This window comes from Cupriavidus sp. SK-4 (genome assembly GCF_000611125.1).
GTDB lineage: Bacteria > Pseudomonadota > Gammaproteobacteria > Burkholderiales > Burkholderiaceae > Cupriavidus > Cupriavidus necator.
This window is the reverse complement of the sequence record NZ_JFJW01000089.1, coordinates 57,169-107,523: the sequence shown is the minus strand read 5'-3', so window position 1 is coordinate 107,523 and position 50,355 is coordinate 57,169. Positions and strand designations below refer to the sequence as shown.

Genomic DNA, 50,355 nt, shown 5'->3' with positions numbered 1-50,355 from the left:
AAGCCCCAGGGTTTGACGTCCTTGGCTGGCACGACGAACAGCGACCAGACCTCACGTGGCGTATGGACGCCGATCAGCGGGCCGGGGCAGAGGATCACGCGGTGGAAGGTGTCGCCGGTCAGGAAATTGATCCAGCGCACCGCGCGCGTGCCGCTGCGCGTGGCCTCGTAGTACCAGCCAAGCAGGATCAGCGACAGGGCCCAGCGCCAGGGGTGGTCATGTAGGCCCCGGTCCGGATCAGAGCCCACAAAGCGGTGCAGGTAGACCCGGATCCCGAACACGGCGCAGACGAAATAGCGCTCGAGGTAGGGGCGGTTGCCGTCCGAGATGATCTTGACGGGCCGGCGGGCGGAGTAGGCGAGCAGGAGGCGGCGCAGCATGTCAACGCCCTCCAAGCAAACGCAAGAAGCCGCGGCGCGGCTCGCCGGCGGGCTCAACGACCTCAGCCACCACAGGGGCCGCGGCAGCTTGCACTCGCGACATCAGCGCAGGGACATCGAACGAAATCCCCTGAAAGAGCTCGCCGATCATGCTAGGTACAGCGTGCGCCAGCTCGCGATCCATGTCGGAGAAGTCGACGCAGTGCAGGGCGTGCAGGAGCTGATATGTCTTGCCACCCTTCGGTATGTTGAGAAGTCCCAGGCAACTGTCGACGGTGCAGATGCTGAAATGGCCCTGCGCGAACATCTTCCGCAGTGCGGCCTCGATGACTTGTTTCTCCAGGGCGGTCATGCGAAGTGCCTCCCGTGCAGTTCGTCGAGTTTGTCAACCTGGGCGCCGGTGAGGCCGGTGACCTGGCCGGAGGCGGCCTCGGCGGCAAGCTTACGGACAAAGTCCTGCTCCCACTCGCTCAGGTCACGAGTGCCAAGTAAGCCTTCAAGGCGCTTGATCATGGTGGCGGTGCTGACCAGCTTCATCGCGAGGTCTCCCTCTCTGCAAGTCGCTTGATGAATCGGTAGTTGGAATAGGCGCCGAGGGCGACTACGCCGAAGAAGGCGAGTGCCATGACGACCGAGTAGATGTAGCCGCTCATGTGAATCAGGCAGCCTCAGCAAGTGAGAAGAGCGCCGGCTGTTCATCGTCGCAGTCCACCAGGTGGCCCTCTATGTCCGACATGACGTGAACGCCATCGAAGCGGACCCACTGGACGCGCGTTTCACCGTTCGGGCCGGCGCCGCGGAACAGCCGCACCGGTTGCGCGGGAATGACTGCGCAGCCTTCGTCATAAGTCGGGTCTTCCTTGGTCAGGGGGATGCCTGCTGCCTTCATGTAGGCGATTTCCAGTTCATCCAGCTTGGCGATGTCGCCCTTGCGGGCAGCGCGCGTCGCTTGACGCTTGATTTCGTCGACGTTCATGGTGGTGTCCTTGTTATGCGCGAAGGGGGGCCAGCACGCCTCGCCAGCTACCGTCTTGAAGAAGGCAGGCGCCGCTCTTCTCGCCCGCCCAGGAAAGGGATACCTGCTCGGTCTTCACTTGGCCGAGCAGGCGCAGTAGCTGAGTGCCATCGAAGGAGCCCTCGAGGTGCGATTCATAACCGCGGCCCCTGAGCTCGATGTCGGCATCGACGGCCTGAACAGTGTCCGAGATGGTGACTGCGCACAGATCGCCGTCCTGCTCGAAGCGGATAACCCCGTTGTTGTCGAACACCTTGTGCAGCGGGCATACCTTGAGCAAGTCGTCGCGCGAGAACGTAACGAACTGATCTGGCACAGGGAAAAGACGGCGCCATTCGAAGTACTTGGGCGGCGGGCGGTTGCAAATGACTCTGACGCCCGCGCGGCTGCCCACCAGGTGGCTCTGGTAGATCTGGAAATGGTCTGCGCCAACTGCTGCCAGAAGCGATGCGCCCTCGGAGGTAACGGGCACTCCGAATTTCTCGCATTCGATGGGCAGGCAGTTCGCGGCCAGCATGAAGCCGTCGCAGCCCACAGCGTGGATGGCCGATCCGTCGGATTCCAGCCATAGGTTGCGCAGGAACGGCTTGTCGTGAACCTTCTGCCCCGCGATCGCGAATGCCACGGTGGGGATCATCGTCGTCAGGCCCGGGGCATCAAACTCGGCGATCGGCTCACCTTCGATGTTCGGGGACGGGAAGCTGGCGCCGGGGATGGTCGGCACGGTGACCCGGCACGAGCCGGCGCGGGCGACAACCTTGGCGTCCTTCTTGGAAAAGACGACGGCGGCAGCGGCCATGCCGGCAATTGCCTGGAGCTTGTCCGCGGGCACGCAAACATCGACGTCGTCAGGACCGATGCTGGCCGGGACAGTTGCGATGGCCGTAACGTAGCCGTCCGAGCCGGTGAAGGTTAGGACCGAGGAGCCGGCTTCACCTTCTACGCGGATGTGCGTCAGCGCCTGGAGGGGCGACCTCGCGGCTGCGGCTTGCGCTGCCGTCTTGAGGGCTTCGGTTAAATGGTTGCCAGCGATCGAGAACATTGTCACTGTCCGTTCGGTTGAGAAATGGATGCGGCGAACTGCTCGCGCACGATCACCAGGCGGGCCAGCGCATCCTGCGCGGCCATCGAGTAGAAGTTTTCGCACTGAACGACGCCGTCGATAGCGGCGACGATCTCCTGCGCCGACGGGAGACCGGGCGGAATCGGTGCTTTGCCCACGAGACTGGCGCGCTCGGCAAAGGCCTTGTTGTTCTCCGCGGTGCGGACGCGATAGCCAGGGAAGCTCATGCTGCTTTCACCTGCACATTGCGCGCGCCGCACAGCAGGCCGCGGTTGATGGCAGCGTCATGAGCGGCCCACCAGCTGGCGAAGCGGCCCGTATAGACGCACTGACGGTTGATGAAGATGCGGAAGGTCACGATTGCCTCCAGATCGGGGTAGCAGTGGGAGCGTCCGGGTTGAACGCGGCGTACAGGCCAGAGAGGGCGATAACGCCGGCGGCCGTAGCAAACCAGAAGGCGATGGCGCGGAGGAACTTCATGCGTAGGCTCCCTGCTCGGCACGGAGCGCTTCGCGGTGCTTCTTCAACGCTGCCTTGTAGCTGGCCTTGGCTTCCTTCTTGGTCGGTGCCCAGTCGCCTTGCACATCCCGGTCGCCCGGGATGCCGTAGTTCCGATCCCACGTCAGGCGGTACATGCGGTACTGGCGCGTCGTCTTCCATTCGCCGTAGGCGCGGTGGCTGCGCTCCTCGAACTCAGGCAGGCGGATACCACACAGAAACTCGCCGAACGAATCGCCAGCGCAACCGTCGGCGCGAAGATATTCCTCATAGCGCGTCGGCTTCTTGGGCTCCGGCAAAGACGCGATCGCCAGCGCGCGGCCCGCGTCGGTCATGTAGAAGACGACATCGTCTTCCGGTAAGAATCTAGGACGATGGCCGCGGATCATCAGGCCAGCCGCTTCCAGCTGCTCAAGGTCCGCCATGTCGTGGTGGCCAGGGCTGGCGACGAAGTGGTTGCGGTACGGCTCGCGGCGATGCTCGCTGATGCCCAGCGTGTGCTGCAGCAGCGCGATCTGCGCATGGGTGGGTGTGTTCATGCCACACCTCCAGCGCGCTTGATGACGGCCGCGCGCTCATTGGCGCGGGTGATGCCCTCGCCGTCGACATCGTCTAGAGCGTTGCGCTGGGCCAGCACCGCCTTCTGGCTGACCGAGAGCAGACCCAGCATGTTGCGGATGATCTGATGGGCGGCTTGCAGCTCACGCACTAGCTCGGCCTGGACGTTGGCCGCGGTGGCCTGGCGGATGGCGGCTTGATCGGGCGTCATGCTGCCTCCGTTGTCGGCTTGGCTTCTGGTGTGAGCTGTTCGAGCGCTTCCGCCGTCAGGCCCATCGAAATCTTCAGGCGTCCCTTCGTCAGGGTGACGATGCGGTATGCGCCTTCGCTGCGGTCGACCAGCGAGAAGCCGGCGCCGACGAGGGCGCGGAAGGCCTCGTTGTCGCCCTTCAGGATTGCGGTCGGCAAGAAGCTGAGGCCACCACGCAGGGCGTCAGCCCCGATTTCGGCGCCTGAGATGGTGTAGCCGGCCTCTTTGATGGCGGCGTGTTCGGCCTCCAGCAGGGCCAGCTGCGCGTCGATCTTCTTGAGTTCCTTGAGCCGGGCGCTGTGGCGCAGCTCCTCACGCTTCATCGCCTGCTGGCGCAGGGGGAGCTTCCAGATGTCGATGAGGGCAATACGGCGAGTCATGCCACACCTCGCGCCATCAGGACGTCGTGTGCCACCTGGCGGCTGATAGCCAGCAGGGAGGCCTCACGGGTACGGCAGATCACGGGCTGATCCGCGGCGTCAGCCAAGACGTAGTTGACGTTGGCGCCGACCAGTACCTGCCCGATCGCGTCGAGCATGTCGGTCAGCAAGGAGCCGACTCGGGCTGCGTAGGCGTCATCGGACTCGCCGGCGCGACGGCGGGTGTTCCGCACGATAAACAGCTTGCTGAGGTGGCGGATGGCGTCGTCGCCTTCGCAGAAGGACTCGACATTGCCGCGCGCGATCTGCGCGGCGATGTCTGCCCGGGCCTGTTGGTGGTTCATGGCGGGGGCTCCTCAGTGCACGGAAATGTCAGTGCAGCCGTCGACCTCGGCGCGGACGGCGAAGGAGAGGGCGTCGGTCAGCTTGTCGAAGCGGGTGACGCAGCGGCAGCCGAGCAGCGTGTAGACGACGGCGTAGACGGGCAGAGCGGTGGCCATGGCGATCTCCTCAGCGAGCAATGGAGAGGGTGGCGGTCAGGGCGCGGTGCAGTTCCGCCATGGTCGGCAGAAGCACCAGGGCGACTGCGCCGACGACCAGGATGGCGGTAATGCAGGTGAGGAGGAGGGTGCTGGCTCGCATGTCGGACTCCGGTGGCAGGTTGCAGTTTTTTCGTTGCCGTGAGTCAACAATAGCAAACTGCTATTCATCATGCAATAGCAAAATGCGATTGAAACCGGAGATCCACAGAAGTGCGTAGCTGTTCACTGCTGAAACATACTTTTGCCTGATATGGCGGAGAGGTCCTGCGCGCTAATCTGCCTGGACAACAAGCACCGGGGGAGAGGGTCATGAAAGCGATTTTGATTGCGGGCGCGGTTGCCATTGGTCTGGTCGGGTGTGCTGCTCCGCCGCCCCTCTACACCGATAGTGGAAAGCCGGAGGTGTCCATCCCGAACACCAACCGGAGGCAAGTTATCGATGCAATCGTGGACATGGCCCACCAGAGCGAGGCCAGAGTCAAGTCCGCGACCGACTACTCAGTTGTGCTGGGGCGGAAGATGGACGGCAATTCCGCTGGCGACTTCGTTGCGGCGGTGCTGTTTGGCTCGAACTACGATCGCACACCGGAGGCGAGGACTACATTCAACGTGCTCGAGCTTTCCGGAGGCACGAAGGTCTACGCCAGTGCTGACTTGGTGACGAACCCAGGTAGCGCGTTTGAGCGAACCCAGAACCTGACGGCTGGCAAAGGGCCCGAGCTAATGAACTTTCTGGCTCGCCTGAAGGCCCGTTTCGCAAGCTCAGAGCAGCCTGCTGCTCCAGGGCCCGCGGCGCAAGCTCTTGGCTCGCCGCAAATCAACCAGGTGCGTCAGCCAGTGGTGGCTGCAAAGCCCAGCCCTGGGCCTTTCTCGAGCATGGCTGAGGAACTTGCCCTGCGAGACATGTGCACGCCAGTCGGCTACGCACTCCGCACGGCAACAAGCCAGGCCGGCGACACCTACCGGGTGAACTGCATGGGCGGGATGGTCAAGGAGTACGCTTGCGCCGGCCAGAGTTGCTTGCCGGCCCGCTAGTCGGTGTACGAAAATTTGCTAGGAGACCACGATGAGCCGACAACTAGAAGCTAACGTGCAGGAGATCAAGGACCGTGTGACCCGCATGGAGTCACGCGTGGTGCAGCTGGGCGATCACGTCGGCGCGAACCTGCGCGCCAAGCTGCGTATTCACCGGGTGCGGGACGCTAGCGGCGACCAGTATGTCGAGGTGGATTCCTACGATGTGTCGATCAGCCGCATCCTGACCGAACTGGAAGAGGCGGGCTGGAGCGGTGACGTAGGCGTGAACGTGCGGGGTCGGCGCATCGCCACGCTGCATGTGAAATGAGCCGGGATTTGTGCCCGCCGACGCCGGTCAGGACAGTTCGCCGGCTCGGTGAGACCTTGGATGTCTTGATTTCGGCCTAGACTGGAACTGCAACATATGTCCGCTCCAGCTGGGGCGAGGAGGGAATCCCATGGCCCAAGAGTTCTTGGAAGACGTGGTGGCCAGCTACAACGAGTATTGCGAGTGGGTATGGGCTGGCCGAAAGAACGAGGACTTGGGCGATGAGCTGCTTGAGGACCTGATCGAGCGCATGAAGAACTTCTTCTTCGTGGCCAGCGATCTCGATCCCATCTCCCTAAAGATTGCCAAGGGTAGCTCCGATTTGGAGCTGACCGTCAGTGGCAATCGGCTAGGCATCGAGTTGCCCAAAAGCTCGGAAGATGGCGACGTGGAGACCCGTTGGATTGACGGCGAGTAGCCGATGAACCGGCGATGCTTGCGCAAGAAAGAACTAAGCCCGCCATCCGGCGGGCTTAGTCTTTAAGGACTCTCTATCATTGCTTGGCGAATCGAAGAATCGCCTGCGCATCATCATATGGGACGACCGAACTGTTGGGGGCTGTGTTCAGTTCCGTTACGACGTCCCTGTATGCGCGTGACAGTAGGGCATCGGATTGAGCGGGCGCGTTGACTGCAAACATTACTTGTTGGGGTAATTGCTGCTCTGTGTGCAAGCGCTTTATTTTGCCGAGCCATTCCCATCCGTGGTCGAAAATCGCAGCAGGATCGTCATGTGCAAGGTGGAGAGGCTTAATCGCCTTTATAGGCATGCCCTCCCAATTCACACGCACGAAAGGAAACTTGGCATGGTATGCCTCGTTGCCAATCTTTCGAGCCTTGAATAGAGCTGTTAGATCTGCCGCGCGTAACGTGCTTTGGATGTGCTTCTCGAGAATCTGCTCTTGGTACGCCTTAGTAGCAAAGGCTCTCCCAACGGCGTGCTCAAAGACTTTTATGAGTTCGCTAGCCGGTTCGTCGGCCAGAACAACTCGCACGTCAGCAAATCGAATCATCGACTCGCGTGGTCGCACCAGCTCTCTAAAGAGATGCGTTGCCTGGACTTGTGAGTCCAACACCTGCCCATAGAGTTCTTTGACACGATTCAATTCGTCTCGCAAGGCATCACGAGCGGCTCGATAGACCTTGGCGTCAAGCTCTTCAAAGAAAGCGGTTATGCGTCGAACCCTGGTCAGAAGCTTGAAGTCGAAATAGCCTGTCTTTGGGCAGACCATGACCACTCCAACATTGGCGAACTCACCGGTCTCGACGTATGGCATGAAGCGAACGATCGCGTACTGGCATGCGTATTTCATTTCGCTCCTCCCCAAAATCCATCTGCTTGTGAGAACGCTGTCAATTGTGAAAGGATTTTGTCAGCGTCGAATGTTGTTGGCACGCCCTCGTCGACCCACCACCACTCTTCGGGACAACTGTCGCATGCTACGGTGAACTGAGCAATGGCTGCTTCCAGGCGCTGCTCGTAGGTAGCTACGGTGACACAATCAGCAACAATGCGGCCCCATTCAGCTCGAAAAATGTGACTGAAAAAGAACTCTGCGGGGTTGAAGGCGTCATCGAACGCCTGGTTCTGGTCAATGACTACCACGCGCTCGGTGGTCGGGTTCCAGAGAAGGTTGGGGTTGCCGCCCAGCGCTGTAAGGCTGCGGTCACCATTGCGAACCCACCAGTCGAACACCAGTATATCCGATCGCGTCTCGATGGGGACCGAGCCAACCTGGGGCCACGAAACCTCAAGGGCGTGCGACAGCGCCAAGGATCCAAACGCGGGTCCGGTACCCAATTCCTGCTGGTCGATTGGCAGCATTTCTACCAACTCAGCCGGCACATCAACAATAGTGAAGGGAGCAATTGGCAAGCCAAACGCCAAGCCAATATTGCCGGCCACCCATTCGCAAATCTGGCTGCGTCGGGAAGCGTGTTTCCCCTTCACGTAGTAGAGTTTGCCATCCTCCGCGCGGCATCGGAACGGTCTAGTTACACCTTGTTCAGCCCGCCCCAGGACTTCAATGATGGTTGGATATGTCATCCGAAAATTTTCGTGCGATGTCTTGTGGTTCTGATTGTCTTTGCCGCTGCTGGCGGGCGGCTTCGCGGGCGCATGCTATGGCATGACGGCGCGCGAATTGGATCCCACTTGAGAGGGGGGTGCGAAAGTGCAACAGCCCAGTGGATGCCCTTAAGGGGTTGCCCTTAGAGGCGCTCGATAGCCTGCTGCTCGGCGATGGTGCTTAGCAGGCCGGCCGCGCCAGCGGCTTCCAAGGGGTTTGCCTTGAAATTGCCGGTCAGCACGAATTCGTATCCCCGGTGTACTGTCCTCGCCACAAATGCAAGTCCACAGAGCTCGCCCGCTGTAGCCTTGCGCAGCAATTCCTGCGCAATCTCGACAGCTTCCCTATCCACCACCAGATTTGTGACGTTTGCCTGCACGGTTGACCCCACCTTCGAGCGTGCTCTTTAGCCTTTGTCTTTGTTCTGAGACATTCTCGGCATAAGTGCGTGAGGCAACGGTACCACGTTCCGTGGCGTTTTCCGCAGGTGCTGAATTAAGCTTTTCTGAATCCAGATCTGCGAGCGCCTTAATTTGTGCGATCGCTACGCGCCTGGCGCTTTCCGACATCGATTTAAGCAGCTCGATGGCTTCCTGCAGTTCTCCCAAGGATTCAGCTTGCTCGTGGTCCATGCTGCCATGGGAGAGGCCCAGAGCGTCTTCTATCCGGCGGGCCGTGCGGCTACCCATGCCACGCCCGTCTGCCTGGTTCTTGATCTGGCTTAGATAGGCAGGCGCGATCCCCACCCGCTCAGCGAATGAGGTGATGGTCTGCTCGCCGATCAGGCGCAGGAGATTGAGTCGTCGGATCTCGCTGATGTCCATGCGGGCATTACATAGCATTTTGCTACGCGCTGGAATGCGCAAAATGCTTTTGACTTGCCACTAGCATTTTGCTATCGTAAATCCATCGATGACCACAGTTCAGTGAGCGTGGGATGGATGCAAAGACTTTCCTGAAGCAGTTCGGCGCGGAAGAGGCTGCGCGCGTGAGCGAAGCCGCTGGGACCAACTACGCCTATTTCAGCCAGATAGCCCATGGGCATCGACGCCCATCGGTCCGGCTCACCGAGCGACTGGTGGTGGCCTCGGAAGGCAAGCTCGATTTCGTTTCGCTCCTGCAGTCAAAGGACCACCAAGCAACCGTGGCTGAATCAGCCGCTTCACCTGCGTAAAGACTGAAGCGACCACCGACAAGGAAACACCCATGAAGAACCTCTACGCCAGATTCGTGCTGTGGTTGATCGGGCCGGCATTGGACTGCCGGGAATCTTCCGGCAGCGAGTCAGATCTGTCGCCTGCGCAGCGGACGATGGTCGACGAAGCCATCTGTCGCCTTGTTGCGAGTGGCTGCACTGACCCAGAGTTAATCCAGGCCGCCGCCGGTGGGCTGGCGGTGGCGCTAGTGAGCAAGAGAAGGGCTACTTCTGACGGGTAGTCAGGTACTTGGCATAGGTCTCGATGAAGTTGGAGCAGAACTCTGCGAGCTCTGCGCCGCTGCCAGTGTGAACGCCTGACTGCGCGCCCAGCAAGTTCGGCTGATGTTCCAGGACATGTTTCAACAGGTCCTTTGCAGAACCGCGCGCTTGTTCGATTTCCATGTGTACCCCTTTCGTGGGTGGTTGAGAAGGTGAGAGACCTCAATTCTTCCACGGTTGAGGGTACGCACCAATTACCCGTTAGGCGGGCATGTCCGGCCGGCGGCGAGCAGCGATAGGCGAGCAAATCGCCAGGCTGTAGAGAGCTCGCGAGACCTATCAGCGGGCACCAGCGGGTTTGGGTTACCAACGGGGATTTCGGGATGACAGACCGGGACGAGGGCATGGCACGCAGCGGACGTAGCAACCTGTTCGGAAAGATGACCGCGGAGATACCCAAGGTGAAGGTGTCCTGGGAAACCCGCGAGGCCTTGGAGGCCAGGGCCACAGAGGTTGGCATGTCGCTCTCCGAATTCGTGCGCGAGCTGCTGATGGTCAGCGCCCACGGCGAGGACTTCATGAAGAGCATATACGCCGAGCGCATCAGCGTCGTGGCGAGAAAGGGGTGAGATCGGGGGTGGGAATGGGGTGCTCTCACACCCCCGCAGTTCACGCCATTTACTCACGGCCAGGCATTGGGAAGGGAGACGCAGTGATTCACGAACTTACACCCCGGGCGCACGTGCGTTCGGCCGGCGCCGAGGCCTTCTGCCGCGGCAAGCAGGCCGACGAGAACCCGCACATGCCCGGCACCGATGCGCACCTCGAATGGCTCGCGGGCTACAAGGGCGAGCAGTACAACCCCGCGAACCATGTGCTCTCACGCCAGAGCCGGCGTCGCTGAAGGTTGTATCCATGGCCCGCATTCGCACCATCAAGCCGGATTTCTGGACCGACGAGAAGATCGTGGAGCTGCCATTCGAGGCGCGCCTGTTCTTCGTCGGCACCTGGAACTTTGCCGACGACAACGGCAATCTGCAGCGCTCAGCTCGCAAGCTGAAGATGCAGATTTTCCCGGCCGACGCCATCGATTGCGAGCCTGTCATTCAGCGGCTTCTTGCGCTGGGCCTGCTCACTGAGTACTCCGTGAATGGCGACACCTACCTGCACATTGTCGGGTTCGAGCGGCATCAGGTCATCAATCGCAAGTCCAAATCCGCCATCCCGCTTCCCGTTCAACTCACTGAAAGCAACGCGTCTGAGACCGGTGATTCACTGAATGCCTGTGGTTCTGGCCACCCTGATTCCGTGAATGAGGGTGGTACAGACCAATCCGATTCAGGGAGTGCTCATGGAGGACTCACTGAGGACTCACTGAGTCCTCACGCAGATGTCACGGAGGACTCACTGACGGAAGGGAAGGGAAGGGAAGGGAATAGGAAGGGAAAGGATAGTGGTAGTTCAATCGTCAGTGGTTCGCGCGCGACAGTGGGCGCGACGATTCCCAACCCTCCGACTGGTGAAGGGCATTGGGCGTCGCACTTCCGCGAGCGGCACGGCGTCGAGATCGACGTCTGCAGCATCCACGACCGCAAGAAGGCTTGGCCGATCTTCGCTGGCTGGGTCAACGCCGGCCTGACGCTGGAGCGCGTCGATGCCGCGGTGGCCCAGGCCCGCAAGGAGGCCAAGGAGCCGATCGCATTCCTGCCGGCATACGTCGACCGCGTGCTTGCGTCGCAGGCGCCAGGCACGACCACAGCCGAAACCAGGGCGCAGGATCGCGCCAACGTCCACGCCACCCTCACCGGGAGGAAACCGAGCCATGAACGCACCCCAGAGACCTTCGATGTTGACGCCCGCGTCGTCGGCTGACTGGCCGGCCGGCGCCATCCCAGAGTCCTGGGTGGACAGCCTGTTCGCACGCATGTCGGGCATGTACGGCTCCAAGTTCGCCGACCTATGGCGTGGCACGGATCTCGCTGCCGTGCGTCGCCTGTGGGGCAAGGAACTGGCCAGCCTGTCGCGCGACGAGCTGCGGCGCGCGAGTGACGCATTGCTGGGGCGCAGCTTCCCCCCGACGCTTCCCGAATTCCTGGCGCTTGCGCGGCCCCGGGTCAACTATGACGCGGCGCTCTACGAGGCAACCCAGCAGCTGCACCTGCGCACCGAAGGCAGAGACACCTGGACGAACCCGGCCTTCTACTGGGCGGCGATCAAGGTGGGCGAGTTCGACATGATGAACCTGAGCCACGGGGCGCTCATCAAGCGCTACGCCGCGGCACTCGACAGCGTGCTTGCACAGGACCAGATCCCGGATGTGCCGGAGAGGCGAGTCGCCTTGCCAGCGCCTGGCCGTGGCCGCGCCAGCCCGGAGCGGGTCGAGGCCGCCATGCGCGAGGTCCGGGCGACAACGAAAGAGCCCGGGAACAAGCGCTGGGCCGAGCGGATTGTGGAGCACGACAAGGCCGGCGAGAAGATCGCACTTGGCGTGCTGAGGATGGCCCAGGTAGCGCTTGGCCTGCGATCTGGCTTTTGAACTTCGAAGGAGGGACGGGAGATGAAAGTCATTCGCAACCTGATCGCGCGCTTGCTGCGCCTGCCGGCTATGCCGGCCTCGCCCGCGGCGGTGACGCCAGCGGTGCCGGCGGTTCGCCGACCGACTCGCGCCAGCCGCGAACTGGCGATCGCCACGGTGCCCTGGCATGTGCGCCCGGTAACGGCTGAGCCCGAGGCCAAGGACGGCGCGTCGGCGCTCAGCGTGGCCATGTTGATGGCGTCCTGCAGCGAAGAGGGCTTTGCTGCTGACGCTGGGTCGTTCGGCCTGCCCACGACTACGGAGTGAGGGCGCCATGACAGTGACCGTGAGGGAGCAGGTTTGCGCGGTGCTGCTCAAGGGCGAGAGCGTCATCGCGACGGAGTTTGCGAAGGTGGCGGGTTGCACTGGCGGGGCGGTGGCGGACGTCCTTGGTCGGCTGCAGGCCCTGTCTCTGGTGAAGGCCAAGAAGATCAAGCGGGGCAAGTTCTACCTGAAGATCTGGACGGCCACCGACCTGGTGGCGCTGGCCGCCTACCGGCCGCTCAGGCCTGGCCAGCACGTTCGCTCTGGCATCGACATCACGCCGCTGCTGGAGGTTTGGGGCATGCCGCTCAAGGCGCCCAAGCTCCAACTGCCGGCCACGCGACACGTTTGCTACGACGAACCGGAGGAGGCGACAGCATGAAAACGACGAAACAGCAGCTGATCGAGGCCCTGCAGCGCGACGAAGTGGTGATTGCCACCCGCTTCGCCACCACCGCCAAGGTCAGCAGGCAGTTGGTGCACAGGGAGCTGGTCCGCCTGGAGAAGGTTGGGGCCGTGGCGCGCCTGTCGGGCGGCTTGCGCGGCCAGTGGGTGCTTCTCAATGTGAACGCGCTGCCGGTGGTGGTCGAGCGCACGGTGGTCGAGGCGCCGCCCCGGCAGGTGGGTGGCGCGGTCGCGGAGTTGCTCGCCTTCTTCGGCATCACCCTGGCGCACATCCAGCTGCCGGCCCATCGCCACTTCCGCTCCGACGAGGTGCCGGCATGATCGGGAAATCGATTCTCGCCGCAGTGGCCGCCATGCTCGCCCCGATGGACGCTGCCCGCCAGCCGCAACCGCTGACCCGCAAGCCGGGCCGACTCACCCAGGCTGACCATGCCCGCATCGCCGCCGCAGAGGCCAAGCGGGAGCGGAAGGCCAAGAAGCTGCGGAGGGCAGCATGAAACCTCGTTGCAAAGTTGGAGATGTCGCCTTCATCGTGCGCGATTGCTACCCCGAGAACATTGGCCGCGTGGTGCGCGTCGTTGCGCCGGCGCTCTGGCTCGACGACGGCCCAGCCTGGCATTGCAAGGTCGAAGGCGCACCGCTTCGTGTTCAGGAATTGGACCGGCCGTGGGAATTCTCCTTCGACACCAAGGGCGACTGCTATGACGCCGACCTGCGCCCGATCAGCGGCGTGCCCGAGCATGACGAGCAGCTCGACGAGGTGACGGCATGACCGAACAGAACATCCCGGAACGCACGCCTGACGGGTACGCCTACCGCTATCCGGGGCCCTATGGCGGTCTGCGATTCAATGGCGGCGAGGAAGTGAATGGCTCTCGCCCGACGGAGGCCGTTCCGTATTGGCTTGGCAAGGCCGCCGACCATTCTGGTGACAGCGCCGAAATGGTGCCGAGCGCCGGCGGGCAACAGGTGGAGCAATTGCCCGTTGAACTGCGTGCGGTAGCCGAGACGGTTGCAGAGGGCGCCGGCTTCTGGGCGACCTGCACGGGTTGCTACGATACTGAGGACGGCCGCCCGACACAGAAGTACGCGCACAGCGATGTCTTTGGCTGCGAGTTGGGCAATGGATGCCGTGAGTGCGGCGGCCTGGGCGCGGTGTGGGATGACACCGACTATGCCGCGATGGTCGAGTTCATGGAGCAACGGGACACCGCCCCTGCGCCGGCCGCATCGCCTGCCCTGGCAGACGAGGCAGTGCATTACGTCCTGCGGCAATACTTCGACGTGACGGCGGAAACCGCCGCGAATGTCGCCCATGACCTGCGTTGTGGCGCCGCCCCTGCGCCGGTCGCAGCGCCTGCCAGCGACATGGGGCAGGACTACGCCGGGCTGGACTGCCCGCATGACACCTGCGACCCGGCCGCCTGTCGGTGCGCATCGCCTGCTGCGCTGACGGATGAGCAAATCACGGAACTGGCTGAGTCATATTGGCTGAAAGACGCACAGAAGCCAGGCGAATTCTTCGACACCAACAAGTTCGCCCGCGCTCTACTCGCCGCCCAGCCCGCAGCGGATGCGCCGGCACCCACTGCACAGGCGGATGACACGCCGTTGGTTCGATTCGTGAAACACCTGTCCGAAAACTGTATCGGGCAAGTCGTGACCGAAGATGCTCTGGAGGAATGGGCGCTTGACGTACTCGATAGCACGCCACGCGAGGTTATTGTCCGCCCCGGCCCCCGCATGCTCGTTGCATCGTTGCAAACGCCAGCCCGCCAGCAATCCGCCACCCCCGCAGCGCCTGCGCGCGCTGACCGGCAGGCTTACCGGCTGACAAACGAGAAACTGGGTACGCAAGCCGCGCCGCAATACTGGATTCATGAGCTTCGCGGCAAGGCAAAGACATGCAGGGCAGTTGCGGAGCACATCAAGGCTGACCCGGAAGGCTACGACGACAGCCCGCTGGAAATTGCTGATGGCGCCTTGCAGGATGCTCATGCATTCGAGTCGGCGGCGAACCTGATCGAAGAACTATCGCACCCTGGCCGGCAGGGTGTGGTGCTGTCGGATGAGTTGCTGGCCCGAGCTTGTGCCGCATACCGCCAAGAGTTTGCATGCGTTTTAAACCATGAAGCCGCCATGAAGGCCGCGCGGGCTGAGATCGGCGCATCGTCCTCGCGGGCGGAGGAACCGGAGTGCAAGACGTGCGGAGGTCGCGGGCAAGTGAATTGCAGCGAGCGCATAGGCGAAAGCGACTTCCACGAATGGGAGCAGGATTGCCCGGTGTGCGGTGGCGCGGGCACTGCGCCTGCTCATGTTCAAGCACTCGCGGCGCGCTTTGAGGCTACGCACAACGAGTTGCACAAGATGCGATTGGAAGCCGGTGCGCGGTCTCTGTTCGCGTCCTCGCGGGCGGAGGTGGAGATTCCTGCCAGCGTGAAGGATTGGCACGCCGCATGGCAGGCACACGTCGATGCGACAGCCGCCTATAACGCCCGCTGGGAGGTTTCACGGAAGTCGGAGCTTGGCGCCGTATCCCTGACGGACGAATACCAAGCCATGACCCTTGCCAAAAACAAGGTGCTTCGCATGCTGCCCACGCTGTTCGAAGGCATCGGCACTGTGCTCGCCGCCGCTGAGGCGCCCAATGGGGAGAAAGATGCGGATGCGTGACCTGCGGCGCCGCTACAAAACGTGGTGGTGGATGGAGATACGCCGCGACCTTCGTCCGCGTGGCAAGCATTGCATGCTGGCCCAGGAGGAGGCAGGCCACGACGAACACAACTGCTGGACGGAATACCTGATTGCGAGGTGGAAATGACAATGCGTGAAGCGTTTGAGAAGAAATTCCCGATGCCGAGCCAGTGCATCCGTTGCGGCGATGGCTATGCGGCAACCGGCTACAACGCTTGGGAAGCGCAAGCCTACTGCAGCATGTGGAAAGGCTGGCAAGCCGCCTACGCCGCTGGCATGGAGCGGGCGGCGGTCATATGCGACAGAGTGGCATTCGGGAATGAGCGTTCCGCAAGGTCGGTTCTGGACTGCGCCGACGCCATCCGCGCCGAAATGAACAAGGAAGCAACGTGATTTACGACAAGGACCGCGAACAGTACAAGGCCTGGCTGGCCAGCCTCAAGCCCGGCGACCAGGCAGCCGTGGGTTTGCACTCGCGCTACGGCCATCCTCCGTCCATCCTGACGCTCAAGCGCATGACCGCCACGCAATTCGTGATGGCAAATGAGTTCGACCGTGAGGAGCGTTACCGCCGCGACAACGGCGGCAAGGTCGGCGGCAGCAGCTTCGATGGCATTCGTCCCCTGACGGACCAGGTGCGCGCCGCTATCGAGCTGCACGGCCACCGCCGATGGCTGAATGACATTTCCTGGCGCGATGACAAGATCAAGGCCATCCCCGCGCCCGTGATTGCGGCCATGCGCGCCGCCTACGATAAAGGCATGGCCGAGCACAGCGCCGACCAGGAGGAGAACTGACATGCACAGGAGCGCAGTGATTTCGGACTGCGGCGCCTTCCGGTACCACCTGGAGCGCCGCTGGGGCCCGGCAAAGCCCATGCTGTTCGTGATGCTGAACCCCAGCACGGCGGACGCCAGCGAGGACGATCCGACCATCCGCAAGTGCGTTGGGTTTGCCGAGCGACACGGCAGCGAGTCGGTGGAGGTGGTGAACCTGTTCGCCTTCCGCGCGACCGATCCGCGCGAGCTGAAGCGCGCCGGCTACCCGGTTGGCCCGGACAACCATCGCCACATCCGCCTGGCGGCGGCCAGCGTGGCGCGCCGTGGCGGCCTGGCCGTGTGCGCCTGGGGTGCGAACGGGCGCGGCCTGGGCGCCGTCCAGGTGGTGACCGAGCTGCTGCGCCAGGGCGGCCTGCCGCTGCACGCACTGTTCCAACTGGCGGACGGCACGCCGGCGCATCCACTTATGCTGCCCTACAGCAGCAAGTTGGCTTGCATTTCGGGAGCGCAAAGCAGGGAGGTTGCATGACTGGCCGGCAACTGCGGAAGTGCGATTGCCTGAACGACTGCGGAGATGACAGCGGCATCAGTCGCCTCGAGGCGCGAAAGTGCGAGGCGGCCATTGCTGGTGAGGCCGCCCGACGGGCCGAGGCTTGGCAGGCCTTCGAGACATGGTTCCGCTCGCCGACCTGGCCGACTGATGTTGCGCCTTGCCAATGGATGGACGAAACGAGCGCCCGCTGCGGATGGTTTGCTGCACGGCGGAGGCATCGGGCATGACGACCCGCATTGCCTTCACCATCATGGGCGAGGCCGCCAGCAAGGCTAACAGCCGCAAGATCGTCACGATTCACGGAAGGCCGGCCAGCATCAAGTCGGACAAGGCTCGGAAGTTCGCCATGGACGCCCTGCGCCAGATTCCACCGGCAGCGCGCCAGATGCTGGAGGGGCCAGTGCGGGTGACCATGCACCTGTTCTATGCCACAGAGCGACCGGACCTCGATGAATCGGTGCTACTGGACGTGCTGCAGGCCCAGTACTCGGGCAAGGGCGGCAGGCGCGCTCTGGTCCATCGCGGCGTCTATGTCAACGATCGCCAGGTGAGGGAGAAGCATATCTACCATGGGATTGATCGAGCCAATCCGCGCGCGGAAATCATCGTGGAGCCGCTGCACGCGCAGCAGACCGGCTTGTTCGTCGGGGATGCTGCATGAGTAAAAAGGCGCCGACCAAGGCCGAACTTGCCTACATGGGGCGCATTAAGGAGATGGCGTGTATCTGCTGCACGCTGCTGGACCGGCGGCAAGAATCCGCCACCGACGCGCACCACATTCGTACGGGGCAGGGTGGCCAGCAGCGGGCCGGAAATCACTTGGTCATCCCGCTTTGCCACTTGGATTGCCACCAAGGCAAGAACGGGGTGCACGGAGACAAGACATACCTGCGGATCCTCAAGATGACGGAACTGGATCTGCTCGACGCGACGCTGGCGCAGCTCAACGGAGGCTGATGCTGGCTGGCATTGACGGTTTTGCAACGGGGAACAAAGTGAAAGCACCGGGGAATCTTTCGCTCTGCCACGCCGCTCCTGGGGCGCGTGCGCGCGCGCCGCAACCTGTGTCTCCTCCCACGATGTGGGCTTTGCCTGTCCGAGGCAACTCGGCGGGCTTTTTCTTTTCGAGGTGATGACGATGTACGTATGGATTCTGGTCTCTGTGGTCATCGGCATCATGGTCTGTGTCTGGCTCGACGTGCGGCCTATGCCGCGGGTGGGCTGACGATGGCCGACAAGCTGAGCGTCAGTGGTAATGCAGGCGCTGTCATACGTGACATTGACCGACTGATGAACCGCGATCTGCCGTTCGCCAGCGTGGTCGCCCTCACGCAGACTGGGCGCAAGATTCGCGACGCTGAGCGGATCGAGATCCAGCGTGCCTTTGACAAGCCCACCCGATACACCATCAACAGCGTGTACCTGCAGCCTGCCACGCCGGCCAAGCCAGAGGCAGTAGTGGGTCTCAAGGCGGACACCAGCAAAGGCACGCCTGCTGTGAAGTACCTGGCGCCCGAGGTCTCAGGCGGAGGCCGGGGCTGGAAGCGCTTCGAGAAGGCGCTGCAGCGCATCGGCGCCATGCTGCCAGACGAGTACGCATTGCCGGCGGCCGGGGCCAAGCTGGACGCCTACGGCAACATGAGCCGCGCCCAGATCATCCAGATCCTGAGTTACCTCCGGGCCTTCGGCGAGCAGGGATATCGCGCCAATGCCACGGACAAGAGCCGTGCGCGGCGTGAGCGAGTCGGGCGCAGTGCGAATGGGTTCAAGACTGTCAACGGCGTGGCCTACTTCGTGGCCCGGCGCGGTCACCGTATCGGCGCGCGCAGCTGGATGCACGGGCGCATGCAGACCCTGTCGTCTGGTGTCTATGCCAAGCGAGGCATTCATGGCAGCGACATCGTGCCCGTGCTCGTGTTCGTGCGCGCACCGGCCTACCAGCCGCGCTTCCGCTTTTTCGAGGTAGCCGACCAGATCGCGCGCGCCGAGTTCGAGGGCGAGCTGACGCGTGCGCTGGCCAGGTATTCGAGGGCCTTTCGATGACAGCGACCCGTCCATTCTCGTCCAAAGGTGGCATATCCGCCACTCGGATAGCCTACCGTTGCCCGGCCCCCGCACAGGTTTGGTGCGAACACTGGAAAGTGACGAAAGGTACTCCCATGAGGCACCCTGTAAGGGTAATTCGAGCCTCGCGCGCTCTCTAGTCACGACACAGCTCTATGGGGATTATGTGATCGACCTGGACGTGAAGTTGAGGCAAGCCGAATTTGCTGCCCTGGTTGGCATCAGCCAGCCGGCGGTCAGCGGCCTCGTCGCGCGCGGGATCATCCTCTCCGGCATGACCGGCCGGCAGATGCTGCTTGCCTATTGCAGCCACCTGCGCGAAACCGCCGCCGGGCGCGCTTCGGAGAGTGAGTTCGACCTCGTCGCAGAGCGTGCACGCCTGGCGAAGGAGCAGGCCGATCGCATCGCCTTGCAGAACGAGGTGACCAGGCGGGAGCTGGCGCCGGTTCATCTGATCGAGCAGGTCTTGTCGCAGGCCGGTGCACGCGTGTCCGGCATCCTCGAGGCGATACCAGGCATGCTCAAGCGCCGGCTGCCGACTCTGTCCGCTACCGACGTGGAGCTCATCACCCGGGAGGTGGCTAAGGCACGGAACATTGCCGCCGCCGTGACGCTGGATGACCTGGGCATCGAAGCGCCCGACGAAGAGGAGCCCGCCTGATGCTGGCGCCTCAGTATCGCCCCATCATTGCACACCACCTCGGCCGGGGCCTGGCAGGGTTCGGCACGCCGGAGCCGATGACGCTCGAGGAATGGGCGGCCGCGCACTTCTACCTGTCGGCCGAATCTTCCTATGTCGAGCAGGCCTGGAGTGCCTGGCCCTTCCAACGCGCAATACTCGCCTGCATCAGCAACGATGCGATCCGTGAGGTTGACCTGCAGAAGTCTGCCCGGGTGGGCTACACGAAGATGATCCTCGCCGCGGTAGGCTACTTCGCCCATCACCGGCGCCGGAACCAGGCGCTTTGGCAGCCAGCCGACGACGACCGCGATGAGTTCGTCAAGACCGAACTGGAGCCGATGCTGCGCGATGTGGCGGTGATGCGGGAGATCTTTCCGGCTTTCCTCGCCAGGCACAAGGACAATACGCTGCAGGCCAAGAAGTTCCTCGGCTCCATGCTCCACCTGCGCGGTGGTAAGGCAGCGAAGAACTATCGCCGGATCTCGGTGGATGTGGCGTATCTCGACGAGCTCGACGCGTTCGATAGCGATGTCGAGAAAGAGGGGGACCCCGTCACGCTGGCAGCCAAGCGCACCGAGGGCGCTACCTTCCCGAAGCTGGTGTGCGGCTCCACCCCCAAGCTCAAGGGCTTGTCGCTCATCGAGCGCCGGGTGGAGCTTGCAGAGAAACGGTTCCGGTACCACATCGCCTGCCCAGAATGCGACACCTTCCACCCGATCACCTGGGGCGGGAAGGAAGAAGCGCACGGCTTCAAGTGGACGAACGATGACCCGGAGACCGTGCGCCACCTGTGCCCCCACTGTGGCGCGCTGATTCAGCAGGCCGACTACTTGCGCGTCTGGGAGCAGGGCCGGTACCAGTCGGATGACGGCACCACCATCAGCCACGATGGTGTGTTTCGCAATGCGAAGGGCAAGGTGGTGCGGCTACCCCGTCATGTCGCATTTCTCGGGGTCTGGACCGCCTATAGTCCGGCCGTTGCCTGGTCAGATATCGTGCGCGAGTTTCTGGCAGCGAACGAGAAGGCCCAGACAGGCGACATGTCGAAGCTGAAGGCCTTCGTCAACACCACCCGCGGCGAGGCATGGGAGCAGGAAGTCGAGCGCACCGACGTCGACGAGATCAAGCAGCGCGCCGAACCCTATGCACTGCGGTGGGTGCCGCTCGGAGGTCTGCTGTTGCTCGCGGGGGTGGATACGCAGGACAACCGGCTGGAGGTGGTGGTGTGGGCCTATGGCCGCGGGTGCGAGAAATGGGTGGTTGATCATCAGGTTTTCTTCGGGAATCCAGCGCAGGACAAGGTCTGGGATGACCTGACCGAGTACTTGTTTGATACCCCATTCACCCACGAGTCAGGCGCCACTCTCTATATAGAGGGCGCGGCCATCGACTCCCGCGGTCACAATACGCATGCGGTCTATGCCTACGCAGCCAAATATGCCCGCCGCAAGGTGTTTGCCGTTGCCGGTCGTCCTGGCCGGGAGAAGCACATCAAGGACGGCGTGGCCAAGGTGGACATCGACTGGCGCGGCCGCGTGAAGCGCAACGGCGTGCAGCTCTGGCACGTGGGCACGAACCACGCCAAGGATCTGATCTACAACCGGCTTCACATTCCCCGCCCGGGCCCCGGTTACATGCACTTTTCGCACGAGCTGTCAGACGAGTTTTTCCGCCAGATGGCCGGCGAACAGCGCACCACGAAGATGACGGCCAGAGGCGAAGAGTCCAAATGGTCGGCAACCCGGAAGCGGGTCGAAGCCTGGGATTGCACGGTCTATGCCGTTTGGCTGGAAACCCACCTTGACTTGGCTCGCAAGGCAGCGAAGTACTGGGATCAGCTGGAACAACGCCTAAGGTCCCAGCCAACCGGCTCGTCGACGCGCGCCGCGACGCCTTCGGTGGCGGCCGCGCCGGCAGCACCTCGACCTCCCGCCAGAAAAACCGCCATTGCCTCAGACGACTGGAGCAGCCGCCTATGAGCGACCCCCTCAAGAACGAAGACGCCTCGCAATCTGACGCCGCGATCGACCTCACCGGAGCACTGACGACCATCGTGCGGGAGGAGATTACGGCCGTCGAGCACCTTGCCAGGCCGATCATTGAGGGGCTCGAACGCGGGCTGCGCCGGCTTTTGGGCGGGCAAGAGGTCTATATCCCGGCGCCAGACCGGCGGGAGCGCGATGAGGCCATCCGTGCCGCCTTCAATGGCCGGAACCGCGATGAGGTTTGTCGCCAATTCGGGATCAGCAAAACCACCTTCTATGAGGTGATCAACCGGGCCTAGTCCCCCACGAGTGCAGATATTCCGCTTTTTCCCCTAAAAACCGGACTCACTTTCCCATAGATTGGACGCCATGACGACCGCCACTGACATGCTCGCGAAGTACTTGGCCGCCGAGCAGGCCATTCTCGAAGGCAAGGAAGCCCGCTTGGGCGACCGTGTGCTGCGCATGGAGGACCTATCCGAAATCCGGAAGGGGCGGCAGGAATGGGAGGCTCGCGTGGCCAGCGAGCAGGCGCAGGCCGCCGGCGTGCCGGGTTCCGGTGGCATCCGCTTTCTCAATGCCAGACTGGACCGCTGACCATGAACATGATCGACCAGATTGTTGCGTTCTTCGATCCAACGGCCGGGCGCCGTCGCCTATTTGACCGCGCTGCTCTCCAGGCGAGCTACGAAGCGGCGCAGCCCAGTCGGCTGAGGAAGTTCCATCGTAATCAGGCATCGCCGGACCAACTGGTTCGACAAGGTGCGATCTGGCTGCGTGCGCAGGCACGTCACCTCGAGCGGAACCACGATATTTCGCGTGGAATGCTGCGCACGCTGGTGAATAACGTCGTCGGGCCGGGCGGAATCGGGGTCGAGCCGCAGCCGCGGCGGCCGGATGGCACTATCCACGAGCAGTATGCCGCTGATTTGCGCGCCGCCTGGCGAGACTGGCAGAAGCTGCCGGAAGTCACGCAGGAGCACCACTGGGCCAAGGTCCAGCGGTTGGTTGCCAAGACCTGGTTTCGCGATGGTGAAGCATTCTCTCAGCTGCTGCGCGGCACCGTGCCGTTCCTCCAGCACGGCAGCAAGGTACCGTTCTCGCTCGAGCTCTTCGAGCCCGATATGGTTCCCATGGACTATGAGGATCCGGCCGCCAATATCCGGCAGGGCATCCAGCGTAATGCCTGGGGCCGCCGTACTGGTTACTACGTCTACAAGAGCTTCCCGGGAGACAACGCTTTCCTCGCGCGCGGCTCGGACGTCAAGCGAATCCCCGCAGAGAACATGCTGCAAGTGGCGGCCATCGACCGCATTGGCCAGCTCCGCGGCGTTTCCGAGTTCGCCAGCGTGATCACCAGGATCGAGGACATCAAGGACTACGAGGAGAGCGAGCGCGTAGCCGCAAAGCTCGCTGCACGCCTGACCGCCTATATCAAGAAGCTTTCGCCGGATGGGTTCAACCCGGACAGCATCCAGCGGGACGAGCAGGGCAACCCTATTCCGCGCGAAATCGCCTTTGACCCCGGGACCATCATCGACGGCCTGCAGGTGGGCGAGGAAATCGGCTTGGTCGACACCAAGCGGCCGAATCCAAACGTCCTCACCTTCCGGCAGGGCCAGCTTCGCGCGGCATCAGCCGGCATCGGCGCCAGCTACTCGAGCATCAGCCGGGACTATGATGGCACCTATTCGTCTCAGCGGCAGGAGCTGGTGGAGCAGTGGGTCAACTATGCTGTGTTGACCGACGAGTTCACTGGCATGTTCGTTCAGCCAGTATGGGAGGCTTTCGTCGCGATCGCCGACCTGTCCGGAGTGGTGCCGCGGCCGAAGGATGTGGCGCCAGATCTGGCTGACGACGCAATGTTCGTCGGCCAGGCGATGCCATGGATCGACCCAATGAAGGAAGCGCTCGCCTGGCAGCTGCTGGTGCAATGCGGCTTCGCATCCGAGGTCGAAGTCATGCGCAAGCGCGGCGTCAATCCGTACGACGTGCTGGAAAACATCACAAAGTTCAGGAAGGAAGCTGCCGATAAGGGGCTAGTGCTGGCCTCAGATTTCGCCAACACCAAGGGAGGCGCGGCGTCCCCGGCTGATGCGCCGCCCGAACCGCCTCCTCAGCAAGGTCGCACGCGTTCCCGCGTCGGAGCACAGGCCGGCTGACGGGCCGCTCCATGCGTCAGATGAAAATATTCCGGTTTTACCCCTAAAAACCGGAATCTCTTTTTGCCACACTTGCTGCATACCCAATGCACAGGTCTTGGCGATGAGCAAGTCTCCCCAGAAGTGGTACAGCATTCGCGCCCGCGCTGCCACGGCCGCAGCCGCTGCGGCGGTCGCTGCCGGCGGCGTGGCCGCAAGCTCCGCCGAGATCTTCATCTACGGCGATATCGGGGAATCCTGGTGGGGTGAGTCCGTGACGGCCGCTGACTTCGTCAAGGAAGTGGCGGCTCTGAACGTCGACGAGCTTACCGTACGCATCAACAGCTTCGGCGGCTCAGTCTCCGATGGCATCGCCATCTACAACGCGCTCAAGCGGCACCGCGCCGCGGTCACCGTCAGCATTGACGGCACCGCCATGAGCATCGCGAGCCTGATCGCCATGGCTGGCGACACCGTCGAGATGGCCGAAAACGCCATCCTGATGATCCATGCGCCTTGGGTCTACGCCTCTGGCAATGCCGTCGCGTTGCGCGAGGTCGCCGATTACCTCGACACCTGGTCGCAGGCCATGTCGAACAGCTACGCCGCCAAGACTGGCCGGCCTGCCGACGAGATGCTGGCGCTGCTGACTGATGGTGTCGACCACTACTACACGGCAGAGCAGGCGCTTGCCGAGAAGTTCATCGACTCTGTCACCACGGCGATGCCGATTGCCGCGTCCCACGATCTTTCTCGCTTCCGCGCCATCCCGGCGGCGGCAGCCGCTTTCAACTTGAAGGAGAAGCACATGCCTCATCCGAACCCGGCGGCCGCTGCACCGGCGCCCGCAGCTCCGGCCGACCCCGCAGCCCAGGCCGCTCAGGCCGAAGCGGTTGCGCGCGGCGTGCAAGCCGAGGCCCAGCGCCGTACCGATATCCGAGCGGCTTTTGCCAGCTTTGACGCCCGCGAAGGCGTCGCCGATCTGATGGCTGCCTGCGAGGCCGACACCCAATGCAGCGTACAGGGCGCCCGCGAGAAGCTGCTGGCACACCTCGGCAAGGAAGGCACGCCGGTTGCCGGCAACATCGTCACGGTCGAGGATGAGCAGGACAAATTCCGGGCGGCCGCGACCGAGGCAATCCTGGCCCGAGCCGCCGCCCGTGATGACAAGGGTGCACCGGTGCGCGCCAACGCAGCCAATCCGCTGCGTGGCTACAAGCTACTCGATCTGGCGCGCGCATGCCTGGTGCGAGCTGGCGTCAAGGTCGACGGCATGGACCAGATGAAGATCGTGGCGGCCGCGTTCACGCAGTCCACCAGCGATTTTCCGATCCTGCTCGAAAACACGATGCACAAGACGCTGCAGCAGGCATACGCGCTGGCTCCGGACACCTGGTCGCGCTTCTGCTCGATCGGCAGCGTGTCGGACTTCCGCGCCCATCCGCGCTACCGTGTCGGCAGCCTCGGCAACCTGGACGTGCTGAACGAACTCGGCGAGTTCAAGAACAAGACCATCCCGGATGGCGAGAAGGCCTCGATCACGGCCGGCACCCGCGGGAACATCATCAACCTGAGCCGTCAGATGATTATCAACGATGATCTGGGCGCGTTCATCGGTCTCGCCAGCATGCTCGGCCGAGCTGCCAAGCGGACCATCGAGGCCGCGGTGTACGCGCGCCTGGCGGAAAACTCCGGCGCTGGCCCGACTCTGGAAGACGGCCTAGCCTTGTTCCATGCCAACCACGGAAACATCGCTGGCACCGCGGCGGCGCCGGCAGTGGCCTCCTTCGAGGCCGGCCGCGTGCAGATGGCGCAGCAGAAGGATGTCAGCGGCAACGACTATCTCGACCTGCGCCCTGCGATCTGGCTGGGTCCGATTGGCATCGGCGGTACCGCGCGCGTAACCAACGACGCCCAGTACGACCCGGACACCGCCAACAAGCTGCAGAAGCCGAACCTGGTGCGCGGCCTGGTGCGCGACATCGTCGATACCCCGCGCCTGTCTGGCACGGCCTGGTACTTCTTCGCCGATCCGGCCGAGGCCCCGGCGCTGGAAGTGGCGTTCCTCGACGGCGCACAGGATCCGTATCTCGAGCTGCAGAACGGCTTCGACGTGGACGGCGCCCGCTACAAGGTCCGCATCGACTTCGGTGTCGCCGGCATCGATTACCGCGGCGCGCACAAGAACGCTGGCGCGTAACCGGCCGATTCCACCCACTGACTCCATAAGGATCGGATCATGAAGAACTTCATTCAGTACGGCGAGCACTTGACGCTGGCGCCGGGTGCCGACGTGGCTTCCGGCACCGGGTATCTCTTCGGTGCCGGCCTGTTTGGCATCGCCGTCACGGACGCCAAGAACGGTGTCGCAAGCGAGTTCCGCACCGAAGGCGTGGTCGAGATCGCCAAGACCTCGGCCCTGGCGATTGCCGTCGGTGACCGCGTGTTCTGGGATGCGACTAACAAGGTGGTCAATAAGACCACCACGGCGCAGGTGTGCGTGGGTGTGGCAGTCGAGGCTGCTGCCAACCCGAGCGGCACCGTCAAGATCAAACTCGGCGCCTATCTGCCGGCGGCAACCTGATAGCCCGTCAAGACATGGTCGCGCCTCATTCCTTTGATCAGCGTGTTTCGCGGGCGGTGCTTCGCCGTCTGGCGAATGCGCGCCTGCGCTCTGGTGCCGAGGTCTTTGACGCCGTGGTAGAGCGCCTACCGCGCACCGCAGGGGAATACGGCGATCGCACCGAGATTGGCACCCGCATCACTGTGCTGCGCTCGGACGTGCCGTCGCTGGCCCGCGGCGCGACCATCGTCTACGACAGTGCCAGCTATACCACCGAGGAACTTGGTGCACTCGCTGCGGTGACATACACCGTCGACGAGCGCGACGAGGATGACACTTTCGTGGCCGCTTACTGGGTGACCAAGGCATGAGCAAGGCGCTTCAGATTCTTCAGGCTATCAAGGCACGTCTTGCGACGGTTCGCGTGGCCGACGGCTATGAGACCGACATCGGGGCCCGGGTGTATCTCGGCCGGGAGTTTGGCAACGATGAGCAGGATCCTGTTCCGCTCTCTTCGGTGCACGACGGGTCGGGCGAGAACAAAGGCGATATGCGGCCGCACGTCGGAACCAACACCTGGTCGCGTTCGTTCGTGATCGAGGCCTTTGACGTCTGCGACCCTGACAACCCCTTGGAGAAGGCCCACGCGATGATTGCCGATGTCAAGCGTGCAGTGTTCAAGGACGGCGGGCTGGATGGCTTGGTGATGAACCTGCGAATTGTCGGCGACCGCGCGCTGCCGCGCGGTGCCGGTGCAAAAACAGTGTGCGCTCAGGTGCTGGGCGCCGTCGAGTACTTGGAAAAACCCACGGCCCCGTAATGGCCACAACTGGAGAGCAACATGGACTATTTTTCGGGGCAGGGGAAGCTGTACTTCGGGCAGCGCAACACCGCCGGCACCCCCAAGGAAATGCGCTGGGTTGGCGACGCCGCTGACGTCTCGTTCTCGGCCGAGCCCGATGTGCTGGAGGCCAAGGAGAACTACTCCGGCAACCGCCAGACCGTCGTGCGTATCACGCGCGAGCTCAAGATGAGCTTCAAGGCCTCGCTGCGGCAGATCAGCACCGAGAACATCCAGCTGCTCACGCAAGGCGATGTGGTGGCTCAGACCTCCGGATCGATCACCAACGAGATCATCTCGCCGACCACTGGCACCCTCGCGGTCGGAAATGTCTTCATCCTGGCTGCTCAGGATCTGTCGGCCGTTACCATCAAGGACAGCTCCGGAACGCCGAAGACCCTGGTGGCCGGAACGAACTACGATCTGGACGCGAAATCTGGTCAGATCGAGATTCTGGACGCGACGACCGGCGGCCCGTACACGCTGCCTCTGAAGGCCGACTACACGAAGGCCGCTCTGAGTCGCGTGAAGATGTACACGGCCGCCAACGTCGAATACTGGGTGCGCTTCGTTGGGCTCAACACCGCAGTGTCTGGCTTTCCGAAGGTGGTGCTCGATATCTACCGCACCCGCCTGGATCCGGCCAAGGACTTCTCGATGATCAGCGACGACCTCAACAGCTTCGAGCTGGCCGGTTCGTGCCTGAGCGACCAAACCAAGACCGCGGCCAGCGATTTCGGCCAGTTCGGGCGCTTGGTCCAGCTGACGTAATCCATGAACGCCCCCGCGCCCGTTGCCGAACTGACGCAGCTCGCCGGCGGCCCCTCGATTGAGAAGGCCATCGGCGAGCGTCAAGTTCGGATTACCCCCCTCAAGGTGAAGGAATTCGGCCCCATGCTGTCAGCGCTGGATCCTGTCTTTGTCGACATCGGTGTGCTGCCGGATGCGATGGTGGCCGGTGACATCGTGCACCTGTTCACGCGACACGCCGAAGCTCTGCTGACTGCGATTTGCATCGGTGCGCGCGTGGAGAGGGCGTGGCTGGACGAGCAGGAGCTGGATGTCCCGGTCAATCTGTTCGCCGACGTGCTGAGTGTGAACCGTGATTTTTTCGAGCAACGTCTGAAGCCAGTAGCCAGCCAGCTTCAGGCGATGTTTCCGGGTGGTTCGACATCGCTCAGCAGCTCGTCGGGGCCGGCCACAGCCTGACCGAAGTTCTGGGCTACACCATGGCCCAGTTGCGGGGCTTCTCGGATGCCATAGCCCGGCAGGCGCAGGAGCGTAGTCGGGAGCAACTCCTGATCGCACGTGGCGGCCAGGCCGACGAGAAGGGCTGGAAACAACTCTGGAAGGCATTCAGCACACCACTTACACGCCATGGCAGAACGTGAGATCAGTTACCGCATCAACCTTGCCAACGAGCGCGCTCTGGCCGCGCTGCGCGACTTCGCCTCAGCGCTGAAGAAGACTGACGACTCCGGCAAGAATCTGACTGGCGTTCAATCTGGCCTGCAGGGCGTCCAGACCACAGCACGCGCTACTGCCGGGGAGCTGGCGAAGGTGGGCCAGGAGGTTCGGTCGATTGGGCAGAGCGTCGGCGCACTGAAGAGCATCGGCAGCGTGGCTGCCGGCATGTTCGTCATCGTCCAGGCGCTGCAGGGCGTCAAAGCGGCGCTGACGGGGTTGCCGCAGGCCGGCATCAAGTTCGCGGCCAGCATGGAGACTGCCGAATTGGGCATGGCGGGGATCCTGTCCTCGATGGTCACCATCGACGGCAGGGCGGTAAGCCTGAATCAGGCGCTCGGTATCTCCCGCAAGATCATTGCCGACCTGAACAACGATGCGCTGGCAACGGCAGCCTCCAGCGAGGAACTGGTGCGCGCATTTCAGGCGATTCTCGGACCGGCGCTGGCTGCCAAGCTCACCTTGGAGCAGGTTCGTCAGTTGACCGTGACCGGTGTCAATGCGGTCAAATCGCTGGGTCTGAATTCCAACCAAGTGGTTCAGGAACTGCGCGACCTGGTTCAGGGTGGTATCACCCCGGCGAGCTCCACGCTGGCTACGGCCTTGGGAATCAAGGACGAGGACATCCAGCGCGCCAAGGCTTCGAGCGAAGGCTTGTTCAAGTTCCTGATGGACCGACTGCAGGGCTTCGAGGCCGCGTCCGCGCGCTTCGGTGACACCTTCGACGGCCGGCTTTCCAGTCTGAAGGAGGGGGCGACGCGCGCGGCTGCCGAGGGTTTCAAGCCTCTCTTCGAGGCAATCAAAGAGGGGCTGGGCGAGGCGACCGACGCCTTCGTTACGATCGAACGAGAGGGCGACAAGGTCAAGTCGATCCAGCTTAACCCGCAGACTGTCCAAGTGATGCGGGGTTTCTCGGAGACGCTGGTTGATGTTGGGCGGGGGCTCAAAGCGACCGCAGGGTTTCTGATCGAGCACCGGGACGCAGTGGTGGCCGTTGGGCAGGCATATGCCACCTTCAAGGTATTCACCACGGTTCGAAGCGTCCTGGAAGGGCTCAATGAGAGCTTAACGAGGAACCGGAACGCCATCCTTGGCGGGGACGCTGCCACGCGGGCGGCAACCGCCGCGACGCTGGCGGACTTGCGTGCCAAGGTGGCTCATGCCGATGCCGTTCGCATTCACACCGGCCTGCTGCTCGCCGAGGCTCAGGCTGCGGTGGCTGCCGCCAGTGGCATGCAGCGGCTGACGCTGGCCCAGACTGTGCTGGTTCCCGCGCAGCAGCGCGCCGCTGCTGCGGCGTCAGCGCACGCGGCAGCGCAAACTGCCCTTGCGACTGCCATGGGGCCGACCGGCGTCGCCGGCGTGCTCTCGCGCGTTTCTGGTCTGCTGGGTGGCCCGATCGGGATTATCGCCTTGCTGATCACTGGTGTTGCGGCTTGGGCCTCCTTTGGCAACTCGGCGAAGACGTCCCTCAATGGCATCGACGTGTCGGTGCAGACCACGCGTGACAGGATCGCCCGCCTCAAGCGGGAGCTGAAGTTCGGGGCGGGGGATATCGGGACCAACAAGGCGGGGCAGGATGCACTGCGCAACCGGATCGCATTGCTGGAAGGTGCGGCGCAGCAGCCAGGCCCGAGCGGCATGCGTCCCTTCATCCTCAGTAATGGCGAGAAGCTCTCCCGCGGTAATCGCGACCGGGAACTGAACCAGGCGCGCCAGCAGTTGGCCGAGTTCGAGGCGGAAGCGAAGCTGCTGCAGCAACAGGCCGACAAGCAGGCCGCTGACCAAGAGGCCGCCGTCGGCAAGCTGGGCCTGAAGAACACTGGCGCGCTGCAGGACTTCACCGATCTGGTCAAGAAGCACCGCACCAGCTCCCAGAAGGCTGCCGACGAGATCAAGGAGATCAACTCGGCATTCGCCAAGGCCGTGTCGGAGACGCCGGAGTTGCAGAAGGACAACCCGAAGTTCGATCCAAAGCGCCTGGCCGAGGTCACCAAGGCCCGTAATGACGCGATCGTCGAGGCGCGCCGGCAGGGAGCCGGCGCCTCCGGGCTTGGCACGCAGAATGCCGCAGCGAAGGCCGATTTCGAACAGTTGAAGGCGACGCTCGATCAGGAATTGACGCTCAAGAAGGACGCTCTGGCGTTCGACCAAGCGGAGAACGAGCGCGCCTACAAGGACAGCCTCGTTGGTATCAGCGCCTACTATGACCAGCGCTTGCAGATCGTCACAGACGGCATCGACGCGGAGAAGGCGCGCAACCAGAAGCTGATCGACGAGTTGCGCGCCGAACAGGCTCGTCTTGGTGGCCAGAACCCCAAGAGCGCGAATGAACGCGTGCAGCAGAGTACCCAGGCCAAGAAGCTGGAGACGGAAATCCAGCAGCTCACCACGCGGAACCTGAAGCTGGATCAGGATCGTACGCAGGCTGCGCGGGAGACGAATAGCGAGCTCGCCAGGTCAAAGCGCTTGCTGGAAGCTCAGGCAACGGGCGTTGTCTCTCAGGTGGCGGCGGCCACTGGCACGCTCACACGCGCGCAGATCGAGGAGAACGTGCGCGCACAGAATGCAGAGCTGTCGGCGCTGGCAAAGGCGAACCCCGATCTGCTCTCGCCGGAGGTGGTTGAACAGAAGATTCAGCTGGAAGTTGACGAGGCTGACTTCGATCGCATCAAGGGTCAGATCGATCAGGTCATGAGCGACCTGCAGCGCGCTGGGCAGCTTTTGCAATTCCAGGGGTTCGATGGGGATGCCCTGGAGATACGCTTCCGTCCACTCAAGGAGCGGGCGCTTCCGATTTTGCAATCCCTAAATGATGAACTCCAAAAGCTCTCAGCGCGTTCGCCGTCCGTGAAGATCAAGACGAATGCGAACAGCGTCAAAGCACAGCTTGACGAGCTCGGAAGGCCAATAATCAATTTGCAAAACACGCTCGAGAACGCGACGGTGAGCGGGTTTGGGACTCTCTTTCAAGACATTATCGGCGGCGCGAAGAGCGCATCTCAGGCAGTCAGCCAGTTTGCCAAGAATGTTGTTAATTCGCTCCTCAATGCAATCGGTCAGAAGCTCGGGAGGAAGCTGTTCGATTCGCTATTCAGTGCGGAAGGCGTCAGCGGCGTCTTCAGTATATTTGGCCTCGGTGCGCAGGAGAAGGCTGAAGGCGGCTACATCCGTGGCCCTGGCACCACCACCAGCGACAGCATCCCGGCGCTGCTCTCTGACAAGGAGTACGTCGTGCGGGCGTCGGCCGTGCGCGATGTCGGTGTCGGCTTCCTTAACTGGGTGAACCGCGGCGGCGCGGCCGTGCGCTCGGCGGCATCGCAATTCCGGGGTGCGGTCCATCCGGCGGCGTTTGCCCGATCGAGCGCGGTGGCGCGATTCGCCGGCGGTGGGCTGGTGTCCGCGCCTGCCGCGTCCGGCGCACCGCACCTGCAACCGGCGCCGACCAGCTTCCAGTTGCAGATCCCAGACAACGCCCTCCACTGGACGCTCCAGGACTGGCTGGGCAGCGAACTCGCGCGGATGGCGGCCACACGATGAGCCTGCGCATGCTCTCCAACCCGTTGCGTGCCGACGCGACCGCCATCCTGGTGTTCGAGGGGCCAGCCCTCGTGGCGGTCACCTGGACTATTGCCAGCGGCGCTGGTGTGGTGACGCCGTTTGCTCCACAGACGGACGCCAGCGGGCGTGCATGGGCGAGGTATGACCCGGCTGGAATAGCCGGGGAGGCAGTGATCGAGGTGCAGCATGGCACTTGAGCTGCTGGCAGGGCCCTTCGATATCGTGGCGGACGGTTCGTTGATCACAGACGCATCGACGGGTGCTACTGCACTCTACGATGATGATATTGGTCTCTACACGTTCAGTAGCACCAAGGGCGGCTTGCTCGTAGTGCAGTTGGACGGCTATGCCTGCCTGCGAGCAGCCCAAGTGCGGGCGAATGCCTTCGCACTGGATTTGCAGAGTCCCGGAGAATACCTGATTCTTGGATCTCTCTTCGAGGAGGGGCTGTACAGGTTCAACAAGCGGGCCGCAACCTTCGGTGAGCTTGTTACCGGAACAGAGCCAACGGGGGATATTCAAGTACGCACGCCAGATCGATACATGCGCATTCTGGGTACGAACGTATTATCCAAGCCGCTCACGCTCGTAGGCGACTGGACATACGAGGCGAGTCTGAGTGGGGCGCCTATCAGCCTCTATGCCACGGTGTCTTGTACCCGTGACGCGAACGTGCTCGCAATAGTCTTCACTAACGGAACGGTCGTCTATTACGACTGGGTCCGAAGGAACCAAGTTGGCGGCGTCGCGTTTGTTGGCCCCAATGATGGGGCGTGGTACAGCGCGCGCTACGACATCTTCATCGTGCTTGCGGACGCCAAGCTGAACGTGTACTCAAGCTCCCCCCGTCCATCGTCGATCTCGGCCCCGGCTGCCGTAACGCCGCTCGCAAAAGGGCGAGCAAGTCCAATCAAGTCCCGCGTTCTGGGCGCGGATGCGGAGCCATGTGTTGGTGAGACTGTCGATTGGTCGCTAAGCGGTCCGGGGGCGTTGGAGCACATACAGAGCGTGACGGATAGCGACGGATGGGCGTGGAACACCTATGTGGCCCCACAGGCCTCCGGTGATACGCCAACAATCTCGGTCGAGGTGAGGTTCTGATGTTCCGCCAGATCTTTGAATCGATGCCGCTGGTATATCGAACCCCTGCCGAGTGGGCCGGCATCCCCAGTGGAGTTGGATTGGGGGCGCTCTACAACGGATACCTAATTACGCCACCTCGAATCTATGCGGAGGAGCTTAGTGGCATCGACGGGATGTTCGTCGCCCAGGAGAAGACCCCAACTGCGGACGCAGTGATTGTACTGACTGGGACAACAAGCCGTATCTACTGGCCTGGCTGGGATCGGCTGTGGTGGAAATTCAATGCCATTACTGGCGAGTTCATGGCACGAGGCACCAACCCTGCCAGCTTTTTCGATTACGAAGTTTTCCAGGCAAGAGATGGATCGCTGTGGCAAAAATCAAGTCTCGGCAGTTTCTTCCAAGTGGATCCGATCAGTTTTGATGAAGTCCCCGGGACGCGACGCGGGCCTGACGAGTTTGGGGCGCTTTCCATCTACGTGTGCATGATTGATCGGCTGCAGAATGTTGCGGTGCTATACACCAACAATGAAACCGGCAGCCGTCAGATTGGCGTCTACAACTGGACAACTGGCGCGCTGATTCGTCGCATTCATGTCGGCGGGATCGCCATTGACATTCTTCCCGAAGACGAGCGGCGCTGCTATGTGGTGACAAACAGCGGGCTTCTGTGCTTGGTGGACTACGTCTCGGGTGAGGTTCTGCATACTGTTCGCTCGCCGGTCCCCCTTGGAGACGTGATTTACGCATGGGACCGGATCTATCGTCGCCTGCTTGCGTTTCAGATTGCACCAAATGGGGATGACGGCGCATGCCAGTCAGTGATTCGAGGCTGGTATCCGGTTCCGCTCGGCACGCATCTGACGAGGCCATTGCCGCTGAAGGCCCCGCGGAGGGGGCGGGAGGTACCGGTGCTGGTGCGTGTCGTAGGGGATGCTGGAGAACCAATCGCGGGGGCTTCAGTAACTCTTTCAGTATCTGATACCGCTTCAATAGTGCGGCATGCTGCCGGCTCGGATGCGCACGGGGAATCGGTCACCGTGGTGCATTGCAATGCACCAGGATCCATGACATTGGGCGCCAGTGCGACGGTAGAGGATGGGCTATGACAACCCTGACTAGTTCGGCATCCTTCACCATTGGCGATGCAGCTACTGCGACCGAGCAGATCACGATTACGGTGTTGCCGGCGGTTGGCGCAGCGGCTGGCCATGGTCGGCTTGTGCATCCAACACTCGGGACCTACGACTATGCGCGGGCGCCCGATCAGTGGACCAATATGGATGGCGACGCGATCGTCGCACCGACCTGGTCAAGCACCCGCACCCTCGGCGGGGCGTCGAATACGCTTTGGCAGGGCAAGCTGCGCGACGTCGAGGTTGTCGAGCGCTGGAATGCCGATGGCGGCCTGTCAATGACGGTTGACCAGCTGCGCATGCTGGTTGCTCACTGGTCGAATCCGCCCGATCCCGCGGTAGCGCGGGTGAACTGGTATCCCAGCTACGTCAATGCCAACGGCTACGAGGTGGCGTTGGTGTCGCTGACGGTTGGGGGCGGGGATGGCATCTCGCTGAACCATGTGATCTTCAATGAGGCAGGCTACATCAACTTCGACGTTGAATTGCGCCTGCGCATCCTGGGGAAACTGTAATGGACGGACGGTGGTCTCCGGTCGACAAGGACGCGCTGCGCACGGTGGCGCTGATCTTCCACCCGACGGCATCCATCCGTGATGTGCGCACCGGTGCTGCCACCGATGCCATCGATCTGTCGGCCTACGTTTCCGAGACGCTGCGCCAGTCGCCGCGCGAGCTTTCCGCCTCGCTGACCTGGCATCTTGAACTCTATGGCGCAAGCCAACCAAAGGCCGGGCAGATTATCGAGCTGAAGCTGGATGGCCAGATCCTGTGGCTGGGCATCATCGAGTCAGTGAACGACTATCGGATCGAGCGGGGCACGCGCCGGCTCACGCTAACCGCCCGCAGTCCGGATGCGACGCCGGCCTGGCGTGGCGTGCGGCGGGTGACGGATTTCTTCCCGGTGGCGACGCCGCTGACCGAGATTGCGCGACAGATCGGACGGGCACTTGGGCTGAACGATGACGAGATCATCCTTCCCCCATCGCCAGTCACGACGATGCACAGCAATACCCAGCTCGCGGACCTGACCGCCTGGGACATGCTCGAGCAGTTGCTGCTGCCCCTGGGGCTTGCACCGCGCTTCGACGGACTGGGGCGTCTTACGACGCAATCTCGCGAGCTTGGGCGCGCAACGGACATTGTGCTCGATGACGCGCGCATTGTCTCGGTCAGCGGCGGCCGCTCGGTGCCTGCACTGTCAAGCTTGCGGCTCAAGTGGCTGGATCCCCAGCTGACAAAGGTGGCGCAGCAGGACGCCAAGCTGGCCGATGCGACCATCACGGCAGGATTCTTTCAGTTGCATCAGCGCAAGAGCATCACGTTCTCCGATGACGCGACCCAGCGCGCAGAGAATACGCGCCTGGTGGTCAAACAGTCCGCAAACGGCGGGTTGCTGCCCGTCTGCGACGAGGAGTACAAGCAGCTCACGACCACCAGTGGGGAGATCCTGCTGACCACGGTAGCCTGGGCGCCGACCCTGGTCGGGTTGATTCTCGCCATGAAGGTGTACAGCGCGCTGCCGGACATTGCGCCCCCGTTCGGCGGGCCGACGGCGCCGACCGGAAAGATTGTCCACGGTGCGGCCGAGTTGGTGGTGCTGCTGATCATGGCTTCCATTGGCACTGGCATCTATGAGGTCTGGGGCACGCCATACGACTTCGTGCACGGCCGCAACACCACTGAAGCCAAGAACAGCGCTGCCTCGATTTGGACCGAGAACGTCGAGGACATCGAGAATGACCTGATCGTGAATGAGGCCCACGCCCAGACGGTGGCGGTGCGCGAGCTGGTGTACCGAGCGCGCAGCGCGACATCGTGGGGCGCCTCCATAGTCGACGATCTTCGCATCGAGCCAGGCGACATCCTGCAGTTCCCGGACGGTACGCGCTTTTGCGTCACTGACTACACCCGCAACCTGGCACGCAACGCGCCAGCGGTTCTTGAGCTACAGGGGTTCGTCGCATGAGCATCCTCACCAACCTCGTCTCGGCGCAGATCCGTGATGCCAAGGCCGAGATGGACGGCAAGATCCTGACCCGGCCGGCGCTGCTGGTTACGGATGGCCTGAATACCATCTATGCCGTTGACGTCGATATCGGCGAGAAGGATCCGCTGCGCAATGTGCCGATCGCGCGCGGCAACGATGAGCTCCTCTATGCCGACACCGGAAACGCCTGCCGGCTGAGACGATCTGCCACTGGCCAGTATGAGGTGGTTGGCTTCTCGAAAGAGTTTCCCGGTACCTACACGGTGGTCAACGTCAATTTGGCGGACCTGTCGGTGGGCTCCATCGTTGATCTTACGATCGAAGGGCGGCCACTGACCTACGGTGAATTGGCAGCTTTTGGCGGGTACGGGTTGGTGCCCTATGGTGCCTCGGCGATCTTCCGGGGCGGCGTTCTTCAGGAGATTCGCTAAGTGAGCATCGAACTCGCACAACTGGTTCCCGGCGATACCAATTACATCGGCAAGCACAACAGCAACTACGCGATCATCAAGGGCGCGGTCGACGCGCTGCAGGGGGCTACGCAGGGGGGTGCTTCGAGTGCCGCGACCGCGGTCACTGCCTTCGAGGGCATGTTCGGCTCCGTAGCCTTGATCGGCTATGGAAGCTTTGCCGCGTCGACTAGTGGCACGAACCTGACCTTGCAGCCCGGCTACACCTGGCGGAACTCGCTCTCGAAGGTGCTCCAACTGGTAGCCGCGGCTACGCTTGACTTCACCGGAAAGTCGGCCGCGACCTATTACATCGAGGTGGATGCCGGCGGGCAGCCGAACGTGGTTGAAACGTCGGCGGAACCGATCTTCTCTGTGGTCTGGACGGGATCTGCCTTCGGCGCCATCACACGCGTCGCGCCGACCTTCCCGAGCGCAACTGACTTCCTTGCTGCGCTGACCAGCGCGGCCCTCGGCACGACTTATGGCTCCCTTGATGAGCGATTTGAGGCTGGCGAGGCGAAGGCGGTGCTTGGGGAACTTGCTCGCGCCTTCCAAACAGGCCGGCTCAGTATGAGTGTCGCCGGTGGTGCTGACGTAACGCTGACCGCGACCGAGGCCAACAACCTGGTGCTCAATTTCACCGGGGCGTTGATAGAGAACATCAACGTCATCGTGCCGATTGGCACCAATCCTCGGGCGTGGATCGTCACGAACAACACCTCTGGCGCTTACACGCTGACCGTGAAAGGTGCGACCGGCACCGGAGTGGCGGTGGCGCAGGGTGGGGTGGCACACCTATATCAGGATGGCACCAATGTGAAGGCGGCGGCCAACATCGGCGCGACGGCATTCACCGGCTTGGGCGACGTGCCGTCGAGCTACACGGGCAAGGCCTTGAAATCGGTGCGGGTTAAATCCGACGAGACCGGCCTCGAGTTCTACGATCCGCCCTACGACGTGGGCGGAACCTACAACGGCGCGCCGGCGGCAAGCGCGGTGCTCGTGCGCTTGCCATTCCCGCGCCAGGTCATTTTCCCTGCGGGCCTCACAAACAGCCGGGGCACTGCGGGCACGGCCGCTACGGCCCAGACGGACTTCGATATCCAGAAGAACGGCGCATCCGTGGGAACAATGCGCTTCGCAGCGAGCGCCATGACCCCGACTTTCATCATGGCGTCGCAGACGACCTTCGCTGCCGGCGACATCCTTAGGGTGGTAGCACCAGCAACACCTGACGCGACGCTGGCCGACATCGGCTTTTCGCTGGCAGGAACACGGTAAGGGGATTGGATATGACGCTACTGTTCATCGACAGCTTCGACCACTACGCAACGGCCGATATCACCAAGAAGTGGACTTCGAATTCAGGCACTACATCCATCAGCGCCAGCGGCGGGCGACGTGGTGGAGGAGCGGCATCTTTGGACCCTGGCGCAAGTTTGAGCAAGGCGGTGCCGGCTGCGTCGGCCTTCGTGGTGGGGGCGGCCTTCAATTTTGCGGGATATGGCGCTAGCTCGAACGGCATTCTCATGCGTCTTTACGACGCGGGTGCTGCACAGTGCGAACTCCGCATGAATCCTGATGGCACGCTGTCTGTCACGCGCAACGGGGCTGCGGTGACAGGCGGCACGTCAGCTAGTCCGCTTCCATTGAACGTTTATAACTATATCGAGTGGAAGATCACGATTGCGGACTCAATCGCGGCCAACTCCTGCAAGGTGCGCGTGAACGGGGTTGACTGGATTACGGTTGCGACAGGCCAAGACCTGAAGGCCACTGCGAACGCTTCAGCCAATCAAGTCAACATCGGCGCTCCAGTAAGCGGAGGGGGTTTTAGTCTAGACGACCTTTACATCTGCAATCAAAGTGGGTCGGCAAACAATGACTTTCTCGGGGACGTGCGGATCGACGCGGTGTACCCGACCTCTGATGGTGCCAATACCGGCATGACCCCCAGCACGGGCACCACCCACTATTCGTTGGTCGATGACGCCACGCCGAACACCACGGATTACGTGGAGAGCAGCATTGCCGGACAGAAGGACACCTATGGTATGGGCGATATCACGCACACACCGGTGTCGATCTTTGGCACCCAGATCAACATCGCAGCACTTAAGGATGATGCGGGTGCGCGGTCGATCAAGGCAGTAACGCGATCCGGCGGAACGGACTACAGCGGCTCATCTCAGGCATTGGGGACTGGTCAGCTCTACTACAGCGAAATCCGCGAGACGGATCCAGCCACTAGCGCCGCGTGGACCAAGACCAACTTGAACGCAGCCGAGTTCGGGGCGGAGTGCGTGTAAATGACGGTCGCCCGCAACTCGCAGACCGTAGTCGAGGTCATCTCAAACGCCAGCCCAAATGGGCGGGTGAGTCAGGAAGTCGTCGAGGTGCTGTCGAACGCCAATCCGAAAGGGCGCATATCGCAGGTTGTGGTCGAGGTCATTTCGTTGTCGCCAGCGGTATCTGTGGTGCAGCAACCGGTAGTGATGATTTGCACATGAAAAGCGAATGAAGTACCGCCCACGGGCGGCTTAGACGGGGATCAACACCATGAACGAAGAGAACTTTCAGGCGTTGGTGGCACGGGTCGACACGATCGAGTCAGAGCTGAAGCTCAACACGGAGGCAACCGCCCGAGTCGAGTCGAACACCGCCGACATTGTCGAGGCGTTCCAGGCGGCGGCCGGTGCGTTCAAGGCGCTGAACTGGATCGGCAAGGCCGTGCGGCCGGTCGGGTATATCGCCGCGGCGGTGTCGGGCATCGTGGCCGCCTGGTCGACGGTCAAGGGGGTCTGGAAATGAACCCCGCGCTGCGCAACCGGCTGGTGGCTGTCGTCGGGGTGGTGGCCGCTGCCGTCCTGATGAAGGTAGTGCCAGCGAACGAGGGCACCGTTTACAAGACCTACCGCGACATTGGCGGCGTGCTTACCTACTGCACCGGCGCGACGGAAGACGCGATCTGGGGCAAGACATACACGCCGAACGAGTGCGCCGCCAAATTGGACGCCGACCTCGCGCGGCATGCCGAGGGCGTAATGGGGTGCGTGCACGTGCCGCTGACCGATGGGCAGAAGGTGGCGTTCGTCGATACCGCCTACAACATCGGCGTGGAGGCGTTCTGCGGCAGCAGCATGGCACGCAAGGCGAACGCGGGCGATATGGCCGGCGCGTGTGCGGCGCTGTCACTCTGGGTCAACGTCAAAGGCAAGGTGGTGCGTGGGCTCGTGGCGCGGCGCCAGATCGCGCGCGCATATTGCGAGGGGAGGATGGCAGTATGAGCGCGCTATCCAGGGTATTGCGCGAGCCCTCGCCGGGTTTGCTTTCCTTCTGGTGTCCGGGCTGCGGGCAGTCGCACGAGATCCAGCATGGGGCCGGGCCCGGGCCACGCTGGGGCTGGAATGGCGATGTCGATCGACCCACCTTCACGCCGTCGGTACTGGTGCGCTCTGGTCACTACGTGCAAGGGTACGACGGACGCGGGTGTTGGTGCGACCTCAATGCCGAGATGAAGGCCAACGGTGAGGATCCGAGTGGCTTCAATTGTGAGGTCTGCCACACGTTCGTGACGGACGGCCAGATCCAATACCTGGGTGATTGCACGCACACCTTGGCAGGCCAGACGGTGCCGATGGTCGGTTTCCCGGAGGGCTGGGGATGTTGATGCCGATGAGGATCCCGTGGCGCGCAGTCGGCGTCGGCCTGCTGGCCGCAGCGCTGCTCGCCGCCGGCTGGGTCGCCAACGGCTGGCGCTTGGGTGGCGAGATTGAGCATATGAAGACCGAACGGGAGAGGGCAGCCAAGTCGGCCGCCCTCGACCAGGTCAAGGCCGTCGACGCCGCACGCCTGGAGGAACAACGCCGCACGGCGGCGCAAACGGAGGTTGCTAATGCCGCAACGAAGGAACTTGAGGCTGCGCGTAACGACGCTCGCAGTGCTGGCGACGCTGCTAACAGGCTGCGCGCCCGCGTTGCCGACCTACTCGCAGCGGGCAGAGCCGGCCAGAATCCCGCCGCTGCCGGCGCAGGCCAGACAGCCTTCGATCCCATCGGAATGCTTGCCGACGTGCTTGAAAGGGCTGACCGCCGCGCGGGAATCCTGGCTGAATACGCAGACACCGCCCGTATCGCCGGCCAAGCCTGCGAGCGGTCATACGATGCCCTGACTGGTGGGGTGAGGCCGGGAGAGGGATCATGAAGCGCTACCTCTGGAACTTGCTCATCTCACTGGACCAGCTCGCCAACACCATCCTGGCCGGTAGCCCAGACGAGACGATCTCAAGCCGGGCCGGCAAGGCCATGCAGCAGGGGAGGAGATGGGGCTGCATCCTCTGCAAATTCCTGAGTTGGTTCGAGCGCGATCACTGCGCAAGGTCCATTGAGGCGGACGAGGGTGACGACGCGGCAGTGAGCGCCGAATAGAAAAAGCCCTCGGCCAGGGTAAGCGTGGGCTTGAAGTGGAGGCGCGCATGTCGCAGTCGCGCGCTTTCTTGCATCCCTCGAAATAGGGGGGGGCTATAGGGGCAACTGACCTTCAACGCTTGCCGGTGGCTCCTTGGGGCGGCGCACGATGGGCGCCGGCTCTGCCGCCATCTGGTCAGATGGGTATAGCGTCATGAAGCTGCGAGCTACCTCCGGCTCGCGGCAGTCCAGCCAGTCGCCCCACTGGTGCCGCGGCACGATCACTACGGATCGCTTTTCCTTGCCCGGAGCATGCATCCGGCTCATCACCGGGTGCTTATCGGCATTCACCGTCAGCATGGTGAACGAATAGGTGCCATCTGGCCAGTCCCTCCACAGGCCGGCGATCCCAAACGCCGGCTCGTCGGGCAGCCTGATCCGGTACCGCGTCGACTTGGGCCCGGCCTCATAGTTCGGCTCATATACGGCCGTGGCCGGCACCAAGCACAGCTGCCCCTTCTTCCATGGCCCGCTGAAGCTACGCTTCTCGCCGACTGTCTCCGACCTCGCATTCATCGTGTCGAATGGCCGGACGCCCTGAGGAATGCGCGAGCGCGGTACGAACCCGAAGGTGGCCAGGACGCTGTCCCGCCGGCCGTCGCCATTGGCGCGCACGATCGGCGCCGCATAGTCCGGCCAAGTCTCGGGCTTCCACTCGGCCGGCGGCGGCTCGACCCCAAAGACATCCCGCAGAAGCTGGCGCTGCACTGGAGCGTAATTCGTGCACATCCTAGTCTCCTATCCCTTGGGCTGGTGCCGGTCCTTCCGCTCGCTGGCCTTAGCCGCGCGCTGCTGCTCGGCTTCGTGTTCTTCCATCCACCGCTGGGCGCCCTGCAGATACGGCTCGTTCTTGAGTTCGTCGCGCAGGTGCCACAGAACCATATCGCGGGTCGAGCCGCCGAGGTAGCCCTGGGTAGGAAAAAACGTTTGGAATTGCCAGGCGCGCCGGACGATGTTCTGCAGGCGCTTCACCTCCCAAAGTAGGGCATGCACCTCGGGAGATCTATTTCTGGCCCACATATCCCGCAGCTCGTCGTCGTCCAGCGGGGGCCTGAGCAGGTCAGAGTAGGGGTCGTTGATCATGGTCGCATACTGTATGGATATACAGTATAGGCGTCTAGCGCCGCGGTGGGAATATGCAGTTCTGGTATCAAGTTTCTTTGGAACTTGGTAAAATCGCCCTAGGCACAGAGCGGGTGGCAGGGTTGGTCGGTTTCCAAAGAAACACGATAAGTCAATGATTACATTGAACTTTGAACAAGGATTGTGATTCCTGTCGTCGTGGGTTCGAGTCCCATCAGCCACCCCAAAGCATTTTCCAGAACGGCGCCTCTCGAGGGCGCCGTTTTGCATTCCCCGGGGGTGGTATGTCTGTTCGAGCGGCAGTGGTTGGCGTAGCGATGGCAGCCATGGTGGCAGGGTGTGCCACCGGTACTTCTGAAAAGGACATTCGCGCGCGTGCGCCTATGCGCTTGTTCACGCCCGCCCAGATGGGTGATGTTGCGAAATGCCTGCGCAACAATCTGGGCGATGACGCCGCGGTCGTCAACTATCCGGCGAAGAGCCAGACTGAGATCCGCATCGGCCAGACCACGTCTGGCGGTGAATACCAATACGCCTATCTGATTTCGCTGACGGCGAAGCCGGATGGTACGGCGCTGGAGCTGCGCAAGAGCGATACGTGGTTCCCGCAGCTGACGCCGACGGAGCTGGAAGCCGAAGCCAAGGCGTGTGCGCCGCGTAGCTGAGGGCGGGGGCCGCAGCTGCGCGGATAAAGCCGGCAGATTTCAAGCGGCCAGCTTTTCGGCGGTTTCGAGTTCAAGCATGCGGCAGATCGCCGCCATGCTGCCGACCATGGTGCGGCGCTGCGTACCCTGGTAGACGCGTACGCCCTTGCTCTGGCGGAATGGCACGGGCTTGACCGGGCGACGGGCGGCGACTTGGTGGATTTGCGGCATGGTGGCACCTCTTTTAGGCAAAGCGGGGTCAACACCCGGCAAGCCGGGTGGCGTCTGCAAAGCAATGGAAGCGGGTGGGCGCGCGCAGGCTGGCGGCCTGCGGTGCCCGGCTAGAAGCCGGAAGATCGGATCAGTCCGACGGCGATGCCTTCCAGCGAGAACTCCTCGCCAGGCTCCACGATGATGTTGGTGAAGTCCGGGTTTTCTGCGATCAGTTCGATATGGCCACCGCGCCGCTGCAGGCGTTTGACGGTGACGTCATCACCCAGGCGCGCCACCACGATCTTGCCGTTGGCGGCTTCGCTGGCGCGGCGCACTGCCAGCAGGTCGCCATCGAGGATGCCGGCATCGCGCATGCTCAGGCCGCGCACGCGCAGCAGGTAATCGGGGCGTTCGTCGAAGACCGAGGCGTCGACCTGGTACTGGCGGTCGATATGCTCGGCGGCGAGTATCGGGCTGCCGGCAGCAACGCGACCCACCAGCGGCAGCGTCAGCTGCATCACGCCGGCCATTGGCAACGAAAACTGGTCGGGCATTTCCGAATCGCTGCGAGCCACTTTCAGGCGGATGCCACGTGAGGCGCCCGGCGTCAGTTCGATCACGCCCTTGCGTGCCAGCGCCCTCAGGTGTTCTTCCGCGGCATTGGGCGAGGAGAAGCCGAACTCTGCAGCGATTTCGGCGCGCGTGGGCGGAAAGCCGGTATGGCGGATCGTGTTGCGGATCAGGTCGAAAATCTGCTGCTGCCGGGGTGTCAGGGTCGCCATGGGATCGCCGTTCCGTGCAGGGCCGCGGGGATTACGGGTAAGGGATCGGCCGATCCTTTATCCTGCATCCGGCTGGCCAGGCACTGTATGTTTAAACAGTATGCTGTGATTTTATACAGTATCGACCTGAGCGCAAGCAGAATTTTTTGGGGCGTGTCGCATGGGCGGAATGTGGATCGCCAGCGCGGGCCGGCGGCGAGGCGGGGCGCGCCCGTTACAATCGACATTCCTGCTTCCACACTTTCCTTGCACGCCCCCATGACCCAATTGCCTCGCATCGTCGTACTGGCCACCGGCGGCACCATTGCTGGCGCGGCCGGCAACTCCGCCAGCAGCGCGCGCTACCAGGCGGCGACTGTGCCGGTGTCGTCGTTGCTGGCAGCGGTGCCCGCGCTGCAGTCGGCGGCTCGCATCGAAGCCGAGCAGGTGGCCCAGGTCGACAGCAAGGACATGACCTTCACGCTCTGGCAAACGCTGGCGGCGCGGGTTGAGCACTGGTCCGCGCAGCCCGACGTGGCCGGCATCGTGATCACGCACGGCACCGATACGCTGGAAGAAACCGCGATGGCGCTGCACCTGACGCAATCGTGTCCGGTGCCGGTGGTGATGACGGCGGCAATGCGGCCGTCGACGTCGCTGTCGGCCGATGGCCCGCTGAACCTGCTGGATGCGGTGCGCGTGGCCGCCCATCCCGATGCGCGCGGCAAGGGTGTGCTGGTGGTGCTGAACCAGCAGATCCACGCTGCGCGGGATGTGGCCAAGGCTCACACGTCGGCGGTGGACGCCTTTGTCTCGGCCTGCGGGCCGCTGGGTTTCGTGCAGGACGACTACGTGCGCTTCGCCCGCGCGCCACGCGCGGCCTGGGTGATCGGGCCGATGCCGGCGGCGTGGCCGATGGTGGAGATCGTGGCGAGCTACGCGCAGCCGGGCAGGGTGGCAGTGGATGCGCTGGTCCGCGCGGGTGTTGCCGGGCTGGTGGTGGCTGCCGCCGGCAATGGCTCGGTGCATGAGGTGCTGGCCGAGGCGCTGGCCGATGCCGCTGCCGCGGGCGTGGCCGTGGTGCGCAGTTCCCGCACCGGGGCCGGCCATGTGGCGATTCCGCCCCAACTCAGCCCGACGGATGGGGCTTTTGTTTCCGCAACGGACCTCAATCCCTATAAGGCGCGCGTGCTGCTGGCCCTGGCGCTGGCAGCCGATGCGGGGCTGGCGCGGGATCCGGCAAGGCTGCAGGCCGTGTTTGCCAACGCCTGATTTGCCTATGTAAACAGCGGCTTGCGCGCTTGCTGCTATGCGCGCTATAATTTAAGGCTATTCAACCTTGCCACACCGGACTCGTGACGCCCGGGTGGCTAATCCAAAAGGAGCGTCAATGCGTCATTACGAAATCGTCTTCATCGTCCACCCGGACCAGAGCGAACAAGTGCCGGCCATGATCGAGCGCTACAAGCAGCTCGTGACCTCGCAGAACGGCAACGTTCACCGCGTGGAAGACTGGGGCCGTCGCCAGATGGCTTACATGATCCAGAAGCTGGCCAAGGCTCACTACGTTTGCCTGAACATCGAATGCGGCAAGGAAACGCTGGCTGAACTGGAACACGCGTTCAAGTTCAACGACGCCGTCCTGCGCCACCTGATCGTGCAGACCAAGAAGGCCGAGACCGCACCTTCGCCGATGATGAAGGAAGTGCAGCGCGAAGAAGCCCGCAAGGCCGCGCAAACGACCACCGAAGGCCAGGCCGCCTGAGTGCGGACTGCGGTGCGCGCCATGGCTGACAGCGTCGGCCACGGCAGCATGGCTTGCAACCAGCAAGAGGCCCCGCGTTGAACCAGCTTCGGCTTGCCGCCACCCTGGCGGAACGCGATGCCCTGCGCTATACCCCGGCCGGGGTCCCCGTCGTGAACTGCATACTGCAGTACAGCGGCGAGGCCGTCGAGGCGCAAACGCCGCGGCAGGTCGAGTTTGCAATCGCAGCGATGGGGATCGGACAGGTTGGCCAGCGTCTGGAGCGGTTACCGCTCGGCACGCTGCTCGACTGCGAAGGATTCCTGGCCCGCAGGCACCGCAACAGCAAGGCTCTCGTCTTTCACATCACTGGATGTAAAGCATTCGAAAAGGATTGAATCATGGCATTCGTCAAACGTGACAACAAGAACAAGAAGCGCTTCCAGCAACAGAACCCGCTGTTCAAGCGCAAGCGCTTCTGCCGCTTCACCGTGGCTGGCGTGGAACAGATCGACTACAAGGATCTGGACACCCTGAAGGACTTCATCGGCGACAACGGCAAGATCACGCCGGCCCGCCTGACCGGTACCAAGGCTCACTATCAGCGTCAGCTGGATACGGCCATCAAGCGTGCGCGTTTCCTCGCGCTGATGCCGTACACCGACCTGCACAAGAACTGATCAGGCCCTAGGTCCGTTAAGGAGAGAATACGATGCAAATTATTCTGCTGGAAAAAGTCATCAACCTGGGCAACCTGGGTGACATCGTCAAGGTGAAGGACGGTTACGCCCGTAACTTCCTGATCCCGGGCAAGAAGGCCCGCCGCGCTACGCAAACCGCGATCGCCGAATTCGAAGTCAAGCGCGCCGAGCTGGAAAAGGCCGCTGCCGAGAAGCTGGCCGCCGCGCAAGCCGAAGGCGAGAAGCTGAACGGCCTGAGCGTCCAGATCAGCCAGAAGTCGGGCGTGGACGGCCGCCTGTTCGGTTCCGTGACCAACGCCGACATCGCTGAAGCCCTGGCTGCCCAAGGCTTCAAGCTGGAAAAGGCCCAGGTTCGCATGCCGAACGGCCCGCTGAAGATGGTGGGCGACCACCCGGTCAGCGTTGCGCTGCACACGGACGTCGTGGTCGACGTGACCGTGTCGGTTGTGGGCGAGAGCGTCTAAGGACGTGCCGCCTTGCCGGCGCGCTGCGCCGGCTGAAGCACCGCAAGCACTGCAAGCAAGAAAGGCAGGAGCCCAGGCTCCTGCCTTTTTTGTTGCCCGCTTGTCTTTGCAGGCCCCATCGCCAAATGTACGGCGAAGTGCGTCCACCCGCCGGTATAATCCCTCCCCATGAACGCGCCTGTCGCCGACCCCCAACTCGAGAACCTCAAGGTCCCGCCGCATTCCATCGAAGCCGAGCAATCGGTGCTGGGTGGCCTGCTGCTGGACAACGCCGCCTGGGACCGCATTGCGGACTTCATTTCCGAGGCGGATTTCTACCGTTTTGACCACCGGATGATCTTCCAGAGCATCGCCCGGTTGATCTCGGCCACCAAGCCGGCCGACGTGATCACGGTCTATGAAATGCTGCAGGTGGCCGGCAAGGCCGAGGAGGTGGGCGGGCTCGCCTACCTGAACTCGCTGGCGCAGAACACGCCCAGCGCGGCCAATATCCGCCGCTACGCGGAGATCGTGCGTGAGCGCTCGGTGCTGCGCAAGCTGGTGACGGCGGCCGACGATATCGCCTCGGCTGCGTTCGCGCCCAAGGGCCGCGAGGTGCGCGAGCTGCTGGATGAGGCCGAGTCCAAGGTCTTTGCGATTGCCGAGGAAGGCTCGCGCGGCCAGAAGGGCTTCCAGGAAATCCAGCCGCTGCTGACCCAGGTGGTCGAGCGCATCGACGAGCTGTACCACCGCGATTCCACCACCGACGTCACCGGCGTTCCGACCGGCTTCATTGACCTGGACAAGATGACCAGCGGCATGCAGCCGGGCGACCTGGTCATCGTGGCCGGCCGCCCGTCGATGGGCAAGACGGCGTTCTCGCTGAACATCGGCGAGCACGTGGCGGTGGAGCAGGGCTTGCCGGTGGCAGTGTTCTCGATGGAAATGGCGGGCACCCAGCTGGCCATGCGTATGCTCGGCTCGGTCGGCCGCCTCGACCAGCATCGGCTGCGCACGGGCCGCCTGCTGGATGAAGACTGGCCGCGGCTGACGCATGCGATCCAGCGCATGAACGACACCCAGCTGTTCATCGACGAAACCCCGGCGCTGAACCCGATGGAGCTGCGTGCCCGTTCGCGGCGCCTGGCGCGCCAGTGCGGGCAGCTTGGCCTGATCATCATCGATTACCTCCAGCTGATGTCAGGCTCGGGCGGCGGCGAGAACCGCGCCACGGAAATTTCCGAAATCTCCCGTTCGCTCAAGGGCCTGGCCAAGGAACTCAACTGTCCGGTGATTGCACTGTCGCAGCTGAATCGAAGCCTGGAACAGCGTCCCAACAAGCGTCCGGTGATGTCCGACCTGCGCGAATCCGGCGCTATCGAACAGGATGCCGACGTGATCCTGTTCATCTACCGCGACGAAGTCTATAACGCGGACTCACAGGACAAGGGCACGGCCGAAATCATTATCGGCAAGCAGCGTAACGGCCCGATCGGCACGGTGCGCCTGACCTTCCTGGGCCAGTTCACGAAGTTCGACAACTTCAGCGGCGGCCCGGCTTTCTTCGACAACGATACCTGACGAAGTCAAGCCAGCCTGCAATCGTCTGTGCGGCGCCGTCTTGTTTGCGCCAAATTCGCGGGCAATGTCCCTGTAACCCTGTAAAATATTGCGCTTTGATGACAGTCGCCACCCGCGACTGTCATGCAACGCGTCCGCTCAATCCTGCAACACAATCAGCAGCGTCACCACGCTGCCACAAGGAACATTCCATGTTCGGCCGATTCATGCCCACGGAGGGCAAGTTCTTCGAATATTTCAACCAGCATGCCGACTGCGCGGTGACCGCCGCCCATGAGCTCCAGGCACTGGTTAACGACTTGCCCAACGCCGAGGCCCATGCGCGCCGCGTCCAGGCCACCGAAAAGAAGGCCGACCGGATCACGCACGACACCATCGACCTGCTGCACAAGACCTTCATCACGCCGCTGGACCGCGACGAAATCCACAAGCTCATCACGACCATGGACGACATCCTGGACCTGATGGAAGACGTGGCCGAGACCATCTCGCTGTATGACGTGACCAACCTGACCGACGAGGCGCTGCGCCTGGCGGCCATCTGCGTGCAGTGCTGCGACCAGGTCAAGATCGCGGTGGGCCTGCTCGAGGACATGGGCAACGCCAGCACCATCCTGAAGACCGCCCAGCAGATCGACCAGCTTGAGTCTGAAGCCGACCGCGTGATGCGCTCGGCGATGTCCAAGCTGTTCCGCGACGAGACCGACGTCAAGCGCCTGATCAAGCTGAAGGCCATCTACGAACAGCTCGAGACGATCACCGACAAGTGCGAGGACGTCGCCAACATCATCGAAGGCATCGTTCTGGAAAACGCCTGAGGCGGCAATCGGCATGCAGACCATACAAATGAGCCTGTGGGTGATCGCCTTGCTGGTGGCGCTCGCGCTGCTGTTCGACTTCATGAACGGCTTCCACGACGCGGCCAACTCGATCGCCACGGTGGTGTCCACCGGCGTGCTCAAGCCGCACCACGCGGTGGCAATGGCGGCGATGTGCAACGTCGTCGCAATCTTTGTCTTTCACCTGAAGGTGGCGGCCACGGTTGGGACCGGCACCATCGACGTCAATATCGTCGACCACTACGTGATATTCGGGGCCCTGGTCGGGGCCATCGCCTGGAACGTCATCACCTGGTACTACGGCATCCCGTCGTCGTCGTCGCACGCGCTGATCGGCGGGCTGGTGGGCGCGGCGGTGGCCAAGGCCGGCACCGGCGCGCTGGTGGGCAGCGGCCTGCTGAAGACCGTGGCGTTCATCCTGGTCTCGCCGTTGCTGGGCTTCCTGCTCGGTTCGCTGATGATGGTGATGGTTGGCTGGACCTTCTTCCGCACGCCGCCGTCGCGGGTGGACCGCTGGTTCCGCCGGCTGCAGCTGGTCTCGGCCTCGCTGTACAGCCTGGGCCACGGCGGCAATGACGCGCAGAAGACCATCGGCATCATCTGGATGCTGCTGATCGCCAGCGGCCATGTGGTGGCCGGCGGCCAGNGGCGGGCGGCCAGCCGCCGACCTGGGTGATCGTCAGCTGCTACGTGGCCATCGGCATGGGCACGCTGTTCGGGGGCTGGCGGATCGTGCGCACCATGGGCCAGAAGATCACCAAGCTCAAGCCGGTCGGCGGCTTCTGCGCCGAGACGGGCGGGGCGATTACGCTGTTCTTTGCCTCGGCGCTGGGCGTGCCGGTATCGACCACGCATACCATCACCGGCGCCATCGTCGGCGTCGGCTCGGCGCAGAAGATGTCGGCGGTGCGTTGGGGCGTGGCCGGCAATATCGTCTGGGCCTGGGTGCTGACGATCCCGGCGTCGGCCTTCATGGCGGCGATCGCATGGTGGATCGGGCGGCATATCCTGTAAGGCAGGGGCCGCCGTACCAACAAAAAGCCAGGCTGATGCCTGGCTTTTTGTTTGGGCGCTTCACTGGTTGGCGAAGGCCGCGATGGGATCGTCGCCGACCGGAAGCGGTGCCGGGGC

At 62.9% G+C, this 50,355-nt stretch carries 79 protein-coding genes and 1 pseudogene (2 of these 80 cut by a window edge); 56 read left to right on the top strand and 24 right to left on the bottom strand.

All coding sequences use genetic code 11. The annotated features are described in order from the left end of the window. The 14 genes from CF68_RS19270 to CF68_RS38975 all read right to left on the bottom strand — a co-directional run. On the bottom strand, window positions 1-380 hold the 5' portion of the coding sequence (locus CF68_RS19270) for a hypothetical protein (protein WP_035821746.1). 127 nt of this gene lie to the left of the window's left edge; 380 of the gene's 507 nt are visible here — the first part of the coding sequence; it begins with the start codon at window positions 378-380; the stop codon falls past the left edge of the window. 1 nt (window position 381) lies between these two features. After that, a complete protein-coding gene (locus CF68_RS19265; protein WP_035821744.1) occupies window positions 382-732 on the bottom strand; it encodes a hypothetical protein in 351 nt (116 codons plus the stop codon). After that, on the bottom strand, window positions 729-917 hold the full coding sequence (locus CF68_RS19260) for a hypothetical protein (RefSeq protein WP_035821742.1): 189 nt from the start codon (window positions 915-917) through the stop codon (window positions 729-731). The genes CF68_RS19265 and CF68_RS19260 overlap by 4 nt, the downstream gene beginning before the upstream one ends. Window positions 918-1,038: 121 nt before the next feature. Further along, window positions 1,039-1,356, bottom strand: coding sequence for a hypothetical protein (locus CF68_RS19255; RefSeq protein ID WP_035821740.1), 318 nt, complete (start codon window positions 1,354-1,356; stop codon window positions 1,039-1,041). 13 nt (window positions 1,357-1,369) lie between these two features. Further along, the gene (locus tag CF68_RS19250; protein ID WP_035821738.1) at window positions 1,370-2,437 is read right to left on the bottom strand and encodes a hypothetical protein; all 1,068 of its coding nucleotides are present in this window, start codon (window positions 2,435-2,437) and stop codon (window positions 1,370-1,372) included. Window positions 2,438-2,439: 2 nt separating this feature from the next. After that, window positions 2,440-2,685 (bottom strand): hypothetical protein, encoded by a 246-nt coding sequence (locus CF68_RS19245; protein ID WP_035821736.1) that lies wholly within the window; start codon window positions 2,683-2,685, stop codon window positions 2,440-2,442. Beyond that, window positions 2,682-2,816, bottom strand: a complete 135-nt coding sequence (locus tag CF68_RS38985) for a hypothetical protein (RefSeq protein ID WP_022539353.1) — start codon at window positions 2,814-2,816, stop codon at window positions 2,682-2,684. The genes CF68_RS19245 and CF68_RS38985 overlap by 4 nt, the downstream gene beginning before the upstream one ends. Next, entirely contained in the window at window positions 2,813-2,938 is a 126-nt protein-coding gene (locus CF68_RS38980) for a hypothetical protein (protein WP_255351117.1), read from the bottom strand. Before CF68_RS38980 ends, CF68_RS38985 begins: the two co-directional genes overlap by 4 nt. Beyond that, complete coding sequence (locus tag CF68_RS19240) at window positions 2,935-3,495, bottom strand: hypothetical protein (RefSeq protein WP_035821734.1); 561 nt, start codon at window positions 3,493-3,495, stop codon at window positions 2,935-2,937. Before CF68_RS19240 ends, CF68_RS38980 begins: the two co-directional genes overlap by 4 nt. Beyond that, complete coding sequence (locus CF68_RS19235; RefSeq protein WP_035821732.1) at window positions 3,492-3,725, bottom strand: hypothetical protein; 234 nt, start codon at window positions 3,723-3,725, stop codon at window positions 3,492-3,494. Before CF68_RS19235 ends, CF68_RS19240 begins: the two co-directional genes overlap by 4 nt. Beyond that, complete coding sequence (locus tag CF68_RS19230; protein WP_035821730.1) at window positions 3,722-4,144, bottom strand: hypothetical protein; 423 nt, start codon at window positions 4,142-4,144, stop codon at window positions 3,722-3,724. Before CF68_RS19230 ends, CF68_RS19235 begins: the two co-directional genes overlap by 4 nt. After that, a complete protein-coding gene (locus CF68_RS19225; protein WP_035821728.1) occupies window positions 4,141-4,488 on the bottom strand; it encodes a hypothetical protein in 348 nt (115 codons plus the stop codon). Before CF68_RS19225 ends, CF68_RS19230 begins: the two co-directional genes overlap by 4 nt. A gap of 12 nt (window positions 4,489-4,500) precedes the next feature. Beyond that, window positions 4,501-4,644 (bottom strand): hypothetical protein, encoded by a 144-nt coding sequence (locus tag CF68_RS37490; protein WP_161786870.1) that lies wholly within the window; start codon window positions 4,642-4,644, stop codon window positions 4,501-4,503. 10 nt (window positions 4,645-4,654) lie between these two features. Beyond that, window positions 4,655-4,786: a hypothetical protein gene (locus tag CF68_RS38975; protein ID WP_255351116.1), complete on the bottom strand. Its 132-nt coding sequence runs from the start codon at window positions 4,784-4,786 to the stop codon at window positions 4,655-4,657. A gap of 209 nt (window positions 4,787-4,995) precedes the next feature. On the opposite strand from CF68_RS38975, the gene CF68_RS35545 reads away from it, so the two are divergent. From CF68_RS35545 to CF68_RS19210, 3 genes are all read left to right on the top strand, one after another. Further along, window positions 4,996-5,721, top strand: coding sequence for a hypothetical protein (locus tag CF68_RS35545; RefSeq protein WP_051591594.1), 726 nt, complete (start codon window positions 4,996-4,998; stop codon window positions 5,719-5,721). A gap of 31 nt (window positions 5,722-5,752) precedes the next feature. Continuing rightward, window positions 5,753-6,031: a hypothetical protein gene (locus CF68_RS19215; RefSeq protein WP_152548516.1), complete on the top strand. Its 279-nt coding sequence runs from the start codon at window positions 5,753-5,755 to the stop codon at window positions 6,029-6,031. A gap of 130 nt (window positions 6,032-6,161) precedes the next feature. After that, a complete protein-coding gene (locus tag CF68_RS19210; RefSeq protein ID WP_035821723.1) occupies window positions 6,162-6,449 on the top strand; it encodes a hypothetical protein in 288 nt (95 codons plus the stop codon). A 76-nt stretch (window positions 6,450-6,525) separates the two neighbouring features. Here the strand turns inward: CF68_RS19210 and CF68_RS19205 are convergent, their stop codons facing one another. The 4 genes from CF68_RS19205 to CF68_RS35540 form a co-directional block, all read right to left on the bottom strand. Further along, window positions 6,526-7,344, bottom strand: a complete 819-nt coding sequence (locus CF68_RS19205) for a DUF3037 domain-containing protein (protein ID WP_035821720.1) — start codon at window positions 7,342-7,344, stop codon at window positions 6,526-6,528. Then, on the bottom strand, window positions 7,341-8,078 hold the full coding sequence (locus CF68_RS38470) for a HipA family kinase (RefSeq protein WP_035821718.1): 738 nt from the start codon (window positions 8,076-8,078) through the stop codon (window positions 7,341-7,343). Before CF68_RS38470 ends, CF68_RS19205 begins: the two co-directional genes overlap by 4 nt. Before the next feature lie 164 nt (window positions 8,079-8,242). Then, window positions 8,243-8,479, bottom strand: a complete 237-nt coding sequence (locus CF68_RS19195) for a hypothetical protein (RefSeq protein WP_152548515.1) — start codon at window positions 8,477-8,479, stop codon at window positions 8,243-8,245. Further along, window positions 8,445-8,924, bottom strand: a complete 480-nt coding sequence (locus CF68_RS35540) for a hypothetical protein (protein WP_051591593.1) — start codon at window positions 8,922-8,924, stop codon at window positions 8,445-8,447. Before CF68_RS35540 ends, CF68_RS19195 begins: the two co-directional genes overlap by 35 nt. A 113-nt stretch (window positions 8,925-9,037) precedes the next feature. On the opposite strand from CF68_RS35540, the gene CF68_RS19185 reads away from it, so the two are divergent. Further along, entirely contained in the window at window positions 9,038-9,274 is a 237-nt protein-coding gene (locus tag CF68_RS19185) for a hypothetical protein (RefSeq protein WP_051591592.1), read from the top strand. Window positions 9,275-9,306: 32 nt separating this feature from the next. Continuing rightward, a complete protein-coding gene (locus tag CF68_RS19180) occupies window positions 9,307-9,537 on the top strand; it encodes a hypothetical protein (protein WP_035821714.1) in 231 nt (76 codons plus the stop codon). Here CF68_RS19180 and CF68_RS19175 read toward each other — a convergent pair. After that, entirely contained in the window at window positions 9,521-9,700 is a 180-nt protein-coding gene (locus CF68_RS19175; protein ID WP_035821712.1) for a hypothetical protein, read from the bottom strand. The two genes, CF68_RS19180 and CF68_RS19175, sit on opposite strands and share 17 nt — an antisense overlap. A gap of 200 nt (window positions 9,701-9,900) precedes the next feature. Here CF68_RS19175 and CF68_RS19170 point away from each other — a divergent pair, with 200 nt between their 5' ends. The 42 genes from CF68_RS19170 to CF68_RS18965 all read left to right on the top strand — a co-directional run bounded on the left by CF68_RS19170 (window position 9,901) and on the right by CF68_RS18965 (window position 41,176). Next, window positions 9,901-10,146, top strand: a complete 246-nt coding sequence (locus CF68_RS19170) for a hypothetical protein (RefSeq protein ID WP_035821710.1) — start codon at window positions 9,901-9,903, stop codon at window positions 10,144-10,146. Window positions 10,147-10,229: 83 nt separating this feature from the next. After that, window positions 10,230-10,421: a hypothetical protein gene (locus tag CF68_RS37125; protein ID WP_152548514.1), complete on the top strand. Its 192-nt coding sequence runs from the start codon at window positions 10,230-10,232 to the stop codon at window positions 10,419-10,421. Between the two features lie 11 nt (window positions 10,422-10,432). After that, window positions 10,433-11,389, top strand: coding sequence for a hypothetical protein (locus tag CF68_RS37485; RefSeq protein WP_051591591.1), 957 nt, complete (start codon window positions 10,433-10,435; stop codon window positions 11,387-11,389). Further along, window positions 11,340-12,053 carry a hypothetical protein gene (locus tag CF68_RS35530; protein WP_152548513.1) on the top strand — a complete coding sequence of 238 codons (714 nt, stop codon included), beginning with the start codon at window positions 11,340-11,342 and terminating at the stop codon, window positions 12,051-12,053. The genes CF68_RS37485 and CF68_RS35530 overlap by 50 nt, the downstream gene beginning before the upstream one ends. 21 nt (window positions 12,054-12,074) lie before the next feature. Then, the gene (locus tag CF68_RS19150) at window positions 12,075-12,359 is read left to right on the top strand and encodes a hypothetical protein (RefSeq protein WP_035821708.1); all 285 of its coding nucleotides are present in this window, start codon (window positions 12,075-12,077) and stop codon (window positions 12,357-12,359) included. 7 nt (window positions 12,360-12,366) lie between these two features. Continuing rightward, a complete protein-coding gene (locus CF68_RS19145) occupies window positions 12,367-12,738 on the top strand; it encodes a hypothetical protein (RefSeq protein ID WP_035821706.1) in 372 nt (123 codons plus the stop codon). Next, the gene (locus CF68_RS19140) at window positions 12,735-13,082 is read left to right on the top strand and encodes a hypothetical protein (protein WP_035821704.1); all 348 of its coding nucleotides are present in this window, start codon (window positions 12,735-12,737) and stop codon (window positions 13,080-13,082) included. Before CF68_RS19145 ends, CF68_RS19140 begins: the two co-directional genes overlap by 4 nt. Beyond that, a complete protein-coding gene (locus CF68_RS19135; RefSeq protein WP_035821702.1) occupies window positions 13,079-13,258 on the top strand; it encodes a hypothetical protein in 180 nt (59 codons plus the stop codon). The genes CF68_RS19140 and CF68_RS19135 overlap by 4 nt, the downstream gene beginning before the upstream one ends. Then, the gene (locus tag CF68_RS19130) at window positions 13,255-13,533 is read left to right on the top strand and encodes a hypothetical protein (protein ID WP_152548512.1); all 279 of its coding nucleotides are present in this window, start codon (window positions 13,255-13,257) and stop codon (window positions 13,531-13,533) included. Before CF68_RS19135 ends, CF68_RS19130 begins: the two co-directional genes overlap by 4 nt. Next, a complete protein-coding gene (locus tag CF68_RS19125) occupies window positions 13,530-15,434 on the top strand; it encodes a hypothetical protein (RefSeq protein WP_035821696.1) in 1,905 nt (634 codons plus the stop codon). The genes CF68_RS19130 and CF68_RS19125 overlap by 4 nt, the downstream gene beginning before the upstream one ends. A gap of 150 nt (window positions 15,435-15,584) precedes the next feature. Continuing rightward, entirely contained in the window at window positions 15,585-15,848 is a 264-nt protein-coding gene (locus CF68_RS19120; RefSeq protein WP_035821694.1) for a hypothetical protein, read from the top strand. Next, the gene (locus CF68_RS19115) at window positions 15,845-16,252 is read left to right on the top strand and encodes a hypothetical protein (RefSeq protein ID WP_035821691.1); all 408 of its coding nucleotides are present in this window, start codon (window positions 15,845-15,847) and stop codon (window positions 16,250-16,252) included. The genes CF68_RS19120 and CF68_RS19115 overlap by 4 nt, the downstream gene beginning before the upstream one ends. A gap of 1 nt (window position 16,253) precedes the next feature. Then, the gene (locus tag CF68_RS19110; RefSeq protein ID WP_051591589.1) at window positions 16,254-16,763 is read left to right on the top strand and encodes a DUF1643 domain-containing protein; all 510 of its coding nucleotides are present in this window, start codon (window positions 16,254-16,256) and stop codon (window positions 16,761-16,763) included. A gap of 247 nt (window positions 16,764-17,010) precedes the next feature. After that, a complete protein-coding gene (locus tag CF68_RS19105) occupies window positions 17,011-17,448 on the top strand; it encodes an endodeoxyribonuclease RusA (RefSeq protein ID WP_035821689.1) in 438 nt (145 codons plus the stop codon). Then, window positions 17,445-17,744 carry a hypothetical protein gene (locus tag CF68_RS19100; protein ID WP_035821687.1) on the top strand — a complete coding sequence of 100 codons (300 nt, stop codon included), beginning with the start codon at window positions 17,445-17,447 and terminating at the stop codon, window positions 17,742-17,744. Before CF68_RS19105 ends, CF68_RS19100 begins: the two co-directional genes overlap by 4 nt. 270 nt (window positions 17,745-18,014) lie before the next feature. Continuing rightward, window positions 18,015-18,830 carry a hypothetical protein gene (locus CF68_RS19095; RefSeq protein WP_235205819.1) on the top strand — a complete coding sequence of 272 codons (816 nt, stop codon included), beginning with the start codon at window positions 18,015-18,017 and terminating at the stop codon, window positions 18,828-18,830. Window positions 18,831-19,017: 187 nt separating this feature from the next. After that, on the top strand, window positions 19,018-19,512 hold the full coding sequence (locus CF68_RS19090) for a terminase small subunit (protein WP_035821684.1): 495 nt from the start codon (window positions 19,018-19,020) through the stop codon (window positions 19,510-19,512). Further along, on the top strand, window positions 19,512-21,512 hold the full coding sequence (locus tag CF68_RS19085) for a phage terminase large subunit family protein (RefSeq protein ID WP_235205818.1): 2,001 nt from the start codon (window positions 19,512-19,514) through the stop codon (window positions 21,510-21,512). The genes CF68_RS19090 and CF68_RS19085 overlap by 1 nt, the downstream gene beginning before the upstream one ends. Beyond that, a complete protein-coding gene (locus CF68_RS19080) occupies window positions 21,509-21,817 on the top strand; it encodes a Mor transcription activator family protein (RefSeq protein WP_035821682.1) in 309 nt (102 codons plus the stop codon). The genes CF68_RS19085 and CF68_RS19080 overlap by 4 nt, the downstream gene beginning before the upstream one ends. 70 nt (window positions 21,818-21,887) lie before the next feature. Further along, complete coding sequence (locus tag CF68_RS19075; protein ID WP_035821680.1) at window positions 21,888-22,115, top strand: hypothetical protein; 228 nt, start codon at window positions 21,888-21,890, stop codon at window positions 22,113-22,115. A 2-nt stretch (window positions 22,116-22,117) separates the two neighbouring features. After that, the gene (locus CF68_RS19070) at window positions 22,118-23,680 is read left to right on the top strand and encodes a phage portal protein (protein WP_035821677.1); all 1,563 of its coding nucleotides are present in this window, start codon (window positions 22,118-22,120) and stop codon (window positions 23,678-23,680) included. Further along, window positions 23,613-25,859 carry a ClpP-like prohead protease/major capsid protein fusion protein gene (locus CF68_RS19065; protein ID WP_235205817.1) on the top strand — a complete coding sequence of 749 codons (2,247 nt, stop codon included), beginning with the start codon at window positions 23,613-23,615 and terminating at the stop codon, window positions 25,857-25,859. The genes CF68_RS19070 and CF68_RS19065 overlap by 68 nt, the downstream gene beginning before the upstream one ends. A 39-nt stretch (window positions 25,860-25,898) precedes the next feature. Further along, window positions 25,899-26,243, top strand: a complete 345-nt coding sequence (locus tag CF68_RS19060) for a DUF2190 family protein (RefSeq protein WP_035821674.1) — start codon at window positions 25,899-25,901, stop codon at window positions 26,241-26,243. A 113-nt stretch (window positions 26,244-26,356) separates the two neighbouring features. Further along, window positions 26,357-26,593 carry a hypothetical protein gene (locus CF68_RS19055; RefSeq protein ID WP_161786869.1) on the top strand — a complete coding sequence of 79 codons (237 nt, stop codon included), beginning with the start codon at window positions 26,357-26,359 and terminating at the stop codon, window positions 26,591-26,593. Continuing rightward, window positions 26,590-27,042, top strand: a complete 453-nt coding sequence (locus CF68_RS19050) for a hypothetical protein (protein ID WP_035821670.1) — start codon at window positions 26,590-26,592, stop codon at window positions 27,040-27,042. Before CF68_RS19055 ends, CF68_RS19050 begins: the two co-directional genes overlap by 4 nt. A gap of 21 nt (window positions 27,043-27,063) precedes the next feature. Then, a complete protein-coding gene (locus tag CF68_RS19045) occupies window positions 27,064-27,834 on the top strand; it encodes a hypothetical protein (RefSeq protein WP_035821668.1) in 771 nt (256 codons plus the stop codon). 3 nt (window positions 27,835-27,837) lie between these two features. Further along, window positions 27,838-28,272, top strand: a complete 435-nt coding sequence (locus CF68_RS35525; protein ID WP_051591586.1) for a hypothetical protein — start codon at window positions 27,838-27,840, stop codon at window positions 28,270-28,272. A 168-nt stretch (window positions 28,273-28,440) separates the two neighbouring features. Next, window positions 28,441-32,067 carry a hypothetical protein gene (locus CF68_RS19035; RefSeq protein ID WP_035821666.1) on the top strand — a complete coding sequence of 1,209 codons (3,627 nt, stop codon included), beginning with the start codon at window positions 28,441-28,443 and terminating at the stop codon, window positions 32,065-32,067. A gap of 8 nt (window positions 32,068-32,075) precedes the next feature. After that, window positions 32,076-32,285 (top strand): hypothetical protein, encoded by a 210-nt coding sequence (locus CF68_RS19030; protein WP_035821663.1) that lies wholly within the window; start codon window positions 32,076-32,078, stop codon window positions 32,283-32,285. Continuing rightward, complete coding sequence (locus tag CF68_RS19025) at window positions 32,275-33,189, top strand: hypothetical protein (RefSeq protein ID WP_035821661.1); 915 nt, start codon at window positions 32,275-32,277, stop codon at window positions 33,187-33,189. Before CF68_RS19030 ends, CF68_RS19025 begins: the two co-directional genes overlap by 11 nt. Next, the gene (locus tag CF68_RS19020; protein WP_035821659.1) at window positions 33,189-34,280 is read left to right on the top strand and encodes a hypothetical protein; all 1,092 of its coding nucleotides are present in this window, start codon (window positions 33,189-33,191) and stop codon (window positions 34,278-34,280) included. The genes CF68_RS19025 and CF68_RS19020 overlap by 1 nt, the downstream gene beginning before the upstream one ends. Next, window positions 34,277-34,822, top strand: a complete 546-nt coding sequence (locus CF68_RS19015; protein WP_152548510.1) for a hypothetical protein — start codon at window positions 34,277-34,279, stop codon at window positions 34,820-34,822. Before CF68_RS19020 ends, CF68_RS19015 begins: the two co-directional genes overlap by 4 nt. Next, window positions 34,822-36,276 (top strand): hypothetical protein, encoded by a 1,455-nt coding sequence (locus CF68_RS19010; protein ID WP_035821654.1) that lies wholly within the window; start codon window positions 34,822-34,824, stop codon window positions 36,274-36,276. The genes CF68_RS19015 and CF68_RS19010 overlap by 1 nt, the downstream gene beginning before the upstream one ends. Further along, window positions 36,273-36,728 carry a hypothetical protein gene (locus CF68_RS19005; protein ID WP_035821652.1) on the top strand — a complete coding sequence of 152 codons (456 nt, stop codon included), beginning with the start codon at window positions 36,273-36,275 and terminating at the stop codon, window positions 36,726-36,728. Before CF68_RS19010 ends, CF68_RS19005 begins: the two co-directional genes overlap by 4 nt. After that, on the top strand, window positions 36,729-38,030 hold the full coding sequence (locus CF68_RS35520) for a hypothetical protein (RefSeq protein WP_051591585.1): 1,302 nt from the start codon (window positions 36,729-36,731) through the stop codon (window positions 38,028-38,030). 11 nt (window positions 38,031-38,041) lie between these two features. After that, window positions 38,042-39,058, top strand: coding sequence for a hypothetical protein (locus CF68_RS18995; protein ID WP_035821650.1), 1,017 nt, complete (start codon window positions 38,042-38,044; stop codon window positions 39,056-39,058). After that, window positions 39,059-39,259, top strand: coding sequence for a hypothetical protein (locus tag CF68_RS18990; RefSeq protein WP_035821648.1), 201 nt, complete (start codon window positions 39,059-39,061; stop codon window positions 39,257-39,259). Window positions 39,260-39,308: 49 nt separating this feature from the next. Beyond that, entirely contained in the window at window positions 39,309-39,560 is a 252-nt protein-coding gene (locus tag CF68_RS18985; protein ID WP_035821646.1) for a hypothetical protein, read from the top strand. Next, window positions 39,557-40,036, top strand: coding sequence for a lysozyme (locus CF68_RS18980; protein ID WP_035821644.1), 480 nt, complete (start codon window positions 39,557-39,559; stop codon window positions 40,034-40,036). Before CF68_RS18985 ends, CF68_RS18980 begins: the two co-directional genes overlap by 4 nt. Beyond that, a complete protein-coding gene (locus CF68_RS18975) occupies window positions 40,033-40,419 on the top strand; it encodes a DUF6527 family protein (protein ID WP_035821642.1) in 387 nt (128 codons plus the stop codon). The genes CF68_RS18980 and CF68_RS18975 overlap by 4 nt, the downstream gene beginning before the upstream one ends. Next, window positions 40,413-40,952: a DUF2514 family protein gene (locus CF68_RS18970; protein ID WP_051591584.1), complete on the top strand. Its 540-nt coding sequence runs from the start codon at window positions 40,413-40,415 to the stop codon at window positions 40,950-40,952. The genes CF68_RS18975 and CF68_RS18970 overlap by 7 nt, the downstream gene beginning before the upstream one ends. After that, window positions 40,949-41,176, top strand: a complete 228-nt coding sequence (locus CF68_RS18965) for a hypothetical protein (RefSeq protein ID WP_035821640.1) — start codon at window positions 40,949-40,951, stop codon at window positions 41,174-41,176. The genes CF68_RS18970 and CF68_RS18965 overlap by 4 nt, the downstream gene beginning before the upstream one ends. Window positions 41,177-41,269: 93 nt before the next feature. Here the strand turns inward: CF68_RS18965 and CF68_RS18960 are convergent, their stop codons facing one another. Together CF68_RS18960 and CF68_RS18955 are read right to left on the bottom strand one after the other, a co-directional pair. Beyond that, on the bottom strand, window positions 41,270-41,944 hold the full coding sequence (locus tag CF68_RS18960) for an SOS response-associated peptidase (protein ID WP_035821638.1): 675 nt from the start codon (window positions 41,942-41,944) through the stop codon (window positions 41,270-41,272). A gap of 9 nt (window positions 41,945-41,953) precedes the next feature. After that, the gene (locus CF68_RS18955) at window positions 41,954-42,298 is read right to left on the bottom strand and encodes a hypothetical protein (protein WP_035821636.1); all 345 of its coding nucleotides are present in this window, start codon (window positions 42,296-42,298) and stop codon (window positions 41,954-41,956) included. Window positions 42,299-42,615: 317 nt separating this feature from the next. Here CF68_RS18955 and CF68_RS18950 point away from each other — a divergent pair, with 317 nt between their 5' ends. Continuing rightward, a complete protein-coding gene (locus CF68_RS18950) occupies window positions 42,616-42,963 on the top strand; it encodes a hypothetical protein (RefSeq protein ID WP_235205816.1) in 348 nt (115 codons plus the stop codon). A 39-nt stretch (window positions 42,964-43,002) separates the two neighbouring features. On the opposite strand, the gene CF68_RS37745 is transcribed toward CF68_RS18950, so the two are convergent. Then, window positions 43,003-43,173, bottom strand: coding sequence for a hypothetical protein (locus CF68_RS37745; RefSeq protein WP_010809510.1), 171 nt, complete (start codon window positions 43,171-43,173; stop codon window positions 43,003-43,005). Window positions 43,174-43,283: 110 nt separating this feature from the next. Further along, on the bottom strand, window positions 43,284-43,937 hold the full coding sequence (gene lexA, locus CF68_RS18945) for a transcriptional repressor LexA (RefSeq protein WP_035821632.1): 654 nt from the start codon (window positions 43,935-43,937) through the stop codon (window positions 43,284-43,286). A gap of 258 nt (window positions 43,938-44,195) precedes the next feature. Here lexA and CF68_RS18940 point away from each other — a divergent pair, with 258 nt between their 5' ends. The 8 genes and pseudogenes from CF68_RS18940 to CF68_RS18905 all read left to right on the top strand — a co-directional run bounded on the left by CF68_RS18940 (window position 44,196) and on the right by CF68_RS18905 (window position 50,238). Further along, entirely contained in the window at window positions 44,196-45,188 is a 993-nt protein-coding gene (locus tag CF68_RS18940) for an asparaginase (RefSeq protein ID WP_035821630.1), read from the top strand. Window positions 45,189-45,306: 118 nt separating this feature from the next. After that, window positions 45,307-45,681 carry a 30S ribosomal protein S6 gene (rpsF, locus tag CF68_RS18935; RefSeq protein WP_010809513.1) on the top strand — a complete coding sequence of 125 codons (375 nt, stop codon included), beginning with the start codon at window positions 45,307-45,309 and terminating at the stop codon, window positions 45,679-45,681. 77 nt (window positions 45,682-45,758) lie between these two features. Then, window positions 45,759-46,058, top strand: coding sequence for a primosomal replication protein N (gene priB, locus CF68_RS18930; protein ID WP_013957140.1), 300 nt, complete (start codon window positions 45,759-45,761; stop codon window positions 46,056-46,058). 3 nt (window positions 46,059-46,061) lie between these two features. Next, window positions 46,062-46,340, top strand: a complete 279-nt coding sequence (gene rpsR, locus CF68_RS18925) for a 30S ribosomal protein S18 (RefSeq protein WP_006163606.1) — start codon at window positions 46,062-46,064, stop codon at window positions 46,338-46,340. Window positions 46,341-46,372: 32 nt separating this feature from the next. After that, window positions 46,373-46,825 (top strand): 50S ribosomal protein L9, encoded by a 453-nt coding sequence (gene rplI, locus CF68_RS18920; protein WP_035821627.1) that lies wholly within the window; start codon window positions 46,373-46,375, stop codon window positions 46,823-46,825. A gap of 168 nt (window positions 46,826-46,993) precedes the next feature. After that, the gene (locus CF68_RS18915; RefSeq protein WP_013957138.1) at window positions 46,994-48,385 is read left to right on the top strand and encodes a replicative DNA helicase; all 1,392 of its coding nucleotides are present in this window, start codon (window positions 46,994-46,996) and stop codon (window positions 48,383-48,385) included. A gap of 191 nt (window positions 48,386-48,576) precedes the next feature. Beyond that, window positions 48,577-49,203, top strand: coding sequence for a DUF47 domain-containing protein (locus tag CF68_RS18910; protein ID WP_010809517.1), 627 nt, complete (start codon window positions 48,577-48,579; stop codon window positions 49,201-49,203). Window positions 49,204-49,216: 13 nt separating this feature from the next. Beyond that, window positions 49,217-50,238: pseudogene (locus CF68_RS18905) on the top strand (anion permease). Between the two features lie 60 nt (window positions 50,239-50,298). Here the strand turns inward: CF68_RS18905 and CF68_RS18900 are convergent. Next, a protein-coding gene (locus CF68_RS18900) for a C40 family peptidase (RefSeq protein WP_035821625.1) crosses the window boundary here: on the bottom strand, window positions 50,299-50,355 show its 3' portion. The gene runs 621 nt beyond the window's last position; only the last 57 of its 678 coding nucleotides appear in the window; the start codon falls outside the window, past its right edge — the gene reads right to left on this strand; it ends in the stop codon at window positions 50,299-50,301.

Bases quoted from the DNA above. Each gene is read 5' to 3' on its own strand.
- CF68_RS19265 (WP_035821744.1), bottom strand. From the start codon at position 732: ATGACCGCCCTGGAGAAACAAGTCATCGAGGCCGCACTGCGGAAGATG.
- CF68_RS19260 (WP_035821742.1), bottom strand. From the start codon at position 917: ATGAAGCTGGTCAGCACCGCCACCATGATCAAGCGCCTTGAAGGCTTA.
- CF68_RS19255 (WP_035821740.1), bottom strand. From the start codon at position 1,356: ATGAACGTCGACGAAATCAAGCGTCAAGCGACGCGCGCTGCCCGCAAG.
- CF68_RS19250 (WP_035821738.1), bottom strand. From the start codon at position 2,437: ATGTTCTCGATCGCTGGCAACCATTTAACCGAAGCCCTCAAGACGGCA.
- CF68_RS19245 (WP_035821736.1), bottom strand. From the start codon at position 2,685: ATGAGCTTCCCTGGCTATCGCGTCCGCACCGCGGAGAACAACAAGGCC.
- CF68_RS38980 (WP_255351117.1), bottom strand. From the start codon at position 2,938: ATGAAGTTCCTCCGCGCCATCGCCTTCTGGTTTGCTACGGCCGCCGGC.
- CF68_RS19240 (WP_035821734.1), bottom strand. From the start codon at position 3,495: ATGAACACACCCACCCATGCGCAGATCGCGCTGCTGCAGCACACGCTG.
- CF68_RS19235 (WP_035821732.1), bottom strand. From the start codon at position 3,725: ATGACGCCCGATCAAGCCGCCATCCGCCAGGCCACCGCGGCCAACGTC.
- CF68_RS19230 (WP_035821730.1), bottom strand. From the start codon at position 4,144: ATGACTCGCCGTATTGCCCTCATCGACATCTGGAAGCTCCCCCTGCGC.
- CF68_RS19225 (WP_035821728.1), bottom strand. From the start codon at position 4,488: ATGAACCACCAACAGGCCCGGGCAGACATCGCCGCGCAGATCGCGCGC.
- CF68_RS37490 (WP_161786870.1), bottom strand. From the start codon at position 4,644: ATGGCCACCGCTCTGCCCGTCTACGCCGTCGTCTACACGCTGCTCGGC.
- CF68_RS38975 (WP_255351116.1), bottom strand. From the start codon at position 4,786: ATGCGAGCCAGCACCCTCCTCCTCACCTGCATTACCGCCATCCTGGTC.
- CF68_RS35545 (WP_051591594.1), top strand. From the start codon at position 4,996: ATGAAAGCGATTTTGATTGCGGGCGCGGTTGCCATTGGTCTGGTCGGG.
- CF68_RS19215 (WP_152548516.1), top strand. From the start codon at position 5,753: ATGAGCCGACAACTAGAAGCTAACGTGCAGGAGATCAAGGACCGTGTG.
- CF68_RS19210 (WP_035821723.1), top strand. From the start codon at position 6,162: ATGGCCCAAGAGTTCTTGGAAGACGTGGTGGCCAGCTACAACGAGTAT.
- CF68_RS19205 (WP_035821720.1), bottom strand. From the start codon at position 7,344: ATGAAATACGCATGCCAGTACGCGATCGTTCGCTTCATGCCATACGTC.
- CF68_RS38470 (WP_035821718.1), bottom strand. From the start codon at position 8,078: ATGACATATCCAACCATCATTGAAGTCCTGGGGCGGGCTGAACAAGGT.
- CF68_RS35540 (WP_051591593.1), bottom strand. From the start codon at position 8,924: ATGGACATCAGCGAGATCCGACGACTCAATCTCCTGCGCCTGATCGGC.
- CF68_RS19185 (WP_051591592.1), top strand. From the start codon at position 9,038: ATGGATGCAAAGACTTTCCTGAAGCAGTTCGGCGCGGAAGAGGCTGCG.
- CF68_RS19180 (WP_035821714.1), top strand. From the start codon at position 9,307: ATGAAGAACCTCTACGCCAGATTCGTGCTGTGGTTGATCGGGCCGGCA.
- CF68_RS19175 (WP_035821712.1), bottom strand. From the start codon at position 9,700: ATGGAAATCGAACAAGCGCGCGGTTCTGCAAAGGACCTGTTGAAACAT.
- CF68_RS19170 (WP_035821710.1), top strand. From the start codon at position 9,901: ATGACAGACCGGGACGAGGGCATGGCACGCAGCGGACGTAGCAACCTG.
- CF68_RS37485 (WP_051591591.1), top strand. From the start codon at position 10,433: ATGGCCCGCATTCGCACCATCAAGCCGGATTTCTGGACCGACGAGAAG.
- CF68_RS35530 (WP_152548513.1), top strand. From the start codon at position 11,340: ATGAACGCACCCCAGAGACCTTCGATGTTGACGCCCGCGTCGTCGGCT.
- CF68_RS19150 (WP_035821708.1), top strand. From the start codon at position 12,075: ATGAAAGTCATTCGCAACCTGATCGCGCGCTTGCTGCGCCTGCCGGCT.
- CF68_RS19145 (WP_035821706.1), top strand. From the start codon at position 12,367: ATGACAGTGACCGTGAGGGAGCAGGTTTGCGCGGTGCTGCTCAAGGGC.
- CF68_RS19140 (WP_035821704.1), top strand. From the start codon at position 12,735: ATGAAAACGACGAAACAGCAGCTGATCGAGGCCCTGCAGCGCGACGAA.
- CF68_RS19135 (WP_035821702.1), top strand. From the start codon at position 13,079: ATGATCGGGAAATCGATTCTCGCCGCAGTGGCCGCCATGCTCGCCCCG.
- CF68_RS19130 (WP_152548512.1), top strand. From the start codon at position 13,255: ATGAAACCTCGTTGCAAAGTTGGAGATGTCGCCTTCATCGTGCGCGAT.
- CF68_RS19125 (WP_035821696.1), top strand. From the start codon at position 13,530: ATGACCGAACAGAACATCCCGGAACGCACGCCTGACGGGTACGCCTAC.
- CF68_RS19120 (WP_035821694.1), top strand. From the start codon at position 15,585: ATGCGTGAAGCGTTTGAGAAGAAATTCCCGATGCCGAGCCAGTGCATC.
- CF68_RS19110 (WP_051591589.1), top strand. From the start codon at position 16,254: ATGCACAGGAGCGCAGTGATTTCGGACTGCGGCGCCTTCCGGTACCAC.
- CF68_RS19105 (WP_035821689.1), top strand. From the start codon at position 17,011: ATGACGACCCGCATTGCCTTCACCATCATGGGCGAGGCCGCCAGCAAG.
- CF68_RS19100 (WP_035821687.1), top strand. From the start codon at position 17,445: ATGAGTAAAAAGGCGCCGACCAAGGCCGAACTTGCCTACATGGGGCGC.
- CF68_RS19095 (WP_235205819.1), top strand. From the start codon at position 18,015: ATGGCCGACAAGCTGAGCGTCAGTGGTAATGCAGGCGCTGTCATACGT.
- CF68_RS19085 (WP_235205818.1), top strand. From the start codon at position 19,512: ATGCTGGCGCCTCAGTATCGCCCCATCATTGCACACCACCTCGGCCGG.
- CF68_RS19080 (WP_035821682.1), top strand. From the start codon at position 21,509: ATGAGCGACCCCCTCAAGAACGAAGACGCCTCGCAATCTGACGCCGCG.
- CF68_RS19075 (WP_035821680.1), top strand. From the start codon at position 21,888: ATGACGACCGCCACTGACATGCTCGCGAAGTACTTGGCCGCCGAGCAG.
- CF68_RS19070 (WP_035821677.1), top strand. From the start codon at position 22,118: ATGAACATGATCGACCAGATTGTTGCGTTCTTCGATCCAACGGCCGGG.
- CF68_RS19065 (WP_235205817.1), top strand. From the start codon at position 23,613: ATGCGCCGCCCGAACCGCCTCCTCAGCAAGGTCGCACGCGTTCCCGCG.
- CF68_RS19060 (WP_035821674.1), top strand. From the start codon at position 25,899: ATGAAGAACTTCATTCAGTACGGCGAGCACTTGACGCTGGCGCCGGGT.
- CF68_RS19050 (WP_035821670.1), top strand. From the start codon at position 26,590: ATGAGCAAGGCGCTTCAGATTCTTCAGGCTATCAAGGCACGTCTTGCG.
- CF68_RS19045 (WP_035821668.1), top strand. From the start codon at position 27,064: ATGGACTATTTTTCGGGGCAGGGGAAGCTGTACTTCGGGCAGCGCAAC.
- CF68_RS35525 (WP_051591586.1), top strand. From the start codon at position 27,838: ATGAACGCCCCCGCGCCCGTTGCCGAACTGACGCAGCTCGCCGGCGGC.
- CF68_RS19035 (WP_035821666.1), top strand. From the start codon at position 28,441: ATGGCAGAACGTGAGATCAGTTACCGCATCAACCTTGCCAACGAGCGC.
- CF68_RS19030 (WP_035821663.1), top strand. From the start codon at position 32,076: ATGCTCTCCAACCCGTTGCGTGCCGACGCGACCGCCATCCTGGTGTTC.
- CF68_RS19025 (WP_035821661.1), top strand. From the start codon at position 32,275: ATGGCACTTGAGCTGCTGGCAGGGCCCTTCGATATCGTGGCGGACGGT.
- CF68_RS19020 (WP_035821659.1), top strand. From the start codon at position 33,189: ATGTTCCGCCAGATCTTTGAATCGATGCCGCTGGTATATCGAACCCCT.
- CF68_RS19015 (WP_152548510.1), top strand. From the start codon at position 34,277: ATGACAACCCTGACTAGTTCGGCATCCTTCACCATTGGCGATGCAGCT.
- CF68_RS19010 (WP_035821654.1), top strand. From the start codon at position 34,822: ATGGACGGACGGTGGTCTCCGGTCGACAAGGACGCGCTGCGCACGGTG.
- CF68_RS19005 (WP_035821652.1), top strand. From the start codon at position 36,273: ATGAGCATCCTCACCAACCTCGTCTCGGCGCAGATCCGTGATGCCAAG.
- CF68_RS18995 (WP_035821650.1), top strand. From the start codon at position 38,042: ATGACGCTACTGTTCATCGACAGCTTCGACCACTACGCAACGGCCGAT.
- CF68_RS18990 (WP_035821648.1), top strand. From the start codon at position 39,059: ATGACGGTCGCCCGCAACTCGCAGACCGTAGTCGAGGTCATCTCAAAC.
- CF68_RS18985 (WP_035821646.1), top strand. From the start codon at position 39,309: ATGAACGAAGAGAACTTTCAGGCGTTGGTGGCACGGGTCGACACGATC.
- CF68_RS18980 (WP_035821644.1), top strand. From the start codon at position 39,557: ATGAACCCCGCGCTGCGCAACCGGCTGGTGGCTGTCGTCGGGGTGGTG.
- CF68_RS18975 (WP_035821642.1), top strand. From the start codon at position 40,033: ATGAGCGCGCTATCCAGGGTATTGCGCGAGCCCTCGCCGGGTTTGCTT.
- CF68_RS18970 (WP_051591584.1), top strand. From the start codon at position 40,413: ATGTTGATGCCGATGAGGATCCCGTGGCGCGCAGTCGGCGTCGGCCTG.
- CF68_RS18965 (WP_035821640.1), top strand. From the start codon at position 40,949: ATGAAGCGCTACCTCTGGAACTTGCTCATCTCACTGGACCAGCTCGCC.
- CF68_RS18960 (WP_035821638.1), bottom strand. From the start codon at position 41,944: ATGTGCACGAATTACGCTCCAGTGCAGCGCCAGCTTCTGCGGGATGTC.
- CF68_RS18955 (WP_035821636.1), bottom strand. From the start codon at position 42,298: ATGATCAACGACCCCTACTCTGACCTGCTCAGGCCCCCGCTGGACGAC.
- CF68_RS18950 (WP_235205816.1), top strand. From the start codon at position 42,616: ATGGCAGCCATGGTGGCAGGGTGTGCCACCGGTACTTCTGAAAAGGAC.
- CF68_RS37745 (WP_010809510.1), bottom strand. From the start codon at position 43,173: ATGCCGCAAATCCACCAAGTCGCCGCCCGTCGCCCGGTCAAGCCCGTG.
- lexA (WP_035821632.1), bottom strand. From the start codon at position 43,937: ATGGCGACCCTGACACCCCGGCAGCAGCAGATTTTCGACCTGATCCGC.
- CF68_RS18940 (WP_035821630.1), top strand. From the start codon at position 44,196: ATGACCCAATTGCCTCGCATCGTCGTACTGGCCACCGGCGGCACCATT.
- rpsF (WP_010809513.1), top strand. From the start codon at position 45,307: ATGCGTCATTACGAAATCGTCTTCATCGTCCACCCGGACCAGAGCGAA.
- rpsR (WP_006163606.1), top strand. From the start codon at position 46,062: ATGGCATTCGTCAAACGTGACAACAAGAACAAGAAGCGCTTCCAGCAA.
- rplI (WP_035821627.1), top strand. From the start codon at position 46,373: ATGCAAATTATTCTGCTGGAAAAAGTCATCAACCTGGGCAACCTGGGT.
- CF68_RS18915 (WP_013957138.1), top strand. From the start codon at position 46,994: ATGAACGCGCCTGTCGCCGACCCCCAACTCGAGAACCTCAAGGTCCCG.
- CF68_RS18910 (WP_010809517.1), top strand. From the start codon at position 48,577: ATGTTCGGCCGATTCATGCCCACGGAGGGCAAGTTCTTCGAATATTTC.